Raw genomic sequence first — 55,111 nt, 5'->3', positions numbered from 1 at the left:
ATGCTGCCGCGCGTGATGGACACCATGGCCGACCGCGACCGGCGCATCGGCGACGACCTTGCCGTGGCCCAGGCCGCGCGGGACGAAGCCGACACGCGCGAGGAAGCCTGGCGCACCCGCGAAACCGCGAACCGTGAAGCAGCGCAGGCGCTGGTGAACGAGGCGCGCGACCAGTCCAAGCGCGATGCCGAGCAGCGTCTGGCCGGTATCAAGACCAGTCTGGATGCCCGCCTGGCGCAGGCCGAGCAGCGCATCGACGCCGCGCGCACCGCCGCTGCGGCCGAGATCGAGCAGGTCGCCAGCGAGGCGACGCAGGGCATCGTTGCACGCATCGCCGGCATCGATGTGGATGGCGATGCCGCGCATCATGCCGTCAGAAAGGCTCTGGCCCATGGCTAACGCACCCCACGTCTTCGCCACCAGCGAGGCCGACCCCGCGCTGCACGCCACCACCCAGCATGGCAATGTGGTGCATGTCGAACCCGAACTGCTGGGCCTGGCGCCCTTCCAGTGGGTTTCGCTGGCGATGCTGATCCTGATCCTGATCGCGGTCTTCGGCGCCAAGGTGCACCGCAAGATCGCCGGCGGGCTGGACGGCCGTATTGCCGCGATCCGCACCCAGCTGGACGAGGCCAAGAAGCTGCGCGCGGAGGCGGAAGCCCTGCGCGACGAATATGCCCGCCGTATCGCCGGTGCGGAGCAGGACGCCGCCAACATGCTCGCCAATGCGCGGCGCGAGGCGGATGCGCTGCTGACGCAGGCGGAGAGCGACACGACCGAACTGATCGCCCGGCGCGAGCGCATGGCGGAAGACCGCATCGCCGCCGCCGAACGCGCCGCCGTGGACGAGCTGCGCGACCGCGCCGCCCGTGCCGCGACCGTCGCATCGCGGGAGCTGATCACGCAGCGCCACGATGCCGGCGCCGACCGCCGGCTGGTGGACGAGGCGATCGCCGCGCTTTAACTTTTCGCAGGTGTTCGGAACTGCGACTGCCCCTGAAACGCTCCCGCTGCTGATCTATCAGCGCGGGAGTTTTCTTGTGGCCCTTACTGCCATCGCCATCAACTGCACCCTGAAACCCAGCACCGGGGAGGACAGCAGCACGGACCGCATGATCGGCGTGCTGGCCGATGCCTTCAGGCAGCACGACGTCGAACTGACGGAGGTGCTGCGCGTTGCCGACCACGATGTGAAGCCCGGCGTCACCTCCGACGAGGGTGACGGCGATGCCTGGCCGGCGCTGAGGGAGAAGATCCTGGCGCATGACATCCTGATCTTCGGCGGCCCTATCTGGATGGGCCAGATCGGCTCGGTCGCCAAGCGGGTGCTGGAGCGGATGGACGCCTTCCTTTCCGAAACCGACGATGCCGGGCGCATGCCCAGCTATGGCAAGGTGGCCGTGGCGGCGATCGTGGGGAACGAGGATGGCGCCCATTTCAGCACCGCGCAGCTGTTCCAGAGCCTGAACGACACCGGCTGGACCATTCCGGCCGTCGCCGCCTGCTACTGGGTGGGCGAGGCGATGGGCTCGACCGATTTCAAGGATCTGGATGCGGTGCCCGACAAGGTGAGCGAGACGGCGGCGATGGTCGCCGGCAATGCCGCGCACCTGGCCGGGCTGCTGAAGGCGAAGCCCTATCCGGGTCAGTAGGTGTCCTTGGCGGCGCGCAGGGCGGCAAAGGTCGCGGGGTCGGCGGCGCGCAGGAACGGGTTGGTTGCGAGTTCCCGGTCAAGCGGGAAGGGCACGGTCGGCTCGCCGCGTTCACGCCTGGCGGTAATCTCCTGCGCATAGGCTTGTAGCGCTTCATTGTCGGGATCAGCGTGGAGCGCGAAGCGGGCATTGGCGGCGCTGTATTCGTGGGCGCCGCAGACCGTGGTTTCCGGCGGCAGCGCGGCGATGCGTTGCAGGCTGGCCCAGAACTGTTCCGGCGTCCCTTCGAACATGCGACCGCAGCCCAGCGCGAACAGGCAGTCGCCGACAAAGACGATGGCGGCGGCGGGGAGGTGGTAGGCGATGTGGCCCAGCGTGTGGCCACCGGCTGCAAACACATCTGCCTGCCATTCGCCCAGCATCAGGGTGTCGCCCGGTGCGACGGTGCGGTCCACGCCTTCGATGCGGTGCGCCTCCGCCGCAGGAGCGATCACGGTGCAGCCGGTGGCCTGCCTGATCGCCAGGTTCCCCTGCGTGTGATCGGCGTGCCAGTGCGTGTTCCACACCTGCGTGATGCGCCAGCCTTTCAGCGCCGCCTGCTTCAGGCATTCCGCGCCGTCGGGCGTGTCGATGCAGGCGGTTTCGCCGGTGGCGGGATCGTGCAGCAGGAAGCCGTAATTGTCGGACAGGGCGGGGAAGGTGTGCAGTTGCAGGGTCATGCGCCCCAGCTAGGCGCGCCACCATCAAACGGAAAGGCCCGCCCGCTCTGGTGAGCGGACGGGCCTTTCGTCAGAACAAGCCTGAGGCGCTTACTGGCGCTTCAGGGCCTCGCCCAGGATGTCGCCCAGCGACGCGCCCGAATCGGACGAACCGTACTGTTCAACGGCCTGCTTCTCTTCGGCGATCTGACGCGCCTTGATGGAGAAGTTCGGCTTCTTGGAACGGTCGAAACCGATGACCAGCGCGTCGATCTTCTGGCCCGCCTGGAAGCGGTCAGGACGCTGCTCGTCACGGTCGCGGCCCAGATCCGAACGCTTGATGAAGCCGGTGGCCCCATCCTCGCCCGCCTGGACTTCCAGACCACCGTCGCGCACTTCCAGCACGGTGACGGTGACGACTTCGTTGCGGCGCAGGCTGCCGGAGGAAGCGGCGACACCGGCGGCCGGTGCACCCTTTTCCAGCTGCTTCATGCCGAGGCTGATGCGCTCCTTTTCCACATCCACGTCAAGCACGACGGCCTGGACCGACTCGCCCTTGCGGTGCAGCGCCAGCGCGTCCTCGCCCGAGATGCCCCAGGCGATGTCGGACATGTGGACCATGCCGTCCACGTCGCCCGGCAGGCCGACGAACAGGCCGAACTCGGTCGCGTTCTTGACTTCACCTTCGACAACGGTGCCGATCGGGTGGCTGTCGGCGAACTCGTCCCACGGATTGCGCTGTGCCTGCTTCAGGCCCAGGCTGATCCGGCGCTTGTCGCTGTCGACCTCGAGCACCATGACCTCGACCTCCTGAGAGGTGGAGACAATCTTGCCCGGGTGCACGTTCTTCTTGGTCCAGCTCATTTCGGAGACGTGGACCAGACCCTCGATCCCGGCTTCCAGCTCCACGAAGGCGCCATATTCGGTGATGTTGGTGACGGTGCCGCTGGTCTTCAGGCCGACGGGGTACTTGGCGGCGACGCCTTCCCACGGATCGCTTTCCAGCTGCTTCATGCCGAGGCTGATGCGCTGGGTATCGGCATTGATGCGGATGATCTGCACGGTGACGGTGTCACCGATATTGATCACTTCCGAGGGGTGGTTGACGCGCTTGTAGCTCATGTCGGTGACATGCAGCAGGCCGTCGATGCCGCCCAGATCCACGAAGGCGCCGTAATCGGTGATGTTCTTCACCACGCCTTCGATCACCTGACCTTCGGCCAGACGGTCGATCAGTTCGCTGCGCTGTTCCGCACGGGTTTCTTCCAGCACGGCGCGACGCGACACGACGATGTTGCCGCGGCGGCGATCCATCTTGAGGATCTGGAACGGCTGCGGCACGTCCATCAGCGGGGTGACATCGCGCACGGGGCGGATATCGACCTGCGAGCCGGGCAGGAAGGCCACGGCGCCGTCCAGGTCGACGGTGAAGCCGCCCTTGACGCGGCCGAAGATGCGGCCTTCGACGCGCTTGCCTTCGCCGAATTCGCTTTCCAGCTTGTCCCACGCGGCTTCGCGACGGGCGCGGTCACGGCTGAGCATGGCTTCGCCGTCGGCGTTCTCGACGCGGTCGACATAGACTTCGACTTCGGAACCCACGGTCAGGCCGTGGTCGTCCTCGCCACGCATGAATTCGCGCAGGGAGATGCGGCCTTCGCTCTTCAGGCCGACATCGATGACGGCCATGCCGTTCTCGATCGCGGTGACGGTACCGTGGACGACGCGGCCTTCGAAGCCGCCGTCGGCGCCGCCGAGCTGTTCATCAAGGAGAGCCGCGAAATCGTCGCGGCTGGGGGTGGCGGTAGATGCCATAAAGGAGTGGTATCCTGTCTTTTACGTTTTTTCCGGCCAGGCGGTTGTCTCCGCCGGTCTTGCTTGGCCGATCCGCCCTGCAGGCCGAATACCGGCAAGGCATCGTCGAAGGCATTGCAGCGATCTGGCGGGCGGGGGAGGGCAGGGTCGAAGGCGCGGGCAGCGGCCCTGAATGGACCGGGCAAGCGCCCCGGACGATGACCTGCAACAGGCCGTCTGGCGCGGCCCCGCTTCGCCGGACCGGACATGCAAGCCCCATCAGACGGGCCGGCACATAGGCGAAACGGGGCGCGAAAGCAAGGCTGGCGAAGGCGGCGGCAGGGCGGCGAAGCTTACACCAAACGGCGCAGATGTGGCTGGCGGGCAGCCCATGCCAGCAGGTCGTCCTCCTGCGTCTGCGAGAGGTGGGTGAGCAGCCGGTCGAGCCGGGTGACGTAGCTCAACAGCCTGGAATCATCGGGTTTTCTCCGGATGGAGCAGGGCTGGCCGCGATGGAGCGCGATGTGGAATGGACCATCGACGGCCAGGTCGCGCGCCTCGGCCTGTGTGAACTTCCAGCGGGCCTGCTGTTTTCCGCTGATCGCGGTGTCCCACGCGGCGCGGAAAGAGCCGGCGGCGGGATGCCTGCGCAGGCGGTAGGCGGATTCGCGGCTGAGGCCGATGGCCTGTGCGGCCTTCCGCACGCAGGCGCTTTTCACGAGCTGGGCGATGAAACGGGCCTGCCTTGCCGGGGTCCAGCCATCCCTGCGGGCGCGCAGCGGGACGGGAAGGAAGGGCGGCAGTTTCAGGTAAGGTGTCCAGACCTTGTGGCGGGGGCGGCTGGTATTGCGGCGGTTGCTCATGCGCGGGGGCGTAGGCGCGAAAGGTGCGTGTAGGAAAATGGTTCGGCGTCGCGGTGGAGCTTGTGGATGCGGCGCCAAGTGGTTTAGCAACCCGGAACGCCACACCGTCAGAATGGCGCAAGCGCAAGGGTCCAGCATGCATCCTCCGGTACCCCGGCATCCCTATAGCGACCTGCAGACCTATCAGTTCTGGCGCCGGTCGGTGTCGGCCGTAGAGGCGCATCTGGTGGATCCGGTGACGCGGCCGCGCTTCGCCGTCACCACGGAGGCACGGGTGGCGACGGCCGGCAGCTGCTTTGCCCAGCATATCTCCCGCAGGATCAGCCGTTCGGGATACCGCTATCTGGTGACAGAGGACGGCAGCGACCTGCCGGAGGAGGAGCGGGCCGCCGCCGGATATGGCCTGTTTCCCGCACGGTTCGGCAACATCTACACCACCGTGCAACTGCTGCAGTTGTTCGAGGAAGCGTTCGGTGAGCGGGAAGGCCCGCCCGATGCGTGGCAGCGGCCTGATGGACGGTATGTCGACCCGCTGCGGCAGCAGGTCGATCCGCGCGGTTTCGCCTCGGCCGAGTGCGTGCTGCAGGACCGGGCCCGGCATCTCCGGTGCGTCAGGCGCATGTTCGAGCAGGCGGATGTCTTCATCTTCACGCTGGGGCTGACGGAGGCGTGGCGATCGCGCGCCGACGGTACCGTGTTCTCCTCCGCACCCGGGGTGGTCGGGGGCGCGTTCGATCCGGAGCGGCACGAATTCGTCAACTTCACGCTGGAGGAGACATATGCCGCCTTGCGCGAGTTCCTGACCAGGTTTCATGCCGTCAACCCGGCGGCCAAGGTCCTGCTGACCGTGTCGCCGGTGCCGCTGATGGCGACGTATGAGGACCGTTCGGTGCTGTTGTCGAATGCGTATAGCAAGTCCGTCCTGCGCATTGCGGCGGACATGGCGATCCGCGAACATGACTGGGTCGACTACTTTCCGTCATACGAGATCATCACGGGCAGCTTCGCCGGCGGGCTCTATTATGGCCCCGACCACAGGGAGGTGAATGCGCTGGGCGTGGCGCACGCCATGCGCTGCTTCATGCACAACTACACGGCGGAGGGCGGCAGCGGGGCTGTGCCGCCGGTTTCGTTGTTCGACGATCATCAGGCGAGCCGCAGCGTGATCTGCGATGAAGACGTCCTCGACGCGGCACGAGGGTGACGGTGGTGGAGCGCTGGCTGGTCATGTCCAACTGCCAGACGGTGGGCCTGGCGAACTGCCTGCAGGCGCAGGCGCCGGATGTTGCGGTTACCCCGCTGGACCCGGGCAAGTTCAAGGCGCAACGCTGGCGCGCGAATGCCGGGATGCGCGGGTATGATCGGCTGCTGATCTATCCGGCCATCCGGGCCGAGGTGCCCAAGGCGAAGGTGGAGCGGATCGGCCGGCATGTGCAGCTGCCGATCATCACCTTCCGCGGGTACCATCCCGACCTGATCTACCTCCACAATCGCGGTCGGCCGCTGGGCGGACCCGTCAGCCATTACCATTCGGCGATCGCCTTCGCATGCTACCTGCAGGGGATCGGGGCGGCAGGGGCCTTGTCCTACTTCAACGGGCCGTTCTTCGAGCGGTGCGGATATTTCGGCGTGTGGTCCGGGGAGAGGGAGCGCCTGATTGCGGAATTCGCCGCATCGGGCCTGAATATCCGGTCGTATTTTCGCGACTGGGGTCGCAGCAGCGCGTTCATGTATTCGTACAATCATCCGCGCATCCGGCCGCTATATGACATGGCATCGGCGCTGCTGGAGAGCCTGGACCTGCCGCCTTGCCGGTCCGACCTGATCCCGCATGACAATCTGGCCAACAGCGCCATCTTCGCCGTCTATCCCGAGATCGGCGAGAATGTGGGGGTTCCCGGCCGGTACGAGTTCCGCGCGGCGGGAAGTTACCGGTCGATCGGGCTGGAGGAATATGTCCGCCGGTGCTTCGCCCTGTACGACACTTTGCAGGCAGACGATCTGGAGCCGTTCCATGAATTCAGGAAGCAGGTGAAGCATATCCGCACGCTGCTGTAGGCGCGCCGGCGGTCTGCCAAGGGCAGCAACTCACCGCATGGAGCGGGCGGGTGACCGGCGGGGGCCGAGTTGCAGGATGGGCGTTCATGTGGCGGACAGGTCAGGCTGAACACCCAAGCCGCCTTGCCAATCAATCGTGGCCTGCCCGGTCATGCAATCCGCAACGAACAGGGGGCGGAACAGTCGAACAGCGACGGTGCCGGGCGGCCGCACGGAAGATGAAAAGGATGAGGGTTATGAGTGCAGTGAAGTCGAAGCGAAAGCTTGTGGTGCTGTTGTCGGCGCTGGCCCTGCCGATGGCGGGCAGCGTGTCGGCGCAGCAAGTGGTAGGTCGGACGACCGATGACGCGGCGGCAACGAATGACGTGGCGGCAACGGTGGTCGCCGCGCCGCCGGCCGATCTGTCGGAATATGAGGCCGGTCCGGAACTCAAGGGCATGATCGCTGCCCGCGAAGGCAACCGCCTGCGCCTGATGGGCGAGGACGAAACCAGCAGCGAGGTGGTGCTGAGCGAAGGGACCGAGATCTACGGCACCGGCGGCTTTCTGGGCCTGGACCGCGATACCCTGGCCACGCAGCAGCTGCTGAACGGATTGCCGGTGACGGTGCGCACGGTGCAGTGGGCCGGCCAGCTGGTGGCGAGCCGGGTCAGTCTGAAGAACAACGATCTGCGCACCGCCAGCATGATCCGCACCGGCACCGCGCAGGGCTTTGCCGAGCAGACCGCCGCGACCGAGGCGCTGCGCGGCCGGCTGGGCGATATCGACAAGTACAATATCCGTGGCACCGCCAACGTGTACTTCGACACGGGCAAGTGGGCGCTGAGCCCGCAGGGGCAGGCCGACCTGTGCACGGCGGCGCAGCAGGCGGAGGCAACGCCCAATGCCTTGCTGCTGGTCGTCGGCTACACCGACAATGTCGGCGACGAGGACTTCAACCAGGAGCTGAGCGAGCGTCGCGCAGGCCGGGTGGTGAACTACCTGCAGCAGCGTTGCGGCTGGGCGCCGTATCGCATGCTGACGCCGACCGGCATGGCCATGGCCGATCCGCTGGCGGATAACAGCACGGAAGAAGGCCGGGCGCAGAACCGCCGCGTGGCGGTGAACATCCTGGTCAGCAAGAGCGTCGACGGGTTGTGAGGTGATGCGGGGCAGGTGAAGGCCTGCCCCGTTACTCGCAGGCTCAGCGCCGGGCCTGTTCCACCAGCGCGATCGCGGCGCTGATGGCGGCGGCGCGGTCCAGCGCGGAGGTGTCGAGGATCACGGCATCGGCGGCGGGCAGCAGCGGCGCCTCCGCCCGGGTGCGGTCGCGTTCGTCGCGGCGGCGCAGATCGTCCTCGATCGTGGCAAGGGAGTGATCCTCTCCCCGGCCCTGCATCTCCTTCCAGCGGCGTTCGGCGCGCGCCTCCACGCTGGCGGTCACGAACAGCTTGGCGGTGGCTTCCGGCGCGATCACCGTGCCGATGTCGCGCCCGTCCAGCACGGCGCCCCCCGCTTGCAGGGCAAAGGCGCGCTGCCGGTCGAACAGCGCCTGGCGCACGGCCGGGTGTACGGAGACGCGGCTGGCGAGGCCGCCGGTCGCCTCGCTGCGCAGCTCGTCCTCCACCAGCAGCGCATCGGTGAAGCTGGTGGCGGCAAAGGCGGCGGCGGGATCGTCCGGATTGCCGCCATTGCGCGCGCATTGCCAGCCGACCGCGCGGTACAGCAGCCCGGTGTCGAGATGCGGCAGGCCGTAATGCGTGGCCAGCGCCTTGGCCACGGTGCCCTTGCCGCTGGCGGTAGGGCCGTCGACGGCGATGATCAGGGGGGCGCTCATTGCCCGCCGGTCGCGCTGTCCAGCAGGTGCTGGAAGGTGGGAAAGCTGGTGGCGATGGGGGCGGTGTCGTCCACCTCCACGCCGCCCTGGCTGACGAGGCCGGCGACCGCCATGCTCATGGCGATGCGATGGTCGAGCCGGGTGGCGACGGCTTGCGCCCCGCCCGGCAGCGGATCGCCGCCGGTGCCGTGGATGGTGAGGCCGTCCGCCTGTTCGGTGACGCGGGCGCCGGCGATGCCGAGGGCCGCGGCCATGGTGGCAAGGCGGTCCGATTCCTTGACGCGCAGTTCTTCCAGGCCGGTGGTCACGGTCATGCCCTGCGCCAGCGCGGCGGCGACGAACAGGATGGGAAACTCGTCGATCATGGCAGGGGCGAGGGCGGGGTCGACTTCCACGCCGGTCAGGGGCGAGTGGCGCACATGCAGGTCGGCGACCGGCTCCCCGCCAACTTCGCGCGAGTTCAGCTCGGTGATGCTGCCGCCCATCTGGCGCAGCACGGTGAACAGCGCGGCGCGGGTGGGGTTGAGGCCGACATTCTCGATCACGAGGTCGCTGCCCGGCACCAGCAGCGCGGCGACCGCGAAGAAGGCGGCGGAGGACGGATCGCCGGGAACGGTGATGGTCTGCGGCTTGAGGTCGGCCTCGCCACGCAGGCGGATCACGCGTGTCCCGTTCTCCTCCTCCACCCACAGATCCGCCCCGAAGCCGCGCAGCATGCGTTCCGAATGGTCGCGGGTGGGCACGGGTTCGATCACGGTGGTGATGCCGGCGGTGTTGAGGCCGGCGAGCAGCACCGCGCTCTTCACCTGGGCCGAGGCGACGGGCAGGCGATAGCTGATCGGCACGGCCGGGCTGATCCCGCGCAGCATCAGCGGCAGGGTGCCGCCGGGGCCGGCGGTGATGTCGGCGCCCATCTGCGACAGGGGTTCGATCACGCGGCCCATCGGGCGGCGCGACAGGCTGGCATCGCCCACAAAGGTGGCGGTGATCGGGTGGCTGGCGACCAGGCCCATCAGCAGGCGGGTGGAGGTGCCCGAATTGCCCATGTCCAGCGCGCCCGCCGGTTGCAGCAGGGTGCCGACGCCGGTGCCGTGGATCGACCAGGTGCCGTCATCCCGCCGCTCCACCGTCGCGCCCATGGCGCGCATGGCGGCGGCGGTGGCGAGGACGTCTTCCCCTTCCAGCAGGCCGGTAACGGTGGTCTCCCCCACGGCAAGCGCACCCAGCATGATGGAGCGGTGGCTGATCGACTTGTCGCCCGGCACGCGGATGCGCCCGCGCAAGGGGCCGGCGGGCAGGAAGCGGCGAGGCGCCGGGGAAGCGTGGGGCGAAGCGTGCAGGGCGATGGCTTTCATGCTATGACGGGCGGCCGGCTTTTGACAGCGGGGGTGCCCTGTGGCAAGGCGCGCCGCTCTTGATCGCCGCCCCCGCGGGCGCGGGCCTGCCATGCGCGGCCTTGCAAAGCGGGCGGGCGGTTTCCATCAAGCATGCGACCGATGTTTTTTCCGCCCGGCGCCGCCACCAGCGGCCTGGCGTCCAAGAGGACCAATCCATGGTGAAGCCTGAATGGGGCACCAAGCGCACCTGCCCGAAATGTGCAGAACGTTTTTACGATCTGGGCAATGACAGCCCGATCGTGTGCATCGAGTGCCGCAACGAGTGGTATGCGGAGCCGGTGCTGAAGAGCAAGCAGCCGATTCCCTACGAGGAAGAGAAGAAGAAGGTTGTCGAGGAGCAGGACTCCGACCTCAGCGAGGATGACGAGCTGGGCGACATCGACGAGGATTCGGATTCGCCCGACAACGACGTGGATCTGGGCGGCGACGACGATCTGGGCGTGGCCGGCGCTTCCGACGACGATGACGAGGACAATTGATTTTGCCTCTTGCGTACCGGACGGAGTGCCCATAAAGGGCGCTCCACCCCGGGCCGATACGGTCCGGTAGCCGCCGCCTCCCAGGGCAGCGGCGATGAAATGGACGGGGCCTTAGCTCAGCTGGGAGAGCGCTACAATGGCATTGTAGAGGTCAGCGGTTCGATCCCGCTAGGCTCCACCATTTCCTCCGATTACCGACCACCGCAGGCACCTTGCAGGCGATGGTCACACAGTTTTGGGCTGCACGCTGGCTGACGAGGTTTCGTCCGCCGGCGTTTTTGGCATTTGGCCCCGCATGGGGCGGTAGTAGCGCTCAGCCCCGGCCCCGGGGCGGCAACAAGCGAGGTGAGGCCATGTTCGACACACTGTCCGATCGCCTGAATGGTGTGTTCGACCGCCTGCGCGGCCGCGGTGCGCTGGGCGAGGCCGATGTGCGCGAGGCCATGCGCGAAGTGCGCGTCGCCCTGCTGGAGGCCGACGTCGCGCTGCCGGTCGCCCGCGACTTCATCGCCCGCGTCACCGAGAAGGCCGTGGGCCAGCAGGTCCTGAAGTCGGTCACGCCCGGGCAGCAGGTCGTCAAGATCGTCAATGACGAGCTGGTGGCCATGCTGGGCGGCGAAGGCGCCGGGGAGAGTGGCGGCGAGGCCGTGCCGCTGCAGCTGGACGTGCGCCCGCCGGCGGTGATCATGATGGTCGGCCTGCAGGGCTCGGGCAAGACGACCAGCACTGCCAAGATCGCGCAGCTGCTGCGGACCAAGCACGGCAAGAAGGTCATGATGGCCAGCCTGGACGTCAACCGTCCGGCGGCGCAGGAGCAGCTGAAGGTGCTGGGCGAGCAGGCGCAGGTCGCCACGCTGCCGATCATCGTGGGGCAGCAGCCGGTCGACATTGCCCGCCGCGCGCTGGAAAGCGCCAAGCTGCAGGCGGTGGACGTGCTGATGCTCGATACCGCGGGCCGCCTGCACGTGGACGAGGCGCTGATGGCGGAGATGAAGGCGGTCGCCTCCGTCTCCGCGCCGACCGAAGTGCTGCTGGTGGTCGATGCGCTGACCGGGCAGGATGCGGTGAACGTGGCGCAGAGCTTCAGCGGCGAAGTGCCGCTGACCGGCGTGGTGCTGACCCGGATGGACGGCGATGCGCGCGGCGGTGCGGCGCTGTCCATGCGGGCGGTGACCGGCAAGCCGATCAAGTTTGCCGGCACGGGCGAGAAGCTGGACGCGATCGAGCCGTTCCATCCCGGCCGCGTGGCGGGCCGCATCCTGGGCATGGGCGATGTCGTCAGCCTGGTGGAACGCGCCGCGCAGGCGGTGGACGCCGAGGACGCTGACAAGCTGGCCCAGCGCATGATGAAGGGTCAGTTCGACATGAACGACCTGCGCACGCAGCTGATGCAGATGCAGAAGATGGGCGGCCTGGGCATGCTGGCCGGCATGATGCCGGGCATGAAGAAGGCCAAGCAGGCGATGGCGTCCAGCGGCATGGACGACAAGGTGCTGCTGCACATGGACGCGATCATCGGATCCATGACCAAGAAGGAGCGGACCCATCCCGAACTGCTGAACGCCAAGCGCAAGAAGCGCGTGGCGGCGGGTAGCGGCACATCGGTGCAGGACGTCAACAAGCTGTTGAAGATGCACCAGGAAATGGGCCGCGCCATGAAGCAGATCAAGAAGATGGGCGGGCTGAAGGGCCTGGGCGCCCTGTTCGGCAAGGGCGGGCTCGATGCCGCCATGCCGGGGCTGGGCGCCGGCGGCATGGGTGGCAGCCCCGGGGGCAATCCGGGTGGCAAGCCCGGCCTGCCGGGCCTGGGGCCGAGCGGGCAGCTGCCGCCGGACCTGTTGAACCTGCTGAAGAAGAATTGAACTTTCAAGAATTGTTGGAAAGGTAGAATACCATGGCAATTTCGATCCGTCTGTCGCGTGGTGGTGCGAAGAAGCGTCCTTATTACCGCATCGTGGTGGCGGACGTCCGCTCCCCGCGTGACGGCAAGTATCTGGAGCAGATCGGCACCTACAACCCGCTGCTGCCCAAGGATTCGGCCGAGCGCGTGAAGATCAACGAGGATCGTGCGCGTTACTGGCTGGGTGTCGGCGCGCAGGCGACCGACCGCGTGGCCCGCTTCCTGGACGCCGCCGGCGTGAAGGAGCGCGCGGCGCGCAACAACCCGAACAAGGCCGAGCCGGGCGAGAAGGCCAAGGAGCGCGCCGAGGAGCGTGCGACCAAGGCCGCCGAAGCTGCCGAGGCCGAAGCTGCCGCCAAGGCTGCTCCGGTCGAAGAAACCAGCTCGCAGGAGCCGGCCGAGGGTAGCGAGACCCCGGCCACCGGCGATGCCGCCGCCGTGGGTGCCAGCACCGACGCGCCGGCCGAAGGCTGAAGGTAATCGCCCCTCCCGGCAGCGGGAGGGGCTTTTTCCATGAGCGAGAAGCCCATCGTCCTGGCCGTGATCACCGGCGCGCATGGCGTGACCGGGGACGTGCGGCTGAAGCTGTTCGGCGAGGGATTTCCTACGCTGAAGGCGCACAAGACCTTCAATGGCGGCGCGCTGACCGTCACCGCGCTGCGCGATGACGGCAAGGGCGGCGCCGTCGCCCGCTTTGCCGAAGTGGCCGATCGCAATGCGGCCGAGGCGCTGCGCGGCACGCTGCTGAGCGTACCCCGCGAGCACCTGCCGCCGCTGGCGGAGGGCGAGTATTACCATGCCGACCTGCTCGGCCTGGCGGTGGTCGCCGAAGATGGCGAGCCGCTGGGCACGGTGGTTGCGGTGGAGAATTACGGCGCCGGCGACATCATCGAGGTGGAGCGGCCTGACGGCAAGCGCTTCATGGTGCCGATGCGCCCGGAAGCGGTGCCCGAGTGGAACGCCGAGCGGGTGGTGATTGACCGGTTGTTCGCCGACTAGTATATACATCTGTATATACAGGAGGTCGGCATGGGTGAGCAGTACACCGCGAGAAGTTTCAAGTCGGGCAATTCCGTGGCCATCCGAGTGCCGGCCGGACTGGGTGTGCAGCCTGGTCAGGAATGGGTGGCTCAGTGGGTTGACGAAGAATTGCATCTGCGATGCAAGTCGGCCCCCAGCCGCAAGATCGACGTGAGCGGGTTTGCCGGCAAGGCGCCCGGTGCGCGGCTTGCACCGCGCGAGGATTTCGATCTGCGGCCCATTACCTTGGACAAGAGTGCACAGTGATCCGGTACCTGATCGACGCCAATTGCGTCGTCTATGCCATGGCTGGCGATCATGACCGGCTGGTGCAACGTATCGCGGAATGCAACGCGGGGACGATTGCCTTGTCCACCATCAGCTACGCCGAGGTCGCTTACGGCACCTTTGTCGGCAAACCGCCATCGCCGGAAGTGCTGGACGCGTTCACCAATGCTATCCCGCTCGTGGCGTTCGACGAGGCTGCCGCGCGAACCTATGCGCAGCTGCCGTTCCGGCGGGCACGTTTTGACCGGCTGCTGGCTGCGCATGCCTTGAGTATGGGGGCGATCGTCATCACCGCCAACGAAGCCGACTTCGCCGATGTGCCCGGCCTGACGGTCGAGAACTGGACCCTCTGACCTTCGCGCCTACCGCCTCGACCGGTTCCGCCAGACAGCCTGAGTGTATTGCCGGGGCAGCACACCTCGTGTAGGCTGCGCCGGCAAGCTGCTGGGAGTGGAAGCCGTGATGGATGTGGTACTGATCCTGGTAATCGTCGCGCTGGTGGTGATGGCGTTGTCCGCGGGTCTGGGCCTGGGTCTGCACCTGGTCGCGCCGGGCTGGTCCCTCCGCAAACGGGCCGTCGTCGCCGCATGCATTGCGAGCGGTCTGCCGATGTCGATCGCTTTTGGTGGTTTCCTCACTGACGCCGGTTCGTTGCTGGAGGATGGCGGCGGTGACTTCGCGCTTGGGCTGCTGGCGCTGATCCTCACTACGGTCATCCTCGCGGCGGTGTTCTGCCTGCCGGCCGCCTGGTGGGTTTCCACAAGGTTGGCGGGCGAAGGCACGCGCCCGGCGGTGGCGGACCAGTCCGAAGAGCCGGCCGCGCTGACGACCTCCAACTGAGCGACGTCTGGCAGGGTGCGCTCGCGTTCCTGCCGGCCGCCTGCGGGTGTGGTCTTCGTGAAACGGGCCTGATGGGCTAGGGCGGCGCGCATGACCTTCGCTGCCACCATCATCACCCTGTATCCCGACATGTTCCCCGGCCCGCTCGGCCAGTCGCTGGCGGGCCGGGCGCTGGCGGAGGGGACCTGGTCGTGCGAGCCGGTGCAGCTGCGCGACTTCGCGACGGACAGGCACCGCACCGTGGACGACACGCCGGCGGGCGGCGGTGCGGGCATGGTGCTGAAGGCGGACATCCTGGCAGCTGCGATCGACGATGTGCGCGGCCGGCGACCCGACTGTCCGGTGCTGGCGATGACCCCGCGCGGCCGCCCGATCACGCAGGCGCGCATCCGCGAGCTGGCCAGCGGACCCGGCGTCACGGTCCTGTGCGGCCGGTTCGAGGGGTTCGACGAGCGGATCTTCGAAGGGCGGCAGGTGGAACAGGTCAGCCTGTCGGACATCGTGCTGTCAGGCGGGGAGACGGCGGCGATCGCCATTCTGGATGCTTGCATTCGCCTGTTGCCCGGCGTAATGGGCGCGGCTTCCAGCGGGGCGGAGGAATCCTTCGAGGAGGGATTGCTCGAATACCCGCATTATACCCGACCAGTCGAATGGGAAGGGCGCACGATCCCCGAAGTGCTGCGATCGGGGGATCATGCGAAGATCGCGGCGTGGCGCAAGCTGCGCAGCGAGGAAGACACACGGTTACGCAGGCCGGACCTTTGGGAACGCCATGGTGGTGTTCGGGGCCAGCCTGCCTCTGGCGCGCGGCACGATTGATGAGGACTACGGACCATGGGTCTGATCCAGGAACTGGAAGCCGAAGCCATTGCCCAGCTGAGCGAAGGCAAGGACATCCCCGAATTTCGCCCCGGTGACACGCTGCGCGTAGGCGTGCGCGTCGTGGAAGGTGAGCGCACCCGCGTGCAGAACTACGAAGGCGTGTGCATCGCGCGTTCGAACCGCGCGATGGGCAGCAACTTCACCGTCCGCAAGATCAGCTTCGGCGAAGGTGTGGAGCGTGTGTTCCCGCTCTATTCGCCCAACATCGACAGCATCACCGTGGTCCGCCGCGGCGTGGTGCGTCGCGCCAAGCTGTATTACCTGCGCGGCCGCACCGGCAAGCGCGCCCGTATCGCGGAGCGCAAGGTCAACCCGTAAGGCTGATCTGCCCTGCAAGGGTTTTGAAGGGGGTCCGGTTGCCGAGAGGTGGCCGGGCCCTTTTTCTTGGCCCCCTTTCCCCACACCGCTTTCATGCGTAACCATGCCGCCTGCGTGAAACCGGAACGAGAGAATGCCCCCATATGCGTACCCTGATCGCCGCCCTGCTGCTTGCCTCCACTGCCGCCGCGCCCGTGCTGGCGCAGGAGGCGCGCATGACTGACGGGGCGCAGCAGCAGGCGGAGCTGACGCTGGAGCGGGTGTTCGGCAGCCCCAGCCTGAACGGCCCGGCGCCACGCGCGCCGCAGATGTCGCCCGATGGCCGGTTCCTGACGCTGCTGCGCAATCGCGAGGACGATCGGGAGCGCTACGACCTGTGGGGCTATGACCGCGAGAGTGCGGAGTGGCGCATGCTGGTCGACAGCGAGGCGCTGGGCAGCGGGCGCGCCTTGTCCGAAGCGGAGAAGATGCAGCGGGAGCGGCTGCGGATCGGCAGCCTGAAGGGCATCGTCGATTACCAGTGGGCCGCGGACGGGCAGGCGCTGCTGGTGCCGCTGGAGGGCGACCTCTATCTGGCGAAGCTGGACGGCACGGTGCAGCGGCTGACCGATACGGAAGAATCCGAGCTCAACCCCACGCTGAGCGAAACGGGTGCGTGGATCTCCTTCGTGCGCGACCGGCAGCTGTGGACGGGCAAGCTCGGCGAGCAGCCGAAGCCCGTCACCCCGCAGGAGGTCAGCGAGCTGGTCACCTGGGGCGAGGCGGAGTTCGTGGCGCAGGAGGAGATGGACCGGCACACCGGCTTCTGGTGGTCGCCCGACGACCGCCGCATCGCCGTGGCGCGGGTGGACGAGAGCCCGGTGGGCGTGGTCACGCGCGCGGCGATCGGCGCGACCGGCACGCGCGTCTATGACCAGCGCTACCCCGCCGCTGGCACGCCCAACGCCGATGTGCGCCTGTTCGTGATGAACCCCGATGGCAGCAGCCAGGTCGAGGTCGACCTGGGTGCGGACAAGGACATCTATGTCGCCCGGGTGGACTGGGCCCCGGATGGCAGCGCGCTGTACGTGCAGCGGCAGGACCGGCTGCAGACCAGGATCGACATGCTGAAGGTCGATCCCGCGACTGGCGCCAGCGAAGTGCTGTTCACCGAGCGGGCGGCCGAGGGGCACTGGATCAACCTGACCAACAATTACCGCTTCATGAAGGATGGCAGCCTGATCTGGTGGTCGGAACGGGACGGCTTCGGCCATCTGTACCGTTTCGCCGGGGGCGAGTGGACGCAGCTGACCGATGGCGAGTGGGTGGTCACGCGGCTGGTCGGCGTGGACGAGGATGCGGGCAAGGTCTATTTTACCGGCACCAAGGATGATGTGCTGGCGCAGCAGGCCTATGTGCTCGACCTGGCGAATCCGTCCGCGCAGACGCTGCTGACCGACAAGGCGTTCGCCAATACGGTGCAGATGGACGGCGCCGCGCGCAGCCTGCTGGTCAGCCGGTCCAGCGACACGCAGCCGGCGCAGACCTATCTGGCGGACACCAGCGGCGAGCGGCTGGCCTGGATCGAGGAGAACCGGTTGGATGCCGGTCATCCCTACGCCCCGTTCCTGGCGAGCCACCGGCCGACGACCTATGGCACGGTGCCCGCCGAGGACGGCACGCCGCTGCACTGGATGATGATCACGCCGGAGCTGGAGCCCGGCAAGACCTACCCCGTGTTCTTCCAGCATTATGGCGGCCCCGGCCCGCAAGGCGTGACGCGCGGCTGGAAGGGTGCGCTGGCGCAGGCGATCGTGGATCGTGGCTATATCTATTTCGAGCTCGACAATCGCGGCAGCGCCAACCGGGGCGTGGCGTTCGAGAAGCCGATCTACCGCGCGATGGGCACGGTGGAGGTGGCCGACCAGAAGGCCGGGGCCGAGTATCTGAAGACGCTGGACTTCGTGAACCCCGACAAGATCAGCATCTATGGCTGGTCCTATGGCGGCTACATGACGCTGAAGCAGCTGGCGGCCGATCCGGGCCTGTATGCGGCCGGTATCTCCGGTGCGCCGGTGACCCGGTGGGAGCTGTACGACACGCATTACACCGAACGCTTCATGGGCCTGCCGACCACCGATGCCGCCGCTTACGAGCGGTCCGCCGCGATCGAGGGAGCGCTGGGCATCAGCGATCCCATGCTGCTGATCCACGGCATGGCGGACGACAATGTGGTGTTCGAGAACGCGTCCGAGCTGATCGCCCGCATGCAGGGCGAGGCGGTGCCGTTCGAGATGATGCTGTATCCCGGCTACACGCACCGTGTGGGCGGGCCCAAGGTCAGCGTGCACCTGTGGAATTCGATCTTCGATTTCCTGGATCGCAATGGCGCCGGGCCGGAGACGGGCACTGCGGCAGAATAGCGCTGCTTGGGGGCGGACGCAGGCAATTTGTTTGCGCGCCGCCCCCAGTCGGCTATCGCGCGCGCCTGTCGAACTGAGGAGTAGGTGATGGGTTACCGGGTGGCGGTCGTGGGTGCGACGGGCAATGTGGGGCGCGAGATGCTCGCGATCCTGGCCGAGCGCGAGTTCCCGATGGACGAGGTGGCCGCGGTCGCCTCCTCCCGCTCGATCGGCCTGGAGATCGAGGTCGGCGATTCCGGCCGCAAGGTGAAGTGCAAGAGCCTGGAGCATTTCGACTTCACCGGATGGGACATCGCCCTGTTCGCGGCCGGCAGCGGCCCGACGAAGGAATATGCGCCCAAGGCCGCGGCCGCCGGGTGCGTGGTGATCGACAATTCCAGCCTGTACCGGATGGATCCGGACGTGCCGCTGATCGTGCCGGAGGTGAACCCGGATGCGATCGACGGCTACACCGCGCGCAACATCATCGCCAATCCCAACTGTTCCACCGCGCAGATGGTGGTGGCGCTGAAGCCGCTGCACGATGCGGCCGGGATCAAGCGGGTGGTGGTCAGCACCTACCAGTCGGTCAGCGGTGCGGGCAAGGCGGGCATGGACGAGCTGTTCGAACAGAGCCGCGCCATCTTCGTCGGCGACCCGGTGGCACCGGCCAAGTTCACCAAGCAGATCGCCTTCAACGTGATCCCGCATATCGACAGCTTCCTGGACGACGGTTCGACCAAGGAAGAATGGAAGATGGTGGTCGAGACCAAGAAGATCATGGGCTCCGCCATCAAGGTCAACGCCACCTGCGTGCGCGTGCCGGTGTTCGTTGGCCATTCGGAATCGATCAATATCGAGTTCGAGCGCGAGATCACTGCCGAACAGGCGCAGGACATCCTGCGCGAGGCGCCGGGCATCATGCTGGTCGATAAGCGGGAAGATGGCGGATATGTCACCCCGGTGGAGGCAGCCGGCGACGGCGCGACCTATGTCAGCCGCGTGCGCGAGGATCCGACGGTGGAGAACGGGCTGAGCCTGTGGTGCGTCAGCGACAATCTGCGCAAGGGGGCGGCGCTGAACGCGGTGCAGATCGCGGAGCTGCTGGGCCGGCGGCACCTGAAGAAGGGCTGATCACCCGGATGCGTGTGCATCGGGGCGCCGCTCCCTGTGCGGTGGCGCTCCTGCTGGGTGCCTGCGGGGAAGAGCCGCCACCTGCCCCGACCTATGATCTGATGCTGGATGCGCAGGGCGTGGTGTTTGCCGGCAGCGACGGCAGCCGCGCCCGGTTTCCATTCGGCACCGCCCGCGCCGAGGTCGAGCAAGCCGCGGCGGCGGTGTATGGCGCCGAAGCCGCGCGCCGGTCTGCGGGCAGCAAGTGTGATGCCGGGCCGATGGCGTTCACCAGCTACGGTCCGCTCCAGCTTGGCTTCCAGCAGGAGCAGCTTGCCGGCTGGACCATTCGGGCCGGAGCGACAGCTGCGACAGAGGGAAGCATCGCGCCGGGCATCACCCGGGCCCAGCTTGAAGAGCTGACCCCCATCTACACGTCCCCGGACCCGGCGTTGCCCGGCGAATTCCGGTACGGCACGCCAAGCGGGGCGATCCACGGCGTGCTGGCAGGCAGCGGACCGCAGGCACGGGTGGCGGCGCTGTTCTCGGGAACGGTTTGCCGCTCCCGCTGACCGTCGGTTGTTAGCAATGAAGGCTGCCTTCCCAAAATGGGACAAACACAGGCCCGGCGCGCACCTCTGGGAACTACATCCCCCTTCGCCGATCCTGTATGCTCGACGTTGGAGGTCTCGAAATGGAACGGATGAGCGGCGGATGCCAGTGCGGGCGAGTGCGCTTCACTGCCGATGTCGAACCAGGTGACGCTTATGCCTGTCACTGCGGAATGTGCCGCAAGGCAACCGGCGGCGCCTGGGCGGCGCTGGTCGGCGTGGAGATGGACAGCATACGCTGGGATGGCAAGCCGGACTGGCACCAGTCCTCTGCCATCGCGCACCGACCGTTCTGCAGCCATTGCGGCACGCCGCTGGGGTTCGCCTATCTGGAAGACATGTCCAGGATCGATCTGACGATCGGCAGCTTTGACGAGCCGGCACGGTTCCGGCCGGGGAAGAACTTCGCCGTGGAAACCATGCTGCCGGACTGGGCCGACATCACGCACCTGCCGGGACAGCGCAGCGACGAGAATGTCGATTTCGTGCGCCGCTGGCACGAAGCGGGCGTCGAGCCCGCGGGCTAACGGCCGCGCGGGGGCGGCACAGCCCTGCATGCACCAGCCCTGCATGCACCAGCACTGATCCGGCCATCGTTCCCGGCATGATGCCGAAGGCGGGCCGCACGGCTTGTCATGGCCGACGCGAAGCGCCATGCGGGGGCGACGCCGCCGCAGCGCAGCGTGGTGCGCGGCAGCAAGCTGGGAGATCGAACGTCGTGAGCGTGGTTACGCAGATGGTGGCAGGCCATGCCGGCACAAGGCTGGCGGTGCATCGGCTGGGAGAGGGGCGCCCGGTGCTGCTGCTGCACGGCCTGTTCTCCAACGCGGCGACCAACTGGATCAAGTTCGGCCACGCGCAGAAGCTGGCCGATGCGGGTTTCGAGGCGATCATGCCCGACCTGCGCGCGCATGGCGACAGCGAGGCTCCGACCGATCCCGCCGCTTACCCTGCGGGCGTGCTGCTGCGCGACGTGGGTATGCTGGTCCAGGCGCTGGAGCTGGAGGATTTCGACCTTGTCGGCTTCTCGCTGGGTGCGCGGACCAGTGCCGGCGCGGTGATCGGCGGTTTGCGGCCGCGGCGGCTGGTGCTGTCGGGCATGGGGCTGACCGGCCTGACCGGGTGGGACCGGCGGGCGGCCTTCTTCATCGATGCGATCGACCGGTTCGACGATGTGGTGCGGGGCGACCCCGCCTGGCTGGCGGTGCAGTTCATGCGCACGATGGGCGTCAACCGTGCGGCGGCGCGCCTGCTGCTGACCAGCGTGGGCGATATCGAGCCGGCGGAGCTGGCGGCAGTCGCCATGCCGACGCTGGTGCTGTGCGGGACTGAGGATCGCGACAACGGTTCGCCCGAGGAGCTGGTCGCGGCCTTGCCTGACGGGAGCCAAAGCGAGGTGCCGGGAACGCATATGAGCAGCGTGACCTTTGGTGCGCTGGGTCAGGCGATCGTGGATTTCCTGGCGCGATGACGCCGGCTGCGCGGATTGCCGCTGCGATCGAGGTGCTGGATCTGGTGATCGCTGCCGCGCGGGGGCAGGGGGCCCCGGCGGACCGGTTGCTGGGCGAATGGCTGCGGCAGCGGCGCTTTGCAGGATCGAAGGACCGGCGCGCCATTCGCGAGCTGGTCTATCAGGCGATCCGCGCCTGCGGCCCTGTCCCGGAAAGCGGCCGGGCGGCGATGCTGCGGCTGGCTCAGCTGCAGCCGGAGCTGGCCGCATCGTTCGACGGATCGAACTATGGCCCGGCGCCGATCGCTGCCGGCGAACCGGTTGCGGCGGGCGGCGTGGCGCCGGAATGGCTGGCGGCGCGGCTGGCCTCTGCCGGAATCGACGGTGCCGAGGCGGAGGCGTTGCTGGAGCGCGCGCCGCTGGACGTGCGGGTCAATGCGCTGAAGACGACCCGCGCGACGGTGGACCTGCCGGAGCCGGGAGAGGCGTTGCCCACGCCGCAGGGCCTGCGCCTGCCGGCCGGCACTCCGGTGGAGCAGTGGGACGCTTATGCGCAGGGGCTGATCGAGGTGCAGGATGGCGGCAGCCAGCTGGTGTGCGAGGCGGTGGCCTCGCAAGGTGGCGAGACGGTGATCGACCTGTGCGCCGGGGCGGGCGGCAAGACGCTGGCGCTGGCGGCAGCGATGGGAAATGGCGGCACGCTGGTCGCCGCGGATACGGATCGCACACGGCTGTCGCGGCTAGGCCCACGGGCGGAACGCGCCGGGGCGAAGGTGGACAATGTGGTGCTGCTGAACCCGGGGCAGGAACTGGCCGCATTGCAGCCGTGGGTCGGCCAGGCGGATGCGGTGCTGGTGGATGCGCCCTGTTCGGGCACGGGAACCTGGCGCCGCAATCCGGAAGCACGCTGGCGCCTGACCCCGGCCGAGCTGGAGCGGCTGGTGGCGTTGCAGGGGCGGCTGCTGGCGCTGGCCGCACAGCTGGTGAAGCCCGGCGGGCGGCTCGTCTATGTCACCTGCTCGCTGCTGGACGAGGAGGGCTCCGGGCAGGTGAGCCGGTTCCTGGACGGGCAGCCGGACTGGTCGGCGCAGGAGGTGGCGTTGCCCTGCGGCACTGCGCGCGGCGACGGGGTACGTTTGACACCGCATACCGATGGCACCGACGGTTTTTTCGTCGCGCGTCTCGGAAAGAGGTGGTAACTCGATCGTTCCATGGCTGTCAGCCGCCTCAAACGTCGATCCGCGCTCCAGGAGTTCGTGATGCGCTTCACCCCCGCCGCCCTTGCCTTGTCGCTGCTGGTGGCGGTGAGCGCCAGCGTGGGCCATGGCGCCACGCACGATCCCGATCCGCGTGCCGCCGCGCTGGTCGCGCAGGGCCGCAGCGCGGCGGATGCGGGCGACCTGCAGGCGGCGATCGACGCGTTCGAGGCGGCGCTGGTGGTCGATCCGGCCTTTACCGGCGTCTATCTGGACCTGGCGGGCGCCGCCCGGCAGCAGGGGCTGCAGGGCAAGGCGATCCATTATTATCGCGAGGCGCTGGAGCGTGAGCCCGGCAACCTGGCGGCCATCAGCGGCGAAGGGGCCGCTCTGGTGGAAAAGGGCGCCGTCGCCAAGGCGGAGCGTAACCTGGCGCAGCTGCAATCGCTGTGCGGCGGCGGCTGCACGGAGGCCGAGCGGCTGGCCGCCGTGATCGCGCAGGGCCCGCCGGTGCAGACCGCCGAGGCGGCGCTGCCCGACACCAGCGGCGTGACCCAGAACTAGGCAATCACAGCAGGTCGCGGAAGCCTTCCACGACGGTGCGGTAGATGTCGCGCTTGAACGGCACGATCATCTCCGGCAGCAGCTCCGGCTCGACCCACTTCCATTCGCAGAATTCCGGGTGCTTGTGCGCGTCGAGGTCGATGTCGCTGTCGGCGCCGGTGAAGCGCACCAGGTACCAATATTGCCGCTGGCCGACATAGCGCCCGCCCCACAGCTTGCCCTGCAGCTCCTCCGGCAGTTCGTATAGCAGCTCTTCCGGCAGGCGGTGCAGGATCTGGAGGTGGTCCGGCCGGGCGCCGGTCTCCTCCGCCAGCTCGCGCAGCATGGCGGTGTCCAGATCTTCGCCCGGGTCGACCCCACCCTGCGGCATCTGCCAGCGATCGCCTTCCTTGTTGTCGATCCGCTTGCCGACAAAGGCCTCGCCCTCGCCATTCACCAGCATGATGCCCACGCAGGGGCGGTACTTCGCGCGATCTGTTTCGGTCATCAGCCACGGTTAGGCGAGCCGGGCTGCAAAAGCCAGATTGCCGCTTTGCCAAGCTCGCGCGAAATGTGCCAAGCACGGCCATGGACAATCTCACGCACAGCCTGGTGGGCGCGCTGATCGGGCAGGCCGGGCTGAAGCGGCGGACGGGCCTGGCCATGCCCGCGCTGATCATCGGTGCCAACATTCCCGACATCGACGCGAGTTGTGTGATGCTGGGCGATATGCAGCATCTGGCGCTGCGGCGCGGCCTGACGCACGGACCCATCGCCATGCTGGTGCTGCCGCTGGTGCTGGCGGGCGGGTTGTGGTGGTTCGACCGCTGGCAGGCAAGGCGTGGCAAGCGGCCGGCGGGGCGCCTGCCGGTGCGGTTCGGCTGGCTGTGGGCGTTGTCGCTGATCGCCTGCCTCAGCCATCCGGCCTTCGACTGGCTGAACTCCTATGGCGTGCGGTTGCTGGAGCCGTTCGGACATCGGTGGTTCCATGGCGACGTGATCTTCATCATCGACCTGTGGCTATGGCTGGGCATGGGCGGGACGGTCTGGTGGTCGCTGCGGCGGGAGCGGCGCGGCGGGGAGTGGCGACGGCCGGCGCGGATCGGGATGGCGGCGGTGCTGGCCTATATCGGGCTGAATGCCGGCATCACCTGGGCCAACGAGCGTCACGCCAAGCTGAGCGCACCCTATCCATTGGTGGCGATCGCCAATGAAGTGCCGGTGGCGTTCTGGCGGCGGGAGATGATCATCGGCAATGGCGACGGGCTGTGGCAGGTGGACGGGCAGCCGGTCGGGGCCATCAGGCTGGCGCAATGCAATCTGGCGGCGGCGCGGCGGCGGGACCGGGCGGTGGACGCCTTCCTGTTCTGGTCGCGCGCGCCGCTGATCCTGCGCGAGGGGGATTCCTTGCTGCTGGGTGATGCCCGGTTCGCCAGCGGAATGGCGCGCGGGCGCTTCACGGTTCCGTTGCCGGCGGGTACCTGCGGGGAACAGGCTGGCGGCTGACCCCGTTCGGCCATCCATGAACCGACCCCACATCGTCTGGCTGCGGCGCGACCTGCGGCTTGCGGATCAGGCCGCCCTGTTCGCCGCCGCCGAGACCGGGCCGGTGATCCCGGTCTATGTGCTGGATGACGAGCGGCCGGGCGAACGTCGGCTGGGCGGGGCATCACGCTGGTGGCTGCATCATTCGCTCGCCGCGCTGGACCGTGCGCTGGCGGAGCAGGGCAGCAGGCTGGTGCTGCGGCGCGGTGACGCGGTGGCGGAACTGTGCCGGCTGGTGGAGGAGACCGGCGCGGCGGGCGTGCATGCGCTGCATCATTACGAGCCCTGGTGGCGGCCGGCGGAGGCCGAACTGGCGGGGCGGGTCGAGCTGCAGTTGCACGATGGCAATTACCTGATGCCGCCGGGCAGCGTACTGACCGGGGGCGGGCAACCATACAAGATCTACACCCCGTTTGCTCGTGCCCTGCAGCGTGACCTGCCGCAGCAGGCGCCGCTGCCGATCCCCGATCTGGCTGCGCCCGAGGCCTGGCCGCGATCGGACCGGCTGGCAGACTGGCACCTGCTGCCGACGAAGCCCGACTGGTCCGCCGGGTTTGCCGAAGCGTGGGAGCCGGGCGAAGCGGCGGCGCACCGCCAGCTGGCGCAGTTCGCCGACCATGCCGATCGGTACCGCGACGAGCGCAACCTGCCTTCCACCGAAGGGTCCAGCCGCCTGTCGCCCCGGCTGCATTGGGGCGAGCTGTCGCCGGCGCAGGTGTGGCGTGCGCTGGAAGGGCAGGACGGAGACGGGGTCGAAACCTTCCGCAGCGAACTGATCTGGCGCGATTTCACGCAGAACATCATCCTGAGCTTTCCCGATTACCAGACGCAGAACTACCGCGAGCAATTCGAGCGCTTCCCGTGGCGGTATGACGAGGCGGATATCCGCGCCTGGCGGGAAGGGCGCACCGGATATCCGATCGTGGATGCCGGCATGCGGCAGCTGTGGCAGAGCGGCTGGCTGCACAACCGGGTGCGAATGATCGTCGCCAGCTTCCTGATCAAGCATCTGCTGATCGATTGGCGCGTGGGGGAACGCTGGTTCTGGGACACGCTGGTGGATGCCGATTGCGGCAACAATGCGGTGAACTGGCAATGGGTCAGCGGCACGGGCGTGGATACGCAGCTGTTCACGCGCATCATGGCGCCGCTGACGCAATCGGTGAAGTTCGAGGCCGGCGATTATATCCGCCGCTGGGTGCCGGAGCTGGCGGATGTTCCTGACGCGGTGATCCACGATCCGCCGGAAGGGGCTTACCTGCCGAAGATCATCGGCCACCGCGAAGGGCGGGAGCGGGCGCTGGCGGCCTATCGCAGCCTGCGCGAGGATTAACCCTCGACGCGTTCGCGGTGGTGGTTCGGGAAGTCTTCCGCCAGCAGCGCGGCGATGCGCGCGGCGACGGCTTCGGGCGGCTTCACGTCCTGCGGATCCTCGCCCGGGAAGGCGCGGGCGCGCATGCGGGTGCGGGTGGCGCCGGGGTCCACGATGGCGACGCGGGTGCCGGAGATGCGCTCGACCTCCTGCCCGTACGTATCCACCAGCACCTCCAGCGCGGCCTTGCTGGCGGCATAGGCCCCCCAATAGGCGCGCGGCGCGGTGGCGACGGAACTGGTGAGCGCGATCACACGGCCCGCCGGGCTACGGCGCAGCAGCGGATCGAACGCGGCGAGCAGCGCCTGAGGAGCGAGCAGATTGGTGGTCAGCGCCTGGTTGAACGCCTTGCCCTCGATCTGCGCCACGGGCGTCAGCTGCGGCAGGAGCGCGGCGTTGAGCACGAGAATGTCGAGCCGGTCCCACCGTTCCGCCACTGCGCCGGCGAGCCGGGCGATCGAGTCGCCCTCGGTCAGGTCGAACGGGGCGATGGTGGCGGTGCCCCCGGCCTGGTGGATGGCATCCTCCACCCCCTCCAGATCGGTGGCCGACCGCCCGCTGAGCAGCACATGCGCGCCCGCCGCGGCGAGTGCCTGAGCGGTGGCGGCGCCGATGCCGCGGCTGGATCCGGTGACATAGGCGATACGGCCGGCGAGCGGGCCTTGCTGCACGGGATCGGCCATCAGGCGACCTTGTCGACCGGCTTGCTGATGGGGAAGGGAAGCTGCTTTTCCAGCCCGCGCCGGTCCTGCAGGTCGGTCAGCGCGGTGGGGTAATCGCCCGTGAAGCAGGCGTCGCAATATTGCGGGCAGGCATTGTTGCGGGAGGCAAGCCCGACCGCGCGATACAGGCCGTCTATCGAGACAAAGGCGAGGCTGTCCGCCTGGATGAACTCGCACATCGCGGCCACGTCCATCCGGCCGGCCAGCAGCTTGGACCGTTCCGGCGTGTCGACGCCATAGTAGCAGCCATGCCCGGTGGGCGGGCTGGCCACGCGGAAGTGCACCTCCTTGGCGCCGGCATCGCGCATCATCTGCACGATCTTCAGACTGGTGGTGCCGCGCACGATGGAATCGTCGATCAGCACGATGCGCTTGCCTTCCACCAGCTTGCGGTTGGCGTTGTGCTTGCGCTTCACCGATGCATGGCGGACGCTGTCCGACGGCTGGATGAAGGTGCGCCCGACATAGTGGGAGCGGATGATCCCCAGTTCGAACGGGATGCCCGATTCCTGCGAATAGCCGATCGCCGCCGGTACGCCGCTGTCGGGCACGGGCACCACGATATCGGCCTCTACCCGCGATTCCCGCGCCAGTTCCACGCCGATCGCCTTGCGCGATTCGTACACGGAACGATCGTCCAGGATCGAATCCGGGCGGCTGAAATAGACGTGCTCGAAAATGCAGGGGCGGCCATTGGGCGTGCCGAACGGGCGGTGGCTGCGGCGGGTGCCGTCGAAATCTACTTCCACGAATTCGCCGGGTTCGATCTGCCGTTCGAACTCGGCGCCGACCACGTCCAGCGCCACCGTCTCGCTGGCGAACACGGTGGCATCGCCCAGCCGGCCCATCACCAGCGGGCGGATGCCCAGCGGATCGCGGCAGGCGGCCATGCCGCGCGGGGTCATCACGATCAGGGCATAGGCGCCTTCGACCAGCCGCAGCGCATCCACCAGCTTGTCCAGCATGGTGGGGTAGCGGCTGGTGGCGACGAGGTGGATGATCACCTCCGTATCGCTGGTCGACTGGAAGATGGCGCCCTTCTGCACCAGTTCCTGCCGCAGGTGCCGGGCGTTGGAGATGTTGCCATTATGCGCCACGGCAAAGCCGCCGCTGGCCAGATCGGCATACAACGGCTGCACATTGCGCAGGCCGGCGCCGCCTGTGGTGGAGTAGCGTACATGCCCCGCCGCCATGGAGCCAGGCAGTTCGGCGATCGATTCGCCGGTCGAGAAGTTCTCCGCCACATGGCCGAGGCCGCGGCGGGTGTAGAACTCCGCCCCGTCGAAACTGGTGATGCCGACCGCCTCCTGCCCGCGATGTTGCAGGGCGTGGAGACCGAGGGCGCAGGCGGCCGCAGCCTCCGGTGCACCGATGACGCCGAAGACGCCGCATTCTTCGCGCAGCTTGTCGCCGTCCGCGTCCATGAAGGGATGGGTCAGGTTCATAGAACTCGCAGCAATGGTGTGGGGCGCAGGGCAGCCAATGGCGATGTTACGGCCCGATTACAAGCATGATGCGGCGAGAGTCTGCGGGCCGACCAGCTGGCCGCGCCCTTTTTCGCCGCTGGATCGTTGGGGCGGCAAATGGGAGGTTCAAAGCTTGAGCGCAATAGATCCCGCCGCATTGCGTGGCGCCCGGGTGCTGGTGGCCGGCGACGTCATGCTGGACCGGTACTGGCATGGCGAGGTCGAACGCATCTCGCCCGAGGCGCCTGTACCGGTGGTGCGCATGAATGCGGAGGAGCTGCGGCTGGGCGGAGCGGCCAATGTGGCGCGCAATGTCGCCGCGCTGGGCGCCGCCTGCACGCTGGCGGGAATCATCGGAGAGGATGAAGGCGGGGAACGGATCGCCGGGCTGCTGGCGCAGGCGGGGGTCACCGATGCGCTGGTGCGTGATGCGGTGGCGCCGACCACGGTGAAGCTGCGCATCAGCGGTCGCGGGCAGCAGATGTTGCGCGTGGATTGCGAGAGCGAGCCGTCCTGCGCGGCCTTGGACAAGCTGCATGATGCACTGGCCGGTCAGGTTGCCGGGTGCGGCGTGCTGGTGTTGTCTGACTATGCCAAGGGCGGGCTGGCGCGGGTGGGCGAGCTGATCGCGCTGGGCAAGGGGGCGGGGCGGCAGGTGCTGGTCGATCCCAAGGGGCGCGACTTCACCATCTATCGCGGCGCCGACCTGCTGACGCCCAACCAGGCCGAGCTGACCGCCGTGATCGGCCGGTGGGCGGACGAAGCGGAGCTGGAGCAGCGCGTGCGACAGCTGATGACGGAGCTGGAGATCGGCGCGCTGCTGCTGACCCGGTCCGAGCGCGGGCTTACGCTGTTCGATGCCGCCGGCCGGCATGACGAGCGCGCCACCGTGCGCGAGGTCTATGACGTGACCGGCGCAGGGGACACGGTGATCGCGGCGGTGGCGGTGCTGCTGGCGGCCGGTTGTCCGCTGCGGGTGGCAGCCGCGCTGGCCAACCGGGCGGGCGGGATCGTCGTGGGCCGGTTCGGGGCGGCGACCGTCAGTGCCGAGGAATTGCTGGAGGGCTGACCGGCGATCCGTGCCGGTCGGCCCTCCAGCCGGAGTGTCAGACGCGGATCAGCAGAGTTCCAGCGCGATGGCGGTCGCTTCGCCGCCGCCGATGCACAGCGAAGCGACGCCCTTCGTGCCGCCGCGCGCCTTCAGTGCCGCCAGCAGGGTGACGATGATGCGCGCACCGCTGGCGCCGATCGGATGGCCCAATGCGGTGCCGCCGCCATTCACATTCACCTTGTCGTGCGGGATGCCGATATCGCGCATGGCGAACATCGGCACGCAGGCGAAGGCTTCGTTGATCTCCCACAGGTCGACCTCGTCCACCGACCAGCCGGCCTTGTCCAGCAACGTGCGGATCGCGCCGACCGGGGCAGTGGTGAAGTCCTTGGGATCCTGCGCATGGGCGGCGCTGGCGATGATGCGGGCGATCGGCGACTTGCCCTGGGCCGTGGCGACGCTTTCGCGCGTGACGACCAGCGCGGCCGCGCCGTCGGAGATGGAGGAGGAGGTCGCCGCCGTGATGGTGCCTTCCTTGGCGAAGGCCGCCTTCAGGCCTGGGATCTTTTCCGGGTTCGCCTTGCCGGGCGCCTCGTCCCGGTCGACCGTCACCTCGCCCTTGCGGGTCTTGAGGGTGACGACCGCGATCTCCTCGTCGAAGTGACCGCCGTTGATCGCCTCGTTCGCGCGCGACAGCGAGGTGATGGAGAAATCGTCCATGTCCTTGCGGGTCAGCTGGTATGCATCCGCCGTGCACTGGGCGAAGGCACCCATGGAAGCGCCCTCGTCGTAAGCATCCTCCAGGCCGTCCAGGAACATGTGGTCATAGGCCTTGTCGTGGCCGATGCGCGCGCCGCTGCGGTGCTTCTTCAGCAGATACGGCGCGTTGGTCATGCTCTCCATGCCGCCGGCCACGATCAGGTCCGCATTGCCGGCGGCAAGCGCGTCGGCCGCCATGATCACCGTCTGCATGCCGCTGCCGCAGACCTTGTTCACGGTGGTCGCCTGCACGGATTGCGGCAGGCCCGCCTTCAGCGCGGCCTGGCGCGCCGGTGCCTGGCCCAGGCCTGCGGGCAGGACGCAACCCATATAGACCCGCTCCACCGCACCGCCGTCCACGCCGGCACGCTCGACCGCGGCCTTGACCGCCGTGGCGCCAAGGTCGGTTGCGGAAGCGTCGGCCAGCGCGCCCTGCATGCTGCCCATGGGCGTGCGGGCGTAAGACAGGATCACGATCGGATCCGCTTGGTTGAAGGTGGCCATGGCGCAGCAATCCTCTTGGGTGTTAGTTCGACAGCTATGCTAGGGACGGCGGGCGGCCGGCGCAACGGCCTTGGCCGCCAGCCCGTTCCGGATGATTTTCGCAAAGCATTCGCAACAAGGCCGCGGGCCTTGAACGTGCTGCGGCGCGGGACTAGGTGCGACGCGACAATCCAACTTTTCCGGGCGATTCAACCGGCAGCGATGCGCGGTGCCATGCCCCAAGGACAGCAATGGTCGACCTGAGCCAATATCTCCCGATCCTGATCTTCCTGGTGATCGCGGTCGGCCTGTCGGCCGCCTTCGTGTTCCTGCCGATGGGCGTTGCCCGCCTGACCGGGGCGCACAAGCCGAATGCCGAGAAGCTGAGCGAATATGAGTGCGGCTTCCCCGCTTTCGAGGATCCGCGCAGCCAGTTCGACGTCCGCTTCTACCTGATCGCGATCCTGTTCATCGTGTTCGACCTGGAGGCGGCCTTCCTGTTTCCCTGGGCGGTCAGCCTGGACCTGACCGGCTGGCCCGGCTGGATTACCATGATGGTGTTCCTGTTCGAACTGGCCATCGGCCTTGCCTATGCCTGGAAGAAGGGCGCGCTGGAGTGGGACTGAACGACATGATTACCGACAACCACGGCAAGCCCATCGGCCTGAACAGCGCACTGGACCGCCCGCTGTCCAATCCCGCCGGCACCACGGTGCGGGGCGACGCGCACAACCAGGTGCTGCATCCGGAGATCCGCCGGCCGGACGAAGGCTTCTACAACGACCTGTCGAGCGAAGTTTCGGACAAGGGCTTCCTGGTCACCACCACGGAAGACCTGTTCCAGTGGGCACGCACCGGCAGCTTGTGGTGGATGACCTTCGGCCTGGCATGCTGCGCGGTGGAGATGATCCACGTCAACATGCCGCGTTACGACATGGAGCGGTTCGGAGTCGCCCCGCGCGCCTCCCCGCGCCAGTCGGACGTGATGATCGTGGCCGGTACCCTGTGCAACAAGATGGCCCCGGCCTTGCGCAAGGTCTATGACCAGATGTCCGATCCCAAATATGTGATCAGTATGGGCAGCTGCGCCAATGGCGGCGGCTATTACCATTACAGCTATTCCGTGGTGCGCGGCTGCGACCGGATCGTGCCGGTCGACATCTATGTCCCGGGTTGTCCCCCAACGGCCGAGGCGCTGCTGTATGGCGTGATGCAGTTGCAGCGGAAGATCCGCCGTTCGGGGACGATCGAACGATGAGCACAGTTCTGCATTCCGCCCCCCGTTTCGTGACCGGTGCCGGCATGATGGAGGCCCTTGCTACCGCGCTTGGCGCCCACCTGGTGCGTGCGCAGGAAGAGCATGGCGAGATCCTGCTGACCGTACATCGCGATGCGGTGGAGGACGTGCTGCGCCTGCTGCGGGACGAGCACGAGTTCCAGCAATTGATGGAGATCGCTGGCGTCGATTTCCCCGGCCGGGCCGAACGGTTCGAGGTCGTGTACATGTTGCTGTCCGTCACCCGGAACACCCGGGTGATGGTCAAGGTCACCACGGACGAGGACCACCCGGTTCCCACCGTCACGACCCTGTGGCCGAATGCCGGCTGGCTGGAACGCGAGGTGTTCGACATGTTCGGCGTGCTGTTCGACGGCAACACCGATCTGCGTCGCATTCTGACCGATTACGGGTTCGAAGGGCATCCCTTCCGCAAGGATTTCCCGCTGACCGGCTACAATGAGATGCGCTATTCCGAAGAGGACAAGCGCGTCATCTACGAACCGGTCGAGCTGGCACAGGATTTCCGTTCGTTCGAGTTCACCAGCCCGTGGGAAGGTGCCGATTACGTGCTCCCGGGTGACGAGAAGGCTTCAGGGCCTTCGCCGGTGAACGAGGTCAAGGTGACGGAGAAGCGGGTCGAGACAGGCGCCGGCGACCCGGCCAACGTCAAGGCGGCGGAGCATGTGGCACGCGGTAGCGCGGACAGCACCGTGGCCGGGCAGGGCAATGGCGAACCCGTGCCGGAAGAGACCGGTATCAAGGCGCCCGGCGCGCCCGAGCCGACCGAGAAGCGCCCCGATCGCGCGGCGCGCGAGGAGGACGACGCAACCACTCCGGACGCGAGCGATCGCGCGACCGACAGCAAGGGCAGGGACTGATGGCCGGCCTCATCCAGGAGACCTCCCCCACTTCGGGTGACGAGGTCGTCAGCAATTACACGATCAATTTCGGCCCCCAGCATCCGGCCGCGCATGGCGTGCTGCGGCTGGTGATGGAGCTGGACGGCGAGATCATCGAGCGGATCGATCCGCATGTCGGCCTGCTGCATCGCGGCACCGAGAAGCTGATCGAATACAAGACCTACCTGCAGGCGCTGCCCTATTTCGACCGGCTCGATTATTGCAGCCCGATGTGCATGGAGCACTCCTATGTGCTGGCCGTCGAGAAGCTCCTCAATCTGGAGGTGCCGATCCGCGCGCAATATCTGCGGGTCATGTTCGCGGAATTGACGCGCATCAAGAACCACATGCTGAACCTGGGCAGCCACGTGATGGATGTGGGCGCGATGACGCCCAATCTGTGGCTGTTCGAGTTGCGCGAAGATTGCATGAACTTCTACGAGCGGGCGAGCGGCGCGCGCATGCACGCTGCCTGGTTCCGCCCGGGGGGCGTGCACCAGGACGTCCCGCTGAAGCTGCTGACCGACATCGGCGATTGGCTGGACACGCGCCTGCCGGAACTGTTCGAAGATGCGATGAGCCTGGTCGTCGACAACCGGATCTTCAAGCAGCGCAATGTAGATATTGCCGTCGTCAGCAAGGAAGACGCGCTGCGCTGGGGCTTCTCCGGCCCGATGATCCGTGCGGCAGGCATTCCGTGGGATCTGCGCAAGAGCCAGCCCTACGATGTGTACGACCGGATGGAGTTCGACGTGCCGGTGGGCACCAATTCCGACTGTTACGACCGGTTCATGGTGCGGGTGGAAGAGGTGCGCCAGTCCGCGCGCATCATCAAGCAGTGCCTGCGCGACATGCCCGACGGCCCGATCGCCAGCAACGACCGGAAGGTGGCGCCGCCCAAGCGCGCCGACATGAAGCAGTCGATGGAAGCGCTGATCCACCACTTCAAGCTGTATACCGAAGGCTTCCACGTGCCTGCGGGCGAGGTCTATGTGGCGACGGAAAGCCCCAAGGGCGAGTTCGGCGTCTATCTGGTGAGCGATGGCGGCAACAAGCCCTATCGCTGCAAGATCCGGCCGACGGCGTTCAGCCATCTGCAGGCGATGGATTTCATGGCCAAGGGGCATATGCTGCCTGACGCCACGGCCATCCTTGGTGCGATCGACGTGGTGTTCGGGGAGTGCGACCGGTGAAGACCGTGCTCGCAGCCCTTGCGCTGTGTCTTGGCGCGGCACCTGCCATGGCGACGCCGGCGGAATTGATGTCGCCGGAGATGCGGAGCGCCATTACCGAATTGTTCGGCGCGCTCAATGCCGACACGCCGGCGCAGGGTGTCACCGGGCTTGATGCGGTGCTCTCCCCCTCTGCCGAGTTCAGGGAGGCCGGTCAGCCGATTTCCCGTGCGGAGTGGCTGCAGCGGCAGACCGACGGGTACATCTATAATGCGCGGATGGTCGTCGAAGATGCTTTCTGGACCGGCAATAGGCTGATCGTCGTGCAGAAGGCGCAGCCATTGAAGCATTATGAGCCGGGACCCTGCTGCCCGACCGAAAGCAGCTTCGTGACGACCTATCAGATCGACGCCGGCAAGGTAGTCCTCGTGGAAGCCTCCGGCCCGATCAATCGCCTTGCAAGTGGTATCTACAATGGCTGAACGCGCACCGCACCCTGACACTCCCGAACTGCGCGCCCGCTGGGGCAGCTTCGCCTGGACGGGCTCCAATGCCGAGAAGGTCCGAGAGATCATCGGCCGCTATCCGGAAGGGCGCCAGCGCTCCGCCGTGATGCCGCTGCTGGACCTGGCACAGCGGCAGGTCGGCGAGGAGACGCAGACGCAAGGGTGGCTGCCGATCCCGGTGATGGAATATGTCGCGGCGCAACTCGACATGCCGATCATCCGCGTGCTGGAGGTCGCGACCTTCTACATGATGTACAACATCGCGCCGGTCGGCCGCTATCACGTGCAGGTCTGCGGCACGACGCCGTGCATGCTGCGCAGATCGGACGACATCATGGATGCGTGCAAGGCGCGCGGCATGAAGAAGGGTCACACCACGCCCGACGGCATGTGGACGCTGAGCGAGGTGGAGTGCATGGGCAATTGCGCCAGCGCCCCCATGGTGCAGATCAACGACGCCAATTACGAGGATCTGACGCCCGCGCGGCTCGACGCCGTGCTCGATGCGCTGGCTCTGGGCGAAAGCCCGAAGGAAGGTACGCAGGATCCGGCGCGCCACACGGTGGAGCCGGTGGGCGAGCCGACCAACCTGGCCGCGATGATGCACGCCAATCACGATTACCGCAGCGAGTGGTCGACGGAACCGGCATGATGCGCACCGCCTGCGGGGGTTGCTGATGGACCCCATCATCCTGCTGATCGTCGCCATCGTGCTGATGGTGCTTGCGTGGAAGTTCCTCGCCGGTCTGGTGAAGACTGTGGTGCTGGTCGTGATCCTGATCGCGGCGGCCGTGTTTGTGTTTGGAGGGATCGGCTGATGCTCGCCGACAAGGATCGTATCTTCACCAACCTGTACGGTTTTCAGGACTGGCGCCTGCCGGCTGCGCAGATGCGTGGCGACTGGGACGACACCAGGGCACTGATCGGCCGGGGGCAGGACGCGATCATCAACGAGGTCAAGGCCTCCGGCCTGCGCGGCCGCGGCGGGGCGGGTTTCCCGACCGGCATGAAGTGGTCCTTCATGCCCAAGGAAAGCAAGGATGGCCGCCCGTCCTTCCTGGTGATCAATGCCGATGAATCCGAGCCTGGTTCGTGCAAGGATCGCGAGATCATCCGGCATGACCCGCACAAGCTGGTCGAAGGCGCGCTGATCGCCGGGTTCGCCATGCGTGCGCGGGCCGCCTATATCTACATCCGCGGCGAGTATATCCGCGAGGCGGAGGTGCTGTTCGCTGCCGTGGCGGAGGCTTACGCCGCCGGGCTGCTGGGCAAGAATGCGGCAGGATCCGGCTACGATTTCGACGTGTTCGTGCATCGGGGCGCGGGCGCCTATATCTGCGGTGAAGAAACCGCGATGATCGAAAGCCTGGAAGGCAAGAAGGGCCAGCCGCGACTGAAGCCGCCTTTTCCGGCGGGTGCCGGCCTGTATGGCTGCCCCACCACGGTGAACAACGTGGAATCGATCGCAGTCGTGCCGACCATCCTACGGCGCGGCGCGGCCTGGTTCTCCAGCTTCGGGCGGGAGAACAACAAGGGCACCAAGCTGTTCCAGATCAGCGGTCATGTGGAACGGCCCTGCGTGGTGGAGGAGGAGATGAGCATCCCCTTCCGCGACCTGATCGAGAAGCATTGCGGCGGCATCACCGGCGGGTGGGACAATCTGCTGGCGGTGATCCCGGGCGGCTCGTCCGTGCCACTGGTCCCGGCGGCCGAGATCATGGACTGCCCGATGGATTTCGACGGGCTGAAGGCGCTGGGCAGTGGTCTGGGCACCGCGGCGGTGATCGTGATGGACAAGTCCACCGATATCGTGCGCGCGATCAGCCGACTGTCCTACTTCTACAAGCATGAAAGCTGTGGCCAGTGCACGCCGTGCCGCGAAGGCACCGGCTGGATGTGGCGGGTGATGGAGCGGCTGCGCACCGGCGATGCCGAGGTCGGCGAGATCGACATGCTGTATGAAGTGACCAAGCAGGTCGAGGGGCACACCATCTGCGCCCTTGGGGATGCCGCAGCCTGGCCGATTCAGGGATTGATCAAGCACTTCCGGCCGGAGATCGAGCGGCGGATCAGCGACAAGACGATCACGATGCAAGAAGCGGCCGAGTAGCAATGCAAGTGCCGGGTGTGACATCCGGCACGAATTTGCAGGATAATGCGAGGCAATCGCGCTCCGTGCCGGTTTTGTGGGCGGATCACATTGACTATGCCCCGCCTGCTTGCAGATTAACTGCGGTGCGGCCTTGCACTTGGTCGCGCGGTCGGACAGAGGAACACGGCGGAGCGATGCCGCGCTGCACCCATGGTCAGTGTCGACGCCCAGACGGAAACAGAGATGCCTACAGTCACCGTTGACGGAACAGAGATCGAAGTGCCCGATGGGGCCACCGTGCTGCAGGCCTGCGAGCTTGCCGGCAAGGAGATCCCGCGCTTTTGCTACCACGAACGCCTGTCCATTGCCGGCAATTGCCGCATGTGCCTGGTGGAGGTGAAGCCCGGCCCGCCCAAGCCGCAGGCCAGCTGCGCGCTGCCCGCGACACATGGGCAGGAGATCCGCACCGACTCCGAAATGGTCAAGAAGGCGCGGGAAGGGGTGATGGAGTTCCTCCTGATCAATCACCCGCTCGACTGCCCGATCTGCGACCAGGGTGGCGAATGCGACCTGCAGGACCAGTCGGTCGCCTATGGCCGTGGCGGCTCTCGCTATCACGAGAACAAGCGGGCGGTGACCGAGAAGTACATGGGTCCCTTGATCAAGACGATCATGACCCGCTGCATCCATTGCACCCGCTGCGTCCGTTTCTCCGAAGAGGTGGCCGGCGTGGACGAGATCGGCGCGCTGTACCGCGGCGAGGACATGCAGATCACCACCTATCTGGAGCATGCGACCAAGCACGAGCTGTCGGCCAATGTGATCGACCTGTGCCCGGTCGGCGCGCTGACCAGCCGGCCCTATGCCTACGAAGCGCGGCCGTGGGAGCTGAAGAAGACGCTGGGCATCGACGTGTCCGACGCCATGGGCTCCAACATCCGCATCGACGTGCGTGGCCGCGAAGTGCTGCGCGTGTTGCCGCGCAACAATGATGACGTGAACGAGGAGTGGCTGAGCGACAAGGCGCGCTGGCAGGTGGACGGGCTGACCCGTCGCCGGCTGGACCGCGTGTGGATCCGCCGCGATGGCAAGCTGCAGCCGGCGGCGTGGGACCAGGCCTTCGGCATGATCGCTTCCGCCGCAAAGGGCGGCAGCGTGGCGGCAATGGCCGGTGACCTGCTGGATTGCGAGACGATGTTCGCGGCCAGGCGGCTGGTGAATGCCGCGGGGTCGCAGCTGCTGGAGAGCCGGCAGACCGGCATGAGCTATCCGGCGGGCAATCTGGCGGCCGTGAACTTCAACAGCACCTTTGCCGGGATCGAGACGGCGGATGCCGTGCTGATCGTGGGCAGCCACGTCCGCTGGGAAGCGCCGTTGCTGAACGTCCGTCTGCGCAAGGCGGCAAAGCGCGGGGCGAAGATCTTCATTGTCGGCCCGCATTGGGAGCCGACCTACCGGGCGGAGTTCCTGGGGGAGGACGCTTCGGTCCTGCACGACCTGCCCGATCATGTGGCGGCAGCGATGCAGGGCGCGGCGCGGCCGGCGATCATCGTCGGCGCCGGCGGTCTGGTGGCGGGCGCGCACGGACCGGCCCTGGCGCTGGCGCATGCCTGGAATGTCGTGCGTGATGCGGACGGCGTCCGGTGGAACGGCTTCAACGTGCTGCACATGGCGGCGGCGCGCATGGGTGCGCTGATGCTCGGCTTCGCGCGGCCGCGCGGGCTGGCGGAACTGGTGCAGGCGGCGCCTGCCGTGCTGTTGTCGCTGGGCGCAGACGAGATGGACTATGCGCCCTTCGCGGGTTCGCTGAAGGTCTATATCGGCCATCATGGCGACAAGGGTGCGACCGCGGCCGACATCATCCTGCCTGCCAGCGCCTATACGGAAAAGGCCGGCACCTATGTGTCGACCGAAGGTCGCGTGCAGTTCGCCGACAAGGCGGCCTTCGCGCCGGGCGATGCGCGGGAGGACTGGACCATCCTGCGCGCGCTGGCCGATGCGCTGGGCGTGTCCATCGGCTTTGACAGCTTTGACCAGCTGCGAACGGCCATGGTCGCCGAAGTGCCGGCGCTTGGGGCCGAGGGACTGATCGATTTCGGTCCGCTGCCGGCAGCCGAAAGTGCCGAACGCGCCGGTGGGCCGATCGCCTATCCGGTGAAGGACTTCTATCTCACCAATCCCATCGCGCGGGCCAGCGCCACGATGCAGCGCTGTTCGGCCGAACTGCTGCATGGTGAGGAACTGGCGGAGGCAGCCGAATGATTCCCGTCTTCGAAGGCTGGGGCATGAGCTACGAGGCGGCCTGGACCGTCTCGACCATCGCCGGCATCCTGTTGATCGCGCTGCCGCTGATGTTGGCTGTCGCCATGGTGATCTATGTCGATCGCAAGATCTGGGCCGCCATGGCGCTGCGCCGTGGTCCCAACGTGGTCGGCCCGTTCGGCCTGCTGCAGAGCTTCGCCGACGGATTGAAGGTGTTCCTGCAGGAAACCATCGTCCCCTCGGCGGCGAACAAGGGCCTGTTCCTGATCGCGCCGATCATCACCTTCACGGTGGCGTTGGCTGCATGGGCGGTGGTGCCGTTCAATTCTGGCGCGGTGCTGGCCGATATCAATGTCGGGCTGCTCTACATCCTCGCCGTCAGTTCGCTGGGCGTCTATGGTGTGGTGATGTCCGGCTGGGCATCCAATTCCAAGTACCCCTTCTTCTCCGCCATGCGTGCCGCGGCACAGATGATCTCGTACGAGGTGTCGATCGGCTTCATCCTGATCTGCGTGGTGCTGTGGGCGGGATCGTTCAACATGAACGAGATCGTGCTGGCGCAGCGCGGCCACGGGCTGGGCATCGTCAACGGCTTCGTCTTCAACCTGCTGCTGTTCCCGATGTGGGTGATGTTCCTGATCTCCTCCCTGGCGGAGACGGCCCGTGCGCCGTTCGACCTGACAGAAGCGGAGAGCGAGCTGGTTGCCGGCTACCAGACCGAGTACAGCTCCATGAGCTTCGCGCTGTTCTGGCTGGGTGAATACGCCAACGTCCTGCTGATGTGCACGCTGAACGCGGTGCTGTTCTTCGGCGGCTGGCTGCCTCCGCTGGAGATCGGATTCCTGTACTGGATCCCGGGCTTCGTCTGGCTGCTGCTGAAGATCGCGTTCTTCTTCTTCGTCTTCTCCTGGATCAAGGCGACGGTGCCGCGCTTCCGCTACGACCAGCTGATGCGGTTGGGCTGGAAGGTCTTTCTGCCGCTGAGCCTCGCCTTCGTCGTGCTGGTGAGCGGGTGGCTGATGTTCACGAGGTATGGCGCATGAGTGTCGCGCAACTGATCAAGTCGTTCACGCTGTGGGAGTTCTTGAAGGCTCACCGGCTGACGCTGAAGTACTTCTTCAAGCCGAAGGCGACGATCAACTACCCGTACGAGAAGAACCCGATCTCCCCGCGCTTCCGGGGCGAGCATGCATTGCGCCGCTACCCCAACGGGGAAGAGCGCTGCATCGCGTGCAAGCTGTGCGAGGCGGTATGCCCGGCGTTGGCGATCACCATCGAGGCGGAGCCGCGGGATGATGGCAGCCGCCGTACCACGCGCTACGACCTCGATATGACAAAGTGCATCTATTGCGGGTTCTGCCAGGAAGCGTGCCCCGTGGACGCGATTGTCGAGGGGCCGAATCTGGAATATTCGACCGAGACGCGCGAAGAACTGCTCTATGACAAGGCCAAGCTGCTGGCGAACGGGGACAAGTGGGAGCGTGCCATCGCTGCCAATCTTGAAGCCGATGCGCCGTATCGCTAGGCCGCGCTGACGCACGCGCCGGGACAAACGACACATGCTGCAAGCCTTTGCCTTCTATCTGTTCGCCGCGCTGGTCATCGCCAGTGCGACGTTCACGATCCTCGCCCGCAACCCGGTGCATTCCGTGCTGTGGCTGATCCTCGCCTTCTTCAACGCGGCCGGCCTGATGATCATCATCGGCGCCGAGTTCATCGCCATGCTTCTGGTGATCGTCTATGTCGGCGCTGTCGCGGTGCTGTTCCTGTTCGTGGTGATGATGCTGGACATCGACTTCGCCGAACTGCGCGCATCCTTCATGAAGAATTTCCCGCTGGGGATCGCCATCGCCGCCGTGCTGCTGGCCGAACTGGTGCTGGGCATCGGGGCCTGGCAGTCGGGCGGGCTGGAACTCGGCACCGCAAGTGGCGAGGCCGCACCGTTGCTGGGACGCAGCAATATCGAGAGTATCGGTGCGCTGCTGTACGGCCGGTACCTGTTCCTGTTCGAGTCCGCCGGCCTGATCCTGCTGGTGGCGATGGTCGGCGCAATCGTGCTGACGCATCGCGAAGGCCGCGCTGTCCGTGGTCACCAGGATATCGCCAAGCAGATCGCGCGTCGCCCCGGCGATGCGACGGTGAACACACGGCCGGAAAGCGGCAAGGGGGTGACGCTGTGACCCGTCGAGAAGTTGAAGGTGCCCGCGCATGATCGGCGTTGAACATTATGTGGTCGTCAGCTCGATCCTGTTCGTGCTGGGCGTCCTGGGGATCTTCCTGAACCGCAAGAACATCATCGTCATCCTGATGGCGATCGAGCTGATCCTGCTGGCGGTGAACCTCAATCTTGTGGCCTTCAGCGCCTTCCTGGGCGACCTGACGGGGCAGATCTTCGCCATGTTCGTGCTGACCGTCGCCGCCGGCGAGGCGGCGATCGGCCTTGCCATCCTGGTTATCTACTTCCGCGGACGTGGCACCATTGCGGTGGACGACGTCAACCGGATGAAGGGGTAAGTACTTGTCCTCCATCCTCATCATCGTTTTCCTGCCACTGCTGGCATCGATCGTCGCAGGGCTGGGGCACCAGGCCTTCGGCGCCACTGTCGCGAAGGCAATCACGACGGCAGGGCTGTTCGTGTCCTGCGCGCTCAGCTGGCCGATCTTTCTGGCCTATCTGGGTGGCGACGCCGCCGGCCAGGTCGTGCCGGTCATGACCTGGGTCCATTCGGGCGAGATGACGTTCGACTGGGCTCTGCGGGTCGACACGCTGACCGCGATCATGCTGGTGGTGATCACCAGCGTTTCGGCGCTCGTGCACCTGTACAGCTGGGGCTATATGGCGGAGGATCCGGATCAGCCGCGTTTCTTTGCCTATCTGTCGCTGTTCACCTTCACCATGCTGATGCTGGTGACGGCCAACAACCTGGTGCAGATGTTCTTCGGCTGGGAAGGCGTGGGCCTCGCTTCCTACCTCCTGATCGGCTTCTGGTATCGCAAGCCGTCCGCGAGTGCCGCCGCGATCAAAGCGTTTGTCTGGAACCGAGTGGGTGACCTCGGCTTCATGCTGGGCATCTTTGGCACATTCCTGGTGTTCCAGACGACCTCGATCCCCGCGATCCTAGAGGCGGCGCCTGCCATGCAGGGGAGCACCATCACTTTCCTGAGCATGCGCCTGGATACGATGACAATCCTGTGCCTGCTGCTGTTCGTAGGCGCGATGGGCAAGTCCGCGCAGCTGGGCCTGCACGTCTGGCTCCCTGATGCGATGGAGGGGCCGACGCCTGTTTCCGCGCTGATCCACGCTGCAACCATGGTCACCGCTGGCGTGTTCATGGTGTGCCGCCTGTCGCCAATGTTCGAGGCGGCGCCGGCCGCGCTGACCTTCGTCACCTTTATCGGCGCGGCCACCTGCCTGTTCGCGGCGACGGTCGGAACCACGCAGTGGGACATCAAGCGGGTGATCGCCTATTCCACCTGCTCGCAGCTCGGCTACATGTTCTTTGCCGCGGGGGTGGGTGCCTATGGCGCGGCCATGTTCCACCTGTTCACGCACGCCTTCTTCAAGGCGCTGCTGTTCCTGGGGGCGGGCAGCGTGATCCATGCGATGCATCACGAGCAGGACATGCGCTATTATGGCGGCCTGCGTAAGCACATCCCGCTGACCTTCTGCGCCATGCTGGCGGGCACGCTGGCGATCACCGGCGTGGGCATCTACTGGGTGCATGCGGGCTTTGCCGGCTTCCATTCCAAGGATGCGATCCTGGAGGCAGCCTTTGCCAGCGGCACGGGCATGGGGCGGTTCGCCTTCTGGATGGGTGCGGTCGCCGCGCTGCTGACCAGCTTCTACTCCTGGCGGCTGATGTTCCTCACCTTCTGGGGCAAGCCGCGCTGGGCGCAGTCGGAGCATATCCAGCACGCGATGCATGACGCGCATGGGCATCATGACACCCATGGTCATGCTGAGCATGGCGCGCACAATCCGCCCGCGCAGGAAGATGCCGGCCACGATCATGCGCATGCTGTGCCCTCCGCGCAGCAGGATGACGGCACGGCGGGGTATCACCCGCATGAGAGCCCGTGGTCCATGCTGATCCCGCTGGTGGTGCTGACGGTCGGCGCGGTGTTTGCCGGTTTCGTGTTCAGCCCGTTCTTCCTGGAGAGCGAGACCGTGTGGAACGGCGCGATCGCCTATAACGAACATCTCATGCACGAGATGCATCTGGTGCCGCTGTGGGTGAAGCTGTCGGCCACGATCGTGATGCTGATCGGCCTGGCAGTCGCCTGGCTGGCCTATATCCGCGACACCTCCATTCCGGGGAAGACCGCCGCGGCGCTGGGGCCGGTCTACCGCTTCCTGTTCAACAAGTGGTATTTCGATGAGCTGTACCACGCCGTGTTCGTGAAGCCTTCTTTCGCGCTGGGTCGCTTCTTCTGGCAGAAGGGTGATGTCGGGGGGATCGACCGGTTCGGTCCCAATGGTGCGGCATTCGTGGTGCAGCAGGGGGCAGTGCTCGCGCGCAAGGTGCAGTCGGGCTATCTGACCAGCTATGCGCTGATCATGCTGCTCGGCCTGGTCGCCGTGGTGAGCTGGGTGCTCGTGTAATGGGGGGTTTTCCGATCCTTTCGCTGATGTTGCTGGTGCCTTTGCTGGGTGCCATCGCCTGCCTGTTCGTGGGCGAGCGGGCCGCGCGCTCGATCGCGCTGGCCGCTACCGTTATCGACCTGGTGCTGGGTATCGTGCTCTGGGCCCGCTACGACATCGGTGGCGCGCAGTGGCAGTTCACCGAACGCGCGGACGTTTTTGCCGGCTTCGCCTGGGCACTGGGCATCGATGGCATCGCCTTGATGCTGATCGTGCTGAGCGTGTTCCTGATGCCGATCTGCATCCTGGCCAGCCACTCGATCAACAAGCGCGTGCCCGAATACATGGCGGCCTTCCTGTTCATGGAAGTGCTGATGATCGGCGTGTTCAGTGCGCAGGACATCTTCCTGTTCTACATCTTCTTCGAAGCCAGCCTGATCCCGATGTACCTGATCATCGGCATCTGGGGCGGCGACAACCGGATCTACGCCAGCTACAAGTTCTTCCTGTATACGCTGTTCGGCTCCTTGCTGATGCTGATCGCGATGCTGTGGATGGTGAATGTCGCGGGCACCAGCAGCATTCCGGCGCTGATGGGGTACGACTTCCCGGCTGATGCGCAGGTCTGGCTGTTCCTGGCCTTCTTTGCCAGCTTTGCCGTCAAGATGCCGATGTGGCCGGTGCACACCTGGCTGCCTGACGCGCACGTGCAGGCGCCGACGGCGGGATCGGTGATCCTGGCGGGTGTGCTGCTGAAGATGGGCGGCTACGGCTTCATCCGGTTCAGCCTGCCGATGTTCCCGGAAGCGAGCGCCGACCTGGCCTGGCTGATCTGGACGCTGTCGATGATCGCCGTGGTGGTCACCAGCCTGATCGCGCTGGTGCAGCACGACATGAAGAAGCTGATCGCTTACTCCTCCGTCGCCCATATGGCGATCGTGACCATCGGCCTGTTCGCGTTCAACGTGCAGGGGCTGGAAGGCGCGATGATGGTGATGCTGGGCCACGGCCTGGTGTCCGGCGCGCTGTTCCTGTGCGTGGGGGTGATCTACGACCGGCTGCACACCCGCGAGATCAGCCGCTATGGTGGCCTGGCGACGAACATGCCGCGCTATGCGCTGTTCTTCCTGCTGTTCACCATGGCGAGCGTCGGCCTGCCGGGCACGAGCAATTTCGTGGGCGAGTTCCTGAGCCTGGCCGGTGCCTATCAGGTGAACAGCTGGGTGGCCTTTGTCGGCACGACCGGCATCATCCTGGGCGCGGCCTATATGCTGTTCCTGTACCGGCGCGTGGTCTTCGGCGAGCAGAAGAACGCCGATGCCGCGGCCATGCCCGATCTGGCGCCGCGCGAGTGGCTGATGCTGGCACCGCTGGCCGCCGCCACCCTGTGGATGGGCATCTATCCCGAGAGCTTCCTGGCGCCGATGCGGTCCGACATCGCGATCCTCGACGCGCGGCTGGCGCGCTCCGCTCCCGAGAGCGATGCGCGGCTTGCTATAGAGGCGGTCGCTCCCGCAGAACAGCACGGCGGCGATCATGCGCCTGCCCACGGTATTGACGTGCATGGGGGCGCGCACTGATGGATTTCTCGACATCTCTCGCGCTGATCGCACCGGAACTGGTGCTTTCGCTGTCCGGCCTGGTGCTGCTGCTGGTCGCGGCATGGGCCGGTGACCGCTCCGCCCGCGTGGTCAGCGTGCTGGCCTGCGTGGCACTGGGCGCGGCCTTTGCGTTGTGCATCCCGGTGGTGAGTGGCGGCCTTGCAGGTCCTGATCGCATCGCCTTCGATGGGCAGTTCCGGGCCGATGCCTTCGCTTCACTTGCCAAGCTGATGATCTATGCCGCCAGCCTGGCTGCCCTGATCCTGGCGCCGGCCTTCCTGGAGCGGATCCGTTCCATGCGGGCGGAATATCCGGTGCTGGTGCTGTTCTCTGCCGTCGGCATGAGCATCATGGTCTCCGCGACCGATCTGCTGACGCTGTATATCGGGCTCGAGATGCAGTCTCTGGCAGCATACGTGCTGGCTTCCTTCGTCCGCGACAACACCCGCTCGGCCGAGGCTGGTCTGAAGTACTTCGTGCTGGGTTCGCTTGCCTCCGGCATCCTGCTGTTCGGCATGAGCCTGACCTACGGCTTCACCGGCAGCACCGCATTCGACGCGATCGGCGTTGCAGTGAGCGGCGAGTTGAACACCGGGGCGCTGTTCGGCCTGGTCTTCGTGCTGGCGGGTCTGGCGTTCAAGATCAGCGCCGTGCCGTTCCATATGTGGACGCCCGATGTCTATGAAGGCGCGCCGACCCCGGTCACGGCCTTCTTCGCCAGTGCGCCGAAGGTGGCTGCAATCGCCCTGCTGACCCGGGTGCTGATGGAAGCGTTCGGCGGGCAGGTGGAAGCCTGGCGGCAGATCGTGGTGTTCCTGGCGCTGGCCTCCATCGTGGTGGGCGCGCTGGGTGCGATCGGGCAGGACAACGTCAAGCGGCTGCTGGCCTATTCCTCCATCAACAATGTCGGCTTCATCCTGATCGGCGTGGCCGTGGCGAGCACGCAGGGCGTCAGCGCCATGCTGGTCTATCTGGCGATCTATGTGCCGATGACCATCGCCGGCTTCGTGGCGGTGCTGATGCTGCGGGACGGCGCCGGCGATCCGGTGGAGCGCATCGCCGACCTGTCCGGCCTGTCTCGCGTACGTCCGGCCGTGGCCTGGTGCCTGATGATCGTGATGTTCAGCCTGGCGGGCATTCCGCCGATGTTCGGCTTCTGGGGCAAGTTCGTCGTGTTCCAGGCAGCGGTGCAGGCCGACATGGTCGTGCTGGCCGCGATCGGGATCGCCGCCAGCGTGATCGGCGCGTTCTACTACCTCAAGATCGTCAAGGTCATGTTCATGGACGAACCGGCCGGCGTGATCGAGCCCGCCGGCGGGCAGCCGGGGAACGCCTCCCTGGGAGCGCTGCTGGCGATCTGCACGCTGATGATTTCCCCTTTCGGCTTCCTGGCGACGGGCTGGTTGGGTGCACTGGCGGACCGGGCGGCGGCATCGTTGCTGCTGCTTGCCTGACAGCGTTGCGCCGCATCCGGACCGCGGCATGATCGAGTTTGTTGCCGAAACAGCTTCGACCAACGCGGACCTGCTGCAGCGCAGCCGGTCCGGCAGTCCGGCCATTGAAGGGCACTGGCTGGTGGCGGACCGCCAGCATGGCGGCCGGGGACGGCAGGGGCGTAGCTGGCTGGACGCGGCCGGCAACTTCATGGGTTCCACCCCCATTGTCTCCACGGCAGGGGACCCGCCGGTCACCACACTGCCGCTTGCCTGCGGGCTGGCGGTCCTAGAGGCCTTGATGCCGCTGGTCCCGGCTCCGGCGCAGCTTCACCTGAAGTGGCCGAACGACGTGCTGCTGCGCGGTGCCAAGATCTCCGGTATCCTGCTGGAGCGGGAAGGCGACCTGATCATCGCCGGTTTCGGCGTGAACCTGGCGGCAGCGCCGACCTTGCCGGACCGTCCCGCCGGCACCCTTGCCGATGTCGGCCCGGTCCCGGATCGTGACAGTTTTGCGCGCAATCTGGCGGCGGCGCTGGCGGGCGAGCTGCGGCGCTGGCGGAGCGAAGGGGCCGCTGCGACGGTCAGCCGCTGGCTCGCCGCCGCGCACCCGATCGGCACCGTGTTGTCAGTCCATGACGGGGGTGCGCGGCGTATCAGCGGGCAGTTCGCCGGGCTGCAGGCCGATGGCGCGATGCGGCTGGTGATGCCGGATGGTGACACCCGCGTCGTCCATGCCGGCGATGTGGTGCTGGAAGGGAGCGCGGGCTGAGATGCTGCTGGCGGTGGATGTCGGCAACACCAATGTGGTGTTTGCGCTGATCGAGGCGGGCACGATTGCAACGCGCTGGCGCATCGCCACCGATCCACGGCGGACGGCCGACGAATATGCCGTGTGGCTGCTGCAGCTGATGGCGATCGAGGAGGTCGAACGCTCGGCCATCGGCACGATGATCGTCTCCAGCGTGGTACCGCGCGCCCGGCACAATCTGGAGGTTCTGGGCCAGAAATATTTCGGTTTGAACCCGTTGCATGCGGGCGAGGGCGCCGCGGCCTGGGATTTCCCGATCCATGTGGACGAGCCGCGCACGCTGGGAGCCGATCGCGCCGTCAACGCGCTGGCTGCGCACGACGCCTTCGATGGCGATCTGATCGTGGTCGATTTCGGCACCGCGACCACCTTTGACATGATCAGTGCCGATGGCGCCTATCAGGGCGGGATCATCGCGCCCGGCATCAATCTGTCATTGGATGCGCTGGTGAACAATACGGCGAAGCTGCCGCGTATTGCCATCGACCATCCGCGCACCACATCCGTAATGGGGCGCAATACCGAAGATCAGATGCAGATCGGGGTCTTCTGGGGCTATGTCGCCATGATGGAAGGGCTGATTGCCCGCCTGAAGGCTGAGATCGGGCGGCCCTGCCGCGTGATCGCCACCGGCGGACTCGCCCTGCTGTTTCAACGGCACACCCGCATATTCGATGCGGTCGATGCCGATCTTACATTGAAAGGGCTGGCGATTCTCGCGGCCCGAGCGGAAAGTTTGAATGAAGAAAAATTTCGCACCTGAAGAAGAGTTGCTGTTCCTGGCGCTGGGAGGGTCGGGCGAGGTCGGCATGAATGTCAGCCTGTATGGCTGTCGCGGCAAGTGGCTGATGGTCGACCTGGGCATGAGCTTCGGCGCCAACGAATATCCCGGGACGGAGCTGATGTTCGCGGACATCCAGTTCATCGAGGATCGCGCGGACAGTCTGCTCGGCATCGTGCTGACTCACGGACATGAGGACCATATCGGCGCTCTGCCCTATTTCGCGGCCGATCTCGGGGTGCCACTCTATGCCACGCCGTTCACGGCCGAGCTGGTGCGGCGCAAGCTGCAGGAGGCGGGCTTGGCCGGCAAGGTCAAGCTGCATGTCATCGAGGAAGATCAGGGACCGCTGGCGCTGGGGCCGTTCACCGTCGACTGGCTGCCGATGGCGCACTCCATCGCGGAAAGTCATGCCCTGCTGATCGAGACGCCGTTCGGCCGCGTGTTCCATTCGGGCGACTGGAAGCTGGATGACGAGCCGCTGATCGGCGATCCCATGACGGCCGAGGAACTGGCGGAAATAGGCGACGAGGGCATTCTGGCGCTCGTCTGCGATTCGACCAACGTGTTCAATCCCGAAGCCTCCGGTTCCGAAGGCGACGTGCTGCGCGGGATGATGGAGGAGGTGCGCCGACACAAGGGCAAGCGGGTGCTGGTCACCAGCTTCGCGTCCAACGTCGCGCGGCTGCATACGCTGGGCGAGGTCGCGCGGGCGACCGGGCGGCAGCTCGTGGTGGCCGGCCGTTCGCTGGACCGGATCATCCAGGTGGCGCAGGACAATGGCTATCTGCGCAATCTGCCCGACACGATCGACTTCGACACCGCCATGGGCCTGCCGCGCGGCGAGGTGCTGATCGTGGCCACCGGTGGCCAGGGCGAACCGCGGGCGGCGCTGTCGCGCATTGCGGAGGGGACGCACCAGTTGGAGCTGACCGCGGGTGACGTGGTGCTGTTCTCCAGCCGGCAGATCCCGGGCAACGAGCTGGCGATCGGCCGCATCCAGAACATGCTGGCCGCACGCGGCGTGGCCATGGTCAACGACCGGCGCAGCCTGATCCATGTCTCCGGCCACCCCGGCCGGCCCGAACTGGAGGCCCTGTATGGCTGGCTGCGGCCGCAGATCCTGGTGCCGGTGCATGGCGAGTTGCGGCACCTGCAGGAGCAGGCGCGCGTCGGCAAGGCCGCAGGCATCCCCGATCAGGTGGTGCAGGTGAATGGCGAGATCGTGCGGCTGGCGCCGGGCAAGCCGGGCCGGCTGGCGCGGGTGCCCAATGGCCGTCTGGTGCTGGATGGCGACATCATCGTGCCGGCCGACGGCGACGCGATCGTCACCCGTCGCCGGCTTGCGCGCGACGGGTTGGTGATCGTGGTGCTGGACGGGCGCGGCGGCGTGCAGGTGCAGGGCCTGGGCCTGCCGCTGGATGAGGATTACGACGCCTTCGTGGCCGAGGCGGAGCGCGAGATCGCTTCGGCACTCGGTCGGCTGAAGGGGCGTGACCGCGCAGACCAGTCCGCGCAAGAGGAAGCCGCGCGGCTGGCCGGTCGGCGGGCGGCGCAGCGCTGGTCTGGCAAGAAGCCGCAGATGCGCATCATCCATCCGCGCTGAGGGACAGGAACGCCAGCATGAAATGGACCTCCATCCTGGCGATCTACGCCCTGTTCTGGGTGTTCAGCGCGTTCCTGCTGCTGCCCTTCGGCGTGCGTACGCATGAGGAGATCGGGGCCGAGAAGGTGCCGGGTCAGGCGGATAGCGCCTCGGCTACCTTCCGGCCCGGCCGCCTGGCGCTGCGCGCCACCGCAATGGCCGCAGTCCTGTGCGGGCTCTACGTGCTGAACTACACGCAAGGCTGGATCACGGCGGATGATCTGAACGTCTTTGGCGAGCCGCCCGTCGGCGTCGAATACCGGTAAGGGCGGCTCGGCCGCTTAGTGGCGGCAGGCTCTACTCAGCCAGCCGCTCGGTCGCCTGGGCCAGCGCAACGTAGAGCTTGCCCATGTCGGAGGACAGCAGCGTCACCGCCAGCGGATTGCCGGCGCGGGTGGCGAGCACTTCGCGCAGCAGCAGCTCGAAATCGTGGAGGTAATTGTCCACCGCTTCCTGGAAGGCAGCGTCGCCATCGTGCAGGCCGGCGATCCGTCCGGCCTCCCCGGCATCCAGCAGGCGCACGGCGCGGCGGGTGAAGCGGCCATGGTCGCCCGCTAGATAGGCGTTCCAGTCGCCTTCCTCGATCTCCCCGGCGAAGATGCGGGTCAGGTCGATGGCTTCGCTGTTCAGCCGTTGCAGGATGGCGGTCATGGCAGCGGCAAAGCCGTTGTCGATCCGCGCCAGCGCCTGTTCGCGTGCAGCGGCGATGCGCTGTTCCAGCGCCTCCGCCAGCGTCTCCACCTCCACCATCGTTGCGGCGAGTTGCGAGCGGGCGGCACCCGCGCCGGCCTCGGCCTGGGCGGGCAGGGCGGACAGCCGCTGTTCCAGCAGGTCGATCTGCGCCAGCGTGGCCGTGCCTTCGCCGCGCGCGGCCGAGAGGCCAGCGGCGAGGGCTTCGCCGCGCTCCACCAGCCGCTCCACCTGCGCCACATGCTCCTGCTGCCGGCGCGCGATTTCCGCGTCCAGCATCTCGAACTGCTCGCGCAGCATGATCGTGGCGCTGGCCTCGCGCTCGGCCGCCTCGACCTCGCGCTGGCGACGCTCGCCTTCGAACTGGGCCAGCCGCTCGGCGGCGGAGCGTTCCACCGCCACGGCTTCCTCGTGCAGCGCGGCCAGGCGCTCGCGGGCCTCCTGCGCGGTCTGCTGGTCCAGCCGGCCGACCCGCTGCAGCGTCTCGTTCATGCGTTCCTCGAACCCGGTCAGCGCCGCGTTCCACGCCGCATCCGCCTCGCCTTCGCTGGCGCGCAGCTGCGTGACGAAGCCGCGCGAACGGTCCTCCAGCGCGGCCATCCGCTGTTCCGCAATCCCCGCCAGCTGGTTGCTCTGCCGGATCAGTTCGGCAATGGTGCCTTCCAGCGCGGTGCGCAGGCTGGCGACCTCCGCCTCCGTCTCGTCGCCGCTTTCGCCCAGCCGTTCGACCGCTTCCGTGAGCGCGTTCACCTGATCGCCGGCGGCCTGACCTGCCAGGCCGATGCGGTTGGTCAGGTCGCGCATCGCTGCGCCAAGCACGGGCAGGTCGTTGCGCACCTTTTCCATGTTGGCGGCGGCATGCGTGCTGATGCGGCCGATCGCCTCCACTTCCTGCATGTTGTCGCCGATCAGCGATTGCAGCTTCTGCCCGCTGCTGGACAGCCGATCCACCGCCACCCGGCCTAGGCTTTCGAGATCGCGGGACTGCCCGGCCATGAAATCGCGCGCCAGGCTGAGCTCGCGGTTTACCGTGGCAAGCCGCTGTTCCAGCGTCGTCGCCTCCCGCTGCAGCATCTGCGCGATGCCGCCGAAGCGCAGCGCTTCGCGCCGGCTGCTGCGCATGACGACGAGCCACAGCGCCACGACCAGAGCCGTAACGATGGCCCACTGTGCCACCAGACCGGCCCAGAGTGCCGGTGCCGCGGCCGCGCGCAGCTGGGGCATGTTGGCCCACAGGAAGAACCCGGTCCAGCCGGCCACGGCCAGCACGGCGATGACCGACGGCAGCCACGATCGGGCGACGGCATCGTCCTCGGGCTGCAGCGCCGGCCATTCTTCATGCCGATCCGCCGCCGCATGGCTGTTTGCCGGCACGGTTCCGGTCTGCTCCGCTTCGGTGCCGTGGCTCAAGATCATCTGTCCGTTCCCCATGCCCGATCCGTAGCACAGGCGACGTGCGGCGGAAGCCGCTTTGCGTCGCGGCAAACGCATCATCCACAATCTCGCGACAGTCGGGCGCACAGGGCATTGCCCCTTACCCGGCAGGTTGGCAGGGGTGGTGCGATGATTGTTCCCCTGTCCGTTCCGGCCTGATCGCGTGCGCACCGCGATCCTCACCATCGTGGAGGCGTTGCCCGCCGACAATACCGGCGCGCGCCCGCTGGCGCTGCAGCAGCTGAGCTTCGCGGCGGCGATGGGGTGTCGGCAGGCGATCGTGGTGGCGGAGCGGGAGGGGGACGAGTCGCTCGCGCTGGCCACCCGGGCGCGGTCGCTGGGCATGACGGTGCGCTTCGTGCGCGATGCGCATGGCCTGCTTGGCGCGGTGAGCGCCGGCGAGGAATTGCTGGTCCTGTCACCCGAATTGCTGCCGGAAGCGCCGGAGGTGGCCGGGCAGCTGCAGGGCGGGACATCCATCCTGACCTTGCCCGCTGACGGAGCGATCGAAGCGGGGTTCGAGCGGATCGACGGGGAGCGGGCCTGGGCCGGGGTGGCGATCATTCCCGGGCAGCTGGTGGAGCGGTTGGCCGATCTGCCGCCGGATTGCGATGCCGCCGCCGCGTTGCTGCGCATCGCCCTGCAGGCAGGCGTCCGGGAACGGCCGCTGGACGGAACGGTGCTGGAACAGGGATGCTGGTCGCTGGCGCCGGGTGGCCGGGCGAGGCGTCTTTCGGGCGAAGCCTGGCTGCGGCGCCAGCTGCACTGGCGCGGCCGGCATGATGTGACCGGCTGGGCGGCAGCCACGCTCATCGGCCGGTGGCTCGATCCGCTGCTGTATCGCGGGGGCGAGCCGGGTGGAGCATTTGCACTGTCGCTGCTGCTGCTGGCGGTTGCGCTGGTGCTGCCGCTGGCGGGCCTGCCGGCCTGGGGCCTGGCCGCGCTGGCGCTGGCCGTGCTGTTGCAGGATCTGGCCGGCCGGCTGCGGCGGATGGTGGCGGGGCCGTTTGCCATCGGGGGCGAGCAGCGGCGGATCGCCCGCTATTTCACGCCGGTGGTCGATGCGGTGCTGCTGGTCGCCCTTGCGAGCGCGATCGGTGGAGACTGGATGGGTCGCCTGTTCCCGCCATTGGTGCTGCTGGCGGCCTTGCATGCTCCCGGAGCCGAGCGCCGGCCGTGGCATGTCGGCTGGGCAGCGGATCGGATGGCCCTGGCCGGGTTGCTGGCGATCGGCACAGCACTGGGGCTGGCGCAGGTGCTGACCATGGTGCTGTCGCTCGCACTGTTGGTGAGCGACCAGCTTGTCGCCCGCAAGGCGGCAGCCGCCAGATAGCAGAACGGCCCGGGCTGCGCGCCCGGGCCGTTCCGTTTGCTCGATGCGGCGATTACCGCGCCTCAGCGCTGCGCCAGCGGCAGGTAGTCCCGCTCCGTCGGCCCGGTATAGAGCTGACGGGGGCGGCCGATGACCTGGCCGGGATCGCTGATCATCTCGTTCCATTGCGCGACCCAGCCCACGGTGCGGGCCAGCGCGAACAGCACGGTGAACATGGTGGTCGGGAAGCCGATCGCCGACAGGATCACGCCCGAATAGAAGTCCACATTGGGGAACAGCTTCTTTTCGATGAAGTAATCATCGTTCAGCGCCATTTCTTCCAGCCGCAGCGCGGTTTCGAACACCGGGTCCTGCACATTCAGCGCCTCGAACACTTCACGCACCGTCTTCTGCATCACGGTGGCGCGCGGATCGTAGTTCTTGTACACGCGATGGCCGAAGCCCATCAGGCGGAACGGATCGTTCTTGTCCTTGGCCCGCTCGATATAATGCGGGATCTTGTCGGGGGTGCCGATCTCCCGCAGCATTTCCAGTGCCGCCTCGTTGGCGCCGCCATGCGCCGGGCCCCACAGGCAGGCGATGCCGGCCGCGATGCAGGCAAAGGGATTGGCGCCCGAGGAACCCGCCAGCCGCACGGTGGAGGTGGAGGCGTTCTGCTCGTGATCGGCGTGCAGGATGAAGATCTTGTCCATCGCCCGCTCGACCGCGGGGATCACCTCATATTCCTCGGCCGGAACGCCGAAGGTCATCTGCAGGAAGTTGCCCGTATAGCTGAGCGAGTTCTTCGGCTGCATGAAGGGCTGACCGATGGAGTACTTGTACGCCATCGCCGCGATGGTCGGCATCTTGGCGATCAGCCGGTGGCTGCTGATCCGGCGATGTTCAGGATCGGCGATATCGGTGCTGTCGTGATAGAAGGCCGACAGCGCACCGACTACGCCGCACATGATCGCCATCGGGTGCGCGTCCCGCCGGAAGCCCTGGTAGAATCGGGCCAGCTGCTCGTGCAGCATGGTGTGCCGGCTGATCGTGTAGGTGAACTTGTCCAGTTCCTCCGCCGAAGGCAGCTCGCCGTTCAGCAGGAGATAGGACACTTCCATGAAGCTGGACTGTTCCGCCAGCTGCCCGATGGGGTAGCCGCGGTGAAGCAGGACGCCTTCCTCGCCATCGATATAGGTCAGCGCGCTTTCGCACGATGCCGTGGACTTGTAGCCCGGATCGAAGGTGAACATGCCGGTCTGTCCATAAAGCTTACGGATGTCGACCACGTCCGGCCCGGTGGTGCCTTGCATGACAGGAAGGTCGAAACCGGTCCCGTCAACTGTCAGCTTCGCCTGATTGTCCGCCAAAGCGTGTCTCCTTACGCCTGAGTGTGTCCATTTGCCGCCTGGTCATCGATGCGGGCGAGGCTTTCGGCCCGGCCCAGCAATGCCAGCACGTCGAATATCCCTGGGGAGGTCGTCTGCCCGGTCAACGCCGCGCGTAGAGGCTGCGCCAGCTTGCCGAGGCCGAGACCCTTCTCTTCCGCCAGACTCTTGAGGTCCGTTTCAAGTCCCTCCGTAGTCCAGACGGCATTGTCGCGCAAACGATCCGCAATCGCCCCGAGCAATGTGCGCGCGGTGTCATCCAGCAAGGCAGCGGCCTTCTCGCTGATCGGCAACGGACGCTGCACGAACAGGAACGCCGCGCCGGCGGCCAGCTCGGCAATGTCCTTGGCACGCGGCTTCAGCACCGGCATCGCGCTTGTCAGCAGCGCCAGGCCCGCCTCGCCGGTGGCATCGCCGCCCAGTTGCGGCGCGACCAGCTGCGCCAGCCGGCCATCATCCGCCTCGCGGATATAATGGCCGTTCATGTTCTGCAGTTTCTTCAGGTCGAAGCGGCTGGGGCTGCGGCCGACA

Annotated in this window: 58 protein-coding genes and 1 tRNA gene (2 of these 59 cut by a window edge); 47 read left to right on the top strand and 12 right to left on the bottom strand. The window is 66.9% G+C overall.

The annotated features are described in order from the left end of the window. The 3 genes from D5S08_RS09960 to D5S08_RS09950 all read left to right on the top strand — a co-directional run. Positions 1-399, top strand: the 3' portion of a protein-coding gene (locus D5S08_RS09960; RefSeq protein WP_121118032.1) for a F0F1 ATP synthase subunit B family protein. Its footprint begins 96 nt before the window's first position; only the last 399 of its 495 coding nucleotides appear in the window; the start codon falls outside the window, past its left edge; its stop codon occupies positions 397-399. Beyond that, positions 392-964: a F0F1 ATP synthase subunit B family protein gene (locus D5S08_RS09955; RefSeq protein WP_121118030.1), complete on the top strand. Its 573-nt coding sequence runs from the start codon at positions 392-394 to the stop codon at positions 962-964. Before D5S08_RS09960 ends, D5S08_RS09955 begins: the two co-directional genes overlap by 8 nt. A 76-nt stretch (positions 965-1,040) precedes the next feature. Further along, entirely contained in the window at positions 1,041-1,652 is a 612-nt protein-coding gene (locus D5S08_RS09950; RefSeq protein ID WP_121118176.1) for a flavodoxin family protein, read from the top strand. On the opposite strand, the gene gloB is transcribed toward D5S08_RS09950, so the two are convergent. From gloB to D5S08_RS09935, 3 genes are all read right to left on the bottom strand, one after another. Then, a complete protein-coding gene (gloB, locus tag D5S08_RS09945) occupies positions 1,646-2,371 on the bottom strand; it encodes a hydroxyacylglutathione hydrolase (protein ID WP_121118028.1) in 726 nt (241 codons plus the stop codon). The two genes, D5S08_RS09950 and gloB, sit on opposite strands and share 7 nt — an antisense overlap. Before the next feature lie 90 nt (positions 2,372-2,461). Continuing rightward, on the bottom strand, positions 2,462-4,162 hold the full coding sequence (gene rpsA / locus D5S08_RS09940) for a 30S ribosomal protein S1 (protein ID WP_121118026.1): 1,701 nt from the start codon (positions 4,160-4,162) through the stop codon (positions 2,462-2,464). A 332-nt stretch (positions 4,163-4,494) separates the two neighbouring features. Continuing rightward, on the bottom strand, positions 4,495-5,004 hold the full coding sequence (locus D5S08_RS09935) for a hypothetical protein (RefSeq protein ID WP_121118024.1): 510 nt from the start codon (positions 5,002-5,004) through the stop codon (positions 4,495-4,497). Positions 5,005-5,140: 136 nt separating this feature from the next. On the opposite strand from D5S08_RS09935, the gene D5S08_RS09930 reads away from it, so the two are divergent. The 3 genes from D5S08_RS09930 (at position 5,141) to D5S08_RS09920 (ending at position 8,201) form a co-directional block, all read left to right on the top strand. Then, complete coding sequence (locus D5S08_RS09930; protein ID WP_121118022.1) at positions 5,141-6,208, top strand: GSCFA domain-containing protein; 1,068 nt, start codon at positions 5,141-5,143, stop codon at positions 6,206-6,208. A gap of 5 nt (positions 6,209-6,213) precedes the next feature. Further along, the gene (locus D5S08_RS09925) at positions 6,214-7,062 is read left to right on the top strand and encodes a WcbI family polysaccharide biosynthesis putative acetyltransferase (protein ID WP_126665533.1); all 849 of its coding nucleotides are present in this window, start codon (positions 6,214-6,216) and stop codon (positions 7,060-7,062) included. A gap of 236 nt (positions 7,063-7,298) precedes the next feature. Continuing rightward, positions 7,299-8,201 (top strand): OmpA family protein, encoded by a 903-nt coding sequence (locus tag D5S08_RS09920; protein WP_121118018.1) that lies wholly within the window; start codon positions 7,299-7,301, stop codon positions 8,199-8,201. 43 nt (positions 8,202-8,244) lie between these two features. On the opposite strand, the gene cmk is transcribed toward D5S08_RS09920, so the two are convergent. Beyond that, a complete protein-coding gene (cmk, locus tag D5S08_RS09915) occupies positions 8,245-8,865 on the bottom strand; it encodes a (d)CMP kinase (RefSeq protein WP_121118174.1) in 621 nt (206 codons plus the stop codon). An 8-nt stretch (positions 8,866-8,873) separates the two neighbouring features. Continuing rightward, positions 8,874-10,232 (bottom strand): 3-phosphoshikimate 1-carboxyvinyltransferase, encoded by a 1,359-nt coding sequence (aroA, locus tag D5S08_RS09910; protein WP_175578919.1) that lies wholly within the window; start codon positions 10,230-10,232, stop codon positions 8,874-8,876. Between the two features lie 197 nt (positions 10,233-10,429). Here aroA and D5S08_RS09905 point away from each other — a divergent pair, with 197 nt between their 5' ends. The 17 genes from D5S08_RS09905 to D5S08_RS09825 all read left to right on the top strand — a co-directional run bounded on the left by D5S08_RS09905 (position 10,430) and on the right by D5S08_RS09825 (position 23,316). Then, entirely contained in the window at positions 10,430-10,753 is a 324-nt protein-coding gene (locus D5S08_RS09905; protein ID WP_121118170.1) for a TIGR02300 family protein, read from the top strand. A gap of 105 nt (positions 10,754-10,858) precedes the next feature. After that, a tRNA-Ala gene (locus tag D5S08_RS09900) sits at positions 10,859-10,934 on the top strand. Between the two features lie 172 nt (positions 10,935-11,106). After that, entirely contained in the window at positions 11,107-12,615 is a 1,509-nt protein-coding gene (ffh, locus tag D5S08_RS09895) for a signal recognition particle protein (RefSeq protein ID WP_121118016.1), read from the top strand. 32 nt (positions 12,616-12,647) lie between these two features. After that, positions 12,648-13,127 (top strand): 30S ribosomal protein S16, encoded by a 480-nt coding sequence (rpsP, locus tag D5S08_RS09890; RefSeq protein WP_121118014.1) that lies wholly within the window; start codon positions 12,648-12,650, stop codon positions 13,125-13,127. 39 nt (positions 13,128-13,166) lie between these two features. Continuing rightward, positions 13,167-13,652, top strand: coding sequence for a ribosome maturation factor RimM (rimM, locus tag D5S08_RS09885; RefSeq protein WP_121118012.1), 486 nt, complete (start codon positions 13,167-13,169; stop codon positions 13,650-13,652). 30 nt (positions 13,653-13,682) lie between these two features. Then, a complete protein-coding gene (locus tag D5S08_RS09880) occupies positions 13,683-13,940 on the top strand; it encodes a hypothetical protein (protein ID WP_121118010.1) in 258 nt (85 codons plus the stop codon). Further along, complete coding sequence (locus tag D5S08_RS09875) at positions 13,937-14,314, top strand: type II toxin-antitoxin system VapC family toxin (protein ID WP_175578914.1); 378 nt, start codon at positions 13,937-13,939, stop codon at positions 14,312-14,314. Before D5S08_RS09880 ends, D5S08_RS09875 begins: the two co-directional genes overlap by 4 nt. A 109-nt stretch (positions 14,315-14,423) precedes the next feature. Continuing rightward, complete coding sequence (locus D5S08_RS09870; RefSeq protein WP_126665532.1) at positions 14,424-14,801, top strand: hypothetical protein; 378 nt, start codon at positions 14,424-14,426, stop codon at positions 14,799-14,801. A gap of 90 nt (positions 14,802-14,891) precedes the next feature. Further along, the gene (gene trmD, locus D5S08_RS09865) at positions 14,892-15,620 is read left to right on the top strand and encodes a tRNA (guanosine(37)-N1)-methyltransferase TrmD (protein ID WP_121118004.1); all 729 of its coding nucleotides are present in this window, start codon (positions 14,892-14,894) and stop codon (positions 15,618-15,620) included. 15 nt (positions 15,621-15,635) lie between these two features. Then, the gene (gene rplS, locus D5S08_RS09860; RefSeq protein WP_039094391.1) at positions 15,636-16,001 is read left to right on the top strand and encodes a 50S ribosomal protein L19; all 366 of its coding nucleotides are present in this window, start codon (positions 15,636-15,638) and stop codon (positions 15,999-16,001) included. A gap of 143 nt (positions 16,002-16,144) precedes the next feature. Further along, entirely contained in the window at positions 16,145-18,403 is a 2,259-nt protein-coding gene (locus D5S08_RS09855; protein WP_121118002.1) for a S9 family peptidase, read from the top strand. 87 nt (positions 18,404-18,490) lie between these two features. After that, on the top strand, positions 18,491-19,516 hold the full coding sequence (locus tag D5S08_RS09850; RefSeq protein WP_121118000.1) for an aspartate-semialdehyde dehydrogenase: 1,026 nt from the start codon (positions 18,491-18,493) through the stop codon (positions 19,514-19,516). 8 nt (positions 19,517-19,524) lie between these two features. Further along, positions 19,525-20,067 carry a hypothetical protein gene (locus D5S08_RS09845; protein ID WP_121117998.1) on the top strand — a complete coding sequence of 181 codons (543 nt, stop codon included), beginning with the start codon at positions 19,525-19,527 and terminating at the stop codon, positions 20,065-20,067. Positions 20,068-20,165: 98 nt separating this feature from the next. Then, the gene (locus D5S08_RS09840; RefSeq protein WP_338322966.1) at positions 20,166-20,633 is read left to right on the top strand and encodes a GFA family protein; all 468 of its coding nucleotides are present in this window, start codon (positions 20,166-20,168) and stop codon (positions 20,631-20,633) included. 209 nt (positions 20,634-20,842) lie between these two features. After that, a complete protein-coding gene (locus tag D5S08_RS09835; protein ID WP_121117994.1) occupies positions 20,843-21,577 on the top strand; it encodes an alpha/beta fold hydrolase in 735 nt (244 codons plus the stop codon). Next, complete coding sequence (locus tag D5S08_RS09830; protein ID WP_121117992.1) at positions 21,574-22,755, top strand: RsmB/NOP family class I SAM-dependent RNA methyltransferase; 1,182 nt, start codon at positions 21,574-21,576, stop codon at positions 22,753-22,755. Before D5S08_RS09835 ends, D5S08_RS09830 begins: the two co-directional genes overlap by 4 nt. Before the next feature lie 60 nt (positions 22,756-22,815). Beyond that, positions 22,816-23,316 carry a tetratricopeptide repeat protein gene (locus tag D5S08_RS09825; RefSeq protein WP_121118168.1) on the top strand — a complete coding sequence of 167 codons (501 nt, stop codon included), beginning with the start codon at positions 22,816-22,818 and terminating at the stop codon, positions 23,314-23,316. Between the two features lie 4 nt (positions 23,317-23,320). On the opposite strand, the gene D5S08_RS09820 is transcribed toward D5S08_RS09825, so the two are convergent. Continuing rightward, on the bottom strand, positions 23,321-23,803 hold the full coding sequence (locus D5S08_RS09820; protein ID WP_121117990.1) for an RNA pyrophosphohydrolase: 483 nt from the start codon (positions 23,801-23,803) through the stop codon (positions 23,321-23,323). A gap of 80 nt (positions 23,804-23,883) precedes the next feature. On the opposite strand from D5S08_RS09820, the gene D5S08_RS09815 reads away from it, so the two are divergent. Both D5S08_RS09815 and D5S08_RS09810 read left to right on the top strand, forming a co-directional pair. Next, entirely contained in the window at positions 23,884-24,801 is a 918-nt protein-coding gene (locus D5S08_RS09815; protein WP_121117988.1) for a metal-dependent hydrolase, read from the top strand. A 16-nt stretch (positions 24,802-24,817) separates the two neighbouring features. Beyond that, positions 24,818-26,173, top strand: a complete 1,356-nt coding sequence (locus D5S08_RS09810; protein ID WP_121117986.1) for a cryptochrome/photolyase family protein — start codon at positions 24,818-24,820, stop codon at positions 26,171-26,173. On the opposite strand, the gene D5S08_RS09805 is transcribed toward D5S08_RS09810, so the two are convergent. Then, positions 26,170-26,895: an SDR family NAD(P)-dependent oxidoreductase gene (locus D5S08_RS09805; protein WP_121117984.1), complete on the bottom strand. Its 726-nt coding sequence runs from the start codon at positions 26,893-26,895 to the stop codon at positions 26,170-26,172. The two genes, D5S08_RS09810 and D5S08_RS09805, sit on opposite strands and share 4 nt — an antisense overlap. Further along, positions 26,895-28,379 (bottom strand): amidophosphoribosyltransferase, encoded by a 1,485-nt coding sequence (gene purF, locus D5S08_RS09800; protein ID WP_121117982.1) that lies wholly within the window; start codon positions 28,377-28,379, stop codon positions 26,895-26,897. Before purF ends, D5S08_RS09805 begins: the two co-directional genes overlap by 1 nt. Positions 28,380-28,533: 154 nt before the next feature. On the opposite strand from purF, the gene rfaE1 reads away from it, so the two are divergent. Next, positions 28,534-29,469 carry a D-glycero-beta-D-manno-heptose-7-phosphate kinase gene (gene rfaE1 / locus D5S08_RS09795; RefSeq protein ID WP_241557337.1) on the top strand — a complete coding sequence of 312 codons (936 nt, stop codon included), beginning with the start codon at positions 28,534-28,536 and terminating at the stop codon, positions 29,467-29,469. 48 nt (positions 29,470-29,517) lie between these two features. On the opposite strand, the gene D5S08_RS09790 is transcribed toward rfaE1, so the two are convergent. Continuing rightward, positions 29,518-30,714: a thiolase family protein gene (locus D5S08_RS09790; RefSeq protein WP_121117980.1), complete on the bottom strand. Its 1,197-nt coding sequence runs from the start codon at positions 30,712-30,714 to the stop codon at positions 29,518-29,520. 230 nt (positions 30,715-30,944) lie between these two features. On the opposite strand from D5S08_RS09790, the gene ndhC reads away from it, so the two are divergent. The 20 genes from ndhC (at position 30,945) to D5S08_RS09695 (ending at position 50,022) form a co-directional block, all read left to right on the top strand. Further along, positions 30,945-31,319 carry an NADH-quinone oxidoreductase subunit A gene (gene ndhC / locus D5S08_RS09785; RefSeq protein WP_121117978.1) on the top strand — a complete coding sequence of 125 codons (375 nt, stop codon included), beginning with the start codon at positions 30,945-30,947 and terminating at the stop codon, positions 31,317-31,319. Between the two features lie 5 nt (positions 31,320-31,324). Then, positions 31,325-31,951, top strand: coding sequence for a NuoB/complex I 20 kDa subunit family protein (locus D5S08_RS09780; protein ID WP_241557336.1), 627 nt, complete (start codon positions 31,325-31,327; stop codon positions 31,949-31,951). Beyond that, positions 31,948-32,850, top strand: a complete 903-nt coding sequence (locus D5S08_RS09775) for an NADH-quinone oxidoreductase subunit C (protein ID WP_121117977.1) — start codon at positions 31,948-31,950, stop codon at positions 32,848-32,850. Before D5S08_RS09780 ends, D5S08_RS09775 begins: the two co-directional genes overlap by 4 nt. Continuing rightward, positions 32,850-34,064 (top strand): NADH-quinone oxidoreductase subunit D, encoded by a 1,215-nt coding sequence (locus D5S08_RS09770; RefSeq protein WP_121117975.1) that lies wholly within the window; start codon positions 32,850-32,852, stop codon positions 34,062-34,064. The genes D5S08_RS09775 and D5S08_RS09770 overlap by 1 nt, the downstream gene beginning before the upstream one ends. Then, a complete protein-coding gene (locus D5S08_RS09765) occupies positions 34,061-34,525 on the top strand; it encodes a hypothetical protein (protein ID WP_121117973.1) in 465 nt (154 codons plus the stop codon). The genes D5S08_RS09770 and D5S08_RS09765 overlap by 4 nt, the downstream gene beginning before the upstream one ends. Next, positions 34,518-35,201: a complex I 24 kDa subunit family protein gene (locus D5S08_RS09760; protein WP_121117971.1), complete on the top strand. Its 684-nt coding sequence runs from the start codon at positions 34,518-34,520 to the stop codon at positions 35,199-35,201. The genes D5S08_RS09765 and D5S08_RS09760 overlap by 8 nt, the downstream gene beginning before the upstream one ends. A 25-nt stretch (positions 35,202-35,226) precedes the next feature. Beyond that, positions 35,227-35,367, top strand: coding sequence for a hypothetical protein (locus tag D5S08_RS16915; RefSeq protein ID WP_175578918.1), 141 nt, complete (start codon positions 35,227-35,229; stop codon positions 35,365-35,367). After that, positions 35,367-36,659: an NADH-quinone oxidoreductase subunit NuoF gene (gene nuoF, locus D5S08_RS09755; protein WP_121117969.1), complete on the top strand. Its 1,293-nt coding sequence runs from the start codon at positions 35,367-35,369 to the stop codon at positions 36,657-36,659. Before D5S08_RS16915 ends, nuoF begins: the two co-directional genes overlap by 1 nt. A 225-nt stretch (positions 36,660-36,884) precedes the next feature. Then, complete coding sequence (gene nuoG / locus D5S08_RS09750) at positions 36,885-38,903, top strand: NADH-quinone oxidoreductase subunit NuoG (protein ID WP_121118162.1); 2,019 nt, start codon at positions 36,885-36,887, stop codon at positions 38,901-38,903. After that, complete coding sequence (gene nuoH / locus D5S08_RS09745) at positions 38,900-39,946, top strand: NADH-quinone oxidoreductase subunit NuoH (protein WP_121117967.1); 1,047 nt, start codon at positions 38,900-38,902, stop codon at positions 39,944-39,946. The genes nuoG and nuoH overlap by 4 nt, the downstream gene beginning before the upstream one ends. Continuing rightward, positions 39,943-40,428 carry an NADH-quinone oxidoreductase subunit NuoI gene (nuoI, locus tag D5S08_RS09740; RefSeq protein ID WP_121117965.1) on the top strand — a complete coding sequence of 162 codons (486 nt, stop codon included), beginning with the start codon at positions 39,943-39,945 and terminating at the stop codon, positions 40,426-40,428. Before nuoH ends, nuoI begins: the two co-directional genes overlap by 4 nt. A gap of 34 nt (positions 40,429-40,462) precedes the next feature. Then, positions 40,463-41,083 (top strand): NADH-quinone oxidoreductase subunit J, encoded by a 621-nt coding sequence (locus D5S08_RS09735; RefSeq protein ID WP_121117963.1) that lies wholly within the window; start codon positions 40,463-40,465, stop codon positions 41,081-41,083. Between the two features lie 28 nt (positions 41,084-41,111). Continuing rightward, a complete protein-coding gene (gene nuoK / locus D5S08_RS09730; protein WP_039094432.1) occupies positions 41,112-41,417 on the top strand; it encodes an NADH-quinone oxidoreductase subunit NuoK in 306 nt (101 codons plus the stop codon). A gap of 4 nt (positions 41,418-41,421) precedes the next feature. Next, the gene (gene nuoL / locus D5S08_RS09725) at positions 41,422-43,506 is read left to right on the top strand and encodes an NADH-quinone oxidoreductase subunit L (RefSeq protein WP_121117961.1); all 2,085 of its coding nucleotides are present in this window, start codon (positions 41,422-41,424) and stop codon (positions 43,504-43,506) included. Continuing rightward, positions 43,506-45,065, top strand: coding sequence for an NADH-quinone oxidoreductase subunit M (locus D5S08_RS09720; RefSeq protein WP_121117959.1), 1,560 nt, complete (start codon positions 43,506-43,508; stop codon positions 45,063-45,065). The genes nuoL and D5S08_RS09720 overlap by 1 nt, the downstream gene beginning before the upstream one ends. Further along, on the top strand, positions 45,065-46,540 hold the full coding sequence (nuoN, locus tag D5S08_RS09715; protein WP_121117957.1) for an NADH-quinone oxidoreductase subunit NuoN: 1,476 nt from the start codon (positions 45,065-45,067) through the stop codon (positions 46,538-46,540). Before D5S08_RS09720 ends, nuoN begins: the two co-directional genes overlap by 1 nt. Before the next feature lie 28 nt (positions 46,541-46,568). Then, positions 46,569-47,291, top strand: a complete 723-nt coding sequence (locus D5S08_RS09710; protein WP_121117955.1) for a biotin--[acetyl-CoA-carboxylase] ligase — start codon at positions 46,569-46,571, stop codon at positions 47,289-47,291. Between the two features lies 1 nt (position 47,292). Further along, positions 47,293-48,093 (top strand): type III pantothenate kinase, encoded by an 801-nt coding sequence (locus D5S08_RS09705; protein WP_121117953.1) that lies wholly within the window; start codon positions 47,293-47,295, stop codon positions 48,091-48,093. Further along, positions 48,071-49,717 carry a ribonuclease J gene (locus D5S08_RS09700; RefSeq protein ID WP_121117951.1) on the top strand — a complete coding sequence of 549 codons (1,647 nt, stop codon included), beginning with the start codon at positions 48,071-48,073 and terminating at the stop codon, positions 49,715-49,717. Before D5S08_RS09705 ends, D5S08_RS09700 begins: the two co-directional genes overlap by 23 nt. 17 nt (positions 49,718-49,734) lie before the next feature. Beyond that, entirely contained in the window at positions 49,735-50,022 is a 288-nt protein-coding gene (locus tag D5S08_RS09695) for a DUF1467 family protein (RefSeq protein WP_121117949.1), read from the top strand. Between the two features lie 31 nt (positions 50,023-50,053). Here D5S08_RS09695 and D5S08_RS09690 read toward each other — a convergent pair whose 3' ends face one another. After that, positions 50,054-51,862 carry a coiled-coil domain-containing protein gene (locus D5S08_RS09690; protein ID WP_126665531.1) on the bottom strand — a complete coding sequence of 603 codons (1,809 nt, stop codon included), beginning with the start codon at positions 51,860-51,862 and terminating at the stop codon, positions 50,054-50,056. 181 nt (positions 51,863-52,043) lie between these two features. Between D5S08_RS09690 and D5S08_RS09685 the strand changes: the two genes are divergently transcribed. Continuing rightward, entirely contained in the window at positions 52,044-53,213 is a 1,170-nt protein-coding gene (locus D5S08_RS09685; protein WP_121117945.1) for a hypothetical protein, read from the top strand. A gap of 62 nt (positions 53,214-53,275) precedes the next feature. On the opposite strand, the gene D5S08_RS09680 is transcribed toward D5S08_RS09685, so the two are convergent. Beyond that, positions 53,276-54,562, bottom strand: a complete 1,287-nt coding sequence (locus D5S08_RS09680; RefSeq protein WP_121117943.1) for a citrate synthase — start codon at positions 54,560-54,562, stop codon at positions 53,276-53,278. An 11-nt stretch (positions 54,563-54,573) separates the two neighbouring features. Then, positions 54,574-55,111, bottom strand: the 3' portion of a protein-coding gene (gene gltX / locus D5S08_RS09675) for a glutamate--tRNA ligase (RefSeq protein WP_121117941.1). The gene runs 926 nt beyond the window's last position; only the last 538 of its 1,464 coding nucleotides appear in the window; its start codon lies beyond the right edge, outside the window — the gene reads right to left on this strand; its stop codon occupies positions 54,574-54,576.

It is taken from the genome of Croceibacterium ferulae (assembly GCF_003660445.1).
Lineage (GTDB): Bacteria > Pseudomonadota > Alphaproteobacteria > Sphingomonadales > Sphingomonadaceae > Croceibacterium > Croceibacterium ferulae.
The sequence above is the reverse complement of the archived record's forward strand: the minus strand, read 5'-3'. Positions and strand labels throughout refer to the sequence as shown.

Bases quoted from the DNA above. Each gene is read 5' to 3' on its own strand.
- D5S08_RS09955 (WP_121118030.1), top strand. From the start codon at position 392: ATGGCTAACGCACCCCACGTCTTCGCCACCAGCGAGGCCGACCCCGCG.
- gloB (WP_121118028.1), bottom strand. From the start codon at position 2,371: ATGACCCTGCAACTGCACACCTTCCCCGCCCTGTCCGACAATTACGGC.
- rpsA (WP_121118026.1), bottom strand. From the start codon at position 4,162: ATGGCATCTACCGCCACCCCCAGCCGCGACGATTTCGCGGCTCTCCTT.
- D5S08_RS09935 (WP_121118024.1), bottom strand. From the start codon at position 5,004: ATGAGCAACCGCCGCAATACCAGCCGCCCCCGCCACAAGGTCTGGACA.
- D5S08_RS09930 (WP_121118022.1), top strand. From the start codon at position 5,141: ATGCATCCTCCGGTACCCCGGCATCCCTATAGCGACCTGCAGACCTAT.
- D5S08_RS09920 (WP_121118018.1), top strand. From the start codon at position 7,299: ATGAGTGCAGTGAAGTCGAAGCGAAAGCTTGTGGTGCTGTTGTCGGCG.
- aroA (WP_175578919.1), bottom strand. From the start codon at position 10,232: ATGAAAGCCATCGCCCTGCACGCTTCGCCCCACGCTTCCCCGGCGCCT.
- D5S08_RS09905 (WP_121118170.1), top strand. From the start codon at position 10,430: ATGGTGAAGCCTGAATGGGGCACCAAGCGCACCTGCCCGAAATGTGCA.
- ffh (WP_121118016.1), top strand. From the start codon at position 11,107: ATGTTCGACACACTGTCCGATCGCCTGAATGGTGTGTTCGACCGCCTG.
- rpsP (WP_121118014.1), top strand. From the start codon at position 12,648: ATGGCAATTTCGATCCGTCTGTCGCGTGGTGGTGCGAAGAAGCGTCCT.
- rimM (WP_121118012.1), top strand. From the start codon at position 13,167: ATGAGCGAGAAGCCCATCGTCCTGGCCGTGATCACCGGCGCGCATGGC.
- D5S08_RS09880 (WP_121118010.1), top strand. From the start codon at position 13,683: ATGGGTGAGCAGTACACCGCGAGAAGTTTCAAGTCGGGCAATTCCGTG.
- D5S08_RS09870 (WP_126665532.1), top strand. From the start codon at position 14,424: ATGGATGTGGTACTGATCCTGGTAATCGTCGCGCTGGTGGTGATGGCG.
- trmD (WP_121118004.1), top strand. From the start codon at position 14,892: ATGACCTTCGCTGCCACCATCATCACCCTGTATCCCGACATGTTCCCC.
- rplS (WP_039094391.1), top strand. From the start codon at position 15,636: ATGGGTCTGATCCAGGAACTGGAAGCCGAAGCCATTGCCCAGCTGAGC.
- D5S08_RS09855 (WP_121118002.1), top strand. From the start codon at position 16,145: ATGCGTACCCTGATCGCCGCCCTGCTGCTTGCCTCCACTGCCGCCGCG.
- D5S08_RS09850 (WP_121118000.1), top strand. From the start codon at position 18,491: ATGGGTTACCGGGTGGCGGTCGTGGGTGCGACGGGCAATGTGGGGCGC.
- D5S08_RS09845 (WP_121117998.1), top strand. From the start codon at position 19,525: ATGCGTGTGCATCGGGGCGCCGCTCCCTGTGCGGTGGCGCTCCTGCTG.
- D5S08_RS09840 (WP_338322966.1), top strand. From the start codon at position 20,166: ATGCTCGACGTTGGAGGTCTCGAAATGGAACGGATGAGCGGCGGATGC.
- D5S08_RS09835 (WP_121117994.1), top strand. From the start codon at position 20,843: ATGGTGGCAGGCCATGCCGGCACAAGGCTGGCGGTGCATCGGCTGGGA.
- D5S08_RS09830 (WP_121117992.1), top strand. From the start codon at position 21,574: ATGACGCCGGCTGCGCGGATTGCCGCTGCGATCGAGGTGCTGGATCTG.
- D5S08_RS09825 (WP_121118168.1), top strand. From the start codon at position 22,816: ATGCGCTTCACCCCCGCCGCCCTTGCCTTGTCGCTGCTGGTGGCGGTG.
- D5S08_RS09820 (WP_121117990.1), bottom strand. From the start codon at position 23,803: ATGACCGAAACAGATCGCGCGAAGTACCGCCCCTGCGTGGGCATCATG.
- D5S08_RS09815 (WP_121117988.1), top strand. From the start codon at position 23,884: ATGGACAATCTCACGCACAGCCTGGTGGGCGCGCTGATCGGGCAGGCC.
- D5S08_RS09810 (WP_121117986.1), top strand. From the start codon at position 24,818: ATGAACCGACCCCACATCGTCTGGCTGCGGCGCGACCTGCGGCTTGCG.
- D5S08_RS09805 (WP_121117984.1), bottom strand. From the start codon at position 26,895: ATGGCCGATCCCGTGCAGCAAGGCCCGCTCGCCGGCCGTATCGCCTAT.
- purF (WP_121117982.1), bottom strand. From the start codon at position 28,379: ATGAACCTGACCCATCCCTTCATGGACGCGGACGGCGACAAGCTGCGC.
- D5S08_RS09790 (WP_121117980.1), bottom strand. From the start codon at position 30,714: ATGGCCACCTTCAACCAAGCGGATCCGATCGTGATCCTGTCTTACGCC.
- ndhC (WP_121117978.1), top strand. From the start codon at position 30,945: ATGGTCGACCTGAGCCAATATCTCCCGATCCTGATCTTCCTGGTGATC.
- D5S08_RS09780 (WP_241557336.1), top strand. From the start codon at position 31,325: ATGATTACCGACAACCACGGCAAGCCCATCGGCCTGAACAGCGCACTG.
- D5S08_RS09775 (WP_121117977.1), top strand. From the start codon at position 31,948: ATGAGCACAGTTCTGCATTCCGCCCCCCGTTTCGTGACCGGTGCCGGC.
- D5S08_RS09770 (WP_121117975.1), top strand. From the start codon at position 32,850: ATGGCCGGCCTCATCCAGGAGACCTCCCCCACTTCGGGTGACGAGGTC.
- D5S08_RS09760 (WP_121117971.1), top strand. From the start codon at position 34,518: ATGGCTGAACGCGCACCGCACCCTGACACTCCCGAACTGCGCGCCCGC.
- D5S08_RS16915 (WP_175578918.1), top strand. From the start codon at position 35,227: ATGGACCCCATCATCCTGCTGATCGTCGCCATCGTGCTGATGGTGCTT.
- nuoF (WP_121117969.1), top strand. From the start codon at position 35,367: ATGCTCGCCGACAAGGATCGTATCTTCACCAACCTGTACGGTTTTCAG.
- nuoG (WP_121118162.1), top strand. From the start codon at position 36,885: ATGCCTACAGTCACCGTTGACGGAACAGAGATCGAAGTGCCCGATGGG.
- nuoH (WP_121117967.1), top strand. From the start codon at position 38,900: ATGATTCCCGTCTTCGAAGGCTGGGGCATGAGCTACGAGGCGGCCTGG.
- nuoI (WP_121117965.1), top strand. From the start codon at position 39,943: ATGAGTGTCGCGCAACTGATCAAGTCGTTCACGCTGTGGGAGTTCTTG.
- D5S08_RS09735 (WP_121117963.1), top strand. From the start codon at position 40,463: ATGCTGCAAGCCTTTGCCTTCTATCTGTTCGCCGCGCTGGTCATCGCC.
- nuoK (WP_039094432.1), top strand. From the start codon at position 41,112: ATGATCGGCGTTGAACATTATGTGGTCGTCAGCTCGATCCTGTTCGTG.
- D5S08_RS09720 (WP_121117959.1), top strand. From the start codon at position 43,506: ATGGGGGGTTTTCCGATCCTTTCGCTGATGTTGCTGGTGCCTTTGCTG.
- nuoN (WP_121117957.1), top strand. From the start codon at position 45,065: ATGGATTTCTCGACATCTCTCGCGCTGATCGCACCGGAACTGGTGCTT.
- D5S08_RS09710 (WP_121117955.1), top strand. From the start codon at position 46,569: ATGATCGAGTTTGTTGCCGAAACAGCTTCGACCAACGCGGACCTGCTG.
- D5S08_RS09705 (WP_121117953.1), top strand. From the start codon at position 47,293: ATGCTGCTGGCGGTGGATGTCGGCAACACCAATGTGGTGTTTGCGCTG.
- D5S08_RS09700 (WP_121117951.1), top strand. From the start codon at position 48,071: ATGAAGAAAAATTTCGCACCTGAAGAAGAGTTGCTGTTCCTGGCGCTG.
- D5S08_RS09695 (WP_121117949.1), top strand. From the start codon at position 49,735: ATGAAATGGACCTCCATCCTGGCGATCTACGCCCTGTTCTGGGTGTTC.
- D5S08_RS09690 (WP_126665531.1), bottom strand. From the start codon at position 51,862: ATGATCTTGAGCCACGGCACCGAAGCGGAGCAGACCGGAACCGTGCCG.